The organism is Pseudomonas sp. GD03858, from assembly GCF_029840925.1.
GTDB lineage: Bacteria > Pseudomonadota > Gammaproteobacteria > Pseudomonadales > Pseudomonadaceae > Aquipseudomonas.
The window spans coordinates 1-57,671 of record NZ_JAOCDM010000006.1 but is presented as its reverse complement, the minus strand read 5'-3'; the positions used below and the strand labels follow the sequence as shown (position 1 = coordinate 57,671).

Below are 57,671 nucleotides of genomic sequence, written 5' to 3'. Positions count from 1 at the left end.
CAATGCGGGCCTGCAACTGCTCGGGCGAAGGTGTGCTGGGCATCGGCTGGATCCAATCGGGCTGGTCGCGGAACTATAACCGCGACAGGCATTGGCCGCCATGCCGCTGTTTCAGAACGAACGCACGATGCGCCCCAACGTTTCCATGGCCTGTTCCGCGCCATCGCCCCAAGGGCTGCCATAGTTCAGGCGGATGCAATTGCCAAAGCGCCGGGTTGGCGAAAAGATCGGACCCGGCGCGATGCTGATGCCCTGGGCCAGGGCCATGTGGAACAACTTCAGGGCGTCCATCTGCTCGGGCAGCTCCAGCCACAGGAAGTAGCCTCCGGACGGCTGGCTGACCCGGGTCTGCGCCGGAAAGTGGCGGGCGATAGCGGCCAGCATGTTGGCCTGCTGGCCTTCCAGGGCGTAGCGCAGCTTGCGCAGGTGGCGATCATAGCCGCCGTGCTGCAGGTAGTCGGCGATTGCCGCCTGGGCTGGCATCGAGGCGCACAGCGAGGTCATCAACTTGAGCCGCTCGATCTTCTGCGCGAAGCGTCCAGCCGCCACCCAGCCAATCCGGTAGCCTGGGGCCAGGCTCTTGGCGAACGAGCCGCAGTGCATCACCAGGCCTTCGGTGTCGAACGCCTTGGCCGGCTTCGGCGCCTGCTGCGAGTAGTACAGCTCGGCGTAGACGTCATCCTCGATCAGTGGCACCTGGTGGCGACGCAGCAGTTCGACCAGTTCCTGCTTCTTGGCCTCTGGCATGCTGGCGCCCACCGGGTTCTGGAAGTTGGTCATGCACCACACGGCCTTGACCGGGTGTTTCTCCAGGGTCTGGGCCAGTACGCCGAGGTCCATGCCCTCGCGCGGGTGCACAGGGATCTCCACTGCCTTGAGCTTGAGGCGCTCGAGCACCTGCAGGCAGGCGTAAAAGGCGGGTGCCTCGATGGCCACCAGGTCGCCGGGCTGGGTGACGGCCTGCAGGCACAGGTTAAGTGCCTCCAGGGCGCCGTTGGTGATCAGCAGTTCCTCCATCGGCAGCATCAGCCCGGCGACCATGTAGCGCAGGGCGATCTGCCGGCGCAACTGCGGGTTGCCCGGCGACAGGTCGGTGACCACCATGCGCGGGTCCATGGCCCGGCTGGCGCTGGCCAGCGAGCGCGACAGGCGTTGCAGGGGGAACAGGGTGGGGCTGGGGAAGGCCGAGCCGAACGGCACGGTGTGCGGATCCTTGATCGAGTCGAGGATCGAGAACACCAGGCCGCTGACATCGACATCGGTGGACTCGCTGGCCGGCGCCTGGGTTTGCGGCTCGCTGAACGGGCGCGGCGCATGGGCGTTGACGAAGTAGCCCGAGCGCGGCCGGGCGCGGATCAGGCCGCGACGCTCCAGCAGGTAGTAGGCCTGGAACACGGTGGACGGGCTGACACCGTGGGTCTGGCTGGCATAGCGTACCGAAGGCACCCGCTGGCCGGGGCCGAGCACCCCGGAGCGGATCAGTTCGGCAATGTCGTCGGCAAATCGTTCGTAGCGTTTCATTTTGGTCTGGGCAGGCAAGGTGGTGGTCAGTGTAGGGGATCAGCGATTCATCGGCGCGACGAAACGGCTGTGCGCGGTGCTGCGGATGCCGGGCTGGTCGCTGTCCTGGATCTCGAACGTCAGCTCCTGGGAGCTGCTGCTCGGGCGGTCGGCGAGCATCGCCACCGACACCGGCAGCTCGCTCATCTCGCCGGCAGCGATGGTGAATTCGCTGCGCCCGTGCAGCTCGAAGCCGTCGGCGTCCACCAGGCGCAGGCGATAGTGCTGTGGTTCCTGGGTCTTGTTGATGATCTTGAGCAGGTAGATGTTCTCGATCTGGCCCAGGGCGTTCTCGCGGAACAGGCCACGGTCCTTGATCACGTCCATCGACACCATCGGGCGCATCTGCAGGGCGACCACCAGGGCGCCGATCATCACCGTCAGCGCGGCGGCGTAGCCCAGCAGGCGCGGACGCAACCAGTGGGTCCTGCCGCCTTGCAGGTTGTGTTCGGACTTGTAACCGATCAGGCCGCGGGCGTAGTTCATCTTGTCCATCACCCCGTCGCAGGCGTCGATGCAGGCGGCGCAGCCGATGCAGGCCATCTGCAGGCCGTCGCGAATATCGATGCCGGTGGGGCAGACCTGCACGCACAGGGTGCAGTCGATGCAGTCGCCCAGGCCCTGACTGCGCGGATCGCTGCCTTTCTTGCGCGGGCCGCGCGCTTCGCCGCGACTGGGGTCGTAGGCCACCGCCAGGGTGTCCTTGTCGAACATCACGCTCTGGAACCGCGCGTAGGGGCACATGTGCATGCACACCGCCTCGCGCAGCCAGCCGGCGTTGAGGTAGGTGGCGGCGGTAAAGAAGAGGATCCAGAACAAGGCCACGCCACCCAGTTCGAAGGTGAACAGCTCGGCGGCCAGCGGACGGATCGGGGTGAAGTAGCCGACGAAGGTCAGCCCGGTGAGCAGGCCGATTGCCAGCCACAGGCCATGCTTGAGGCCGCGCCGAGCGATTTTCTCCACGCTCCAGGGGGCGCCGGCCAGCTTGATGCGCTGGTTGCGATCGCCTTCGGCGACCTTCTCGCACCACATGAACAGCCAGGTCCAGGTGCTTTGCGGGCAGCTGTAGCCGCACCAGACGCGCCCGGCGAACACGGTGATGGCGAACAGGCCGAAGGCGCAGATGATCAGCAGCGCCGACAGCAGGATGAAGTCCTGGGGCCAGAAGGTCGCGCCGAAGATGTGGAACTTGCTGTCGGCCAGATCCCAGAGTACCGCCTGGCGACCGTTCCACTGCAGCCAGGCGGTGCCGAAGAACAGCACGAACAGCAGGCCGGCGAAGAGGATCCGCAGGTTGCGGTAGAAACCGGTGAAGCTGCGGGTGTGGATGCCGCCATCCGCATGGCTTTTGCTCTTTTGCGTGGCGGCGGGGGCAATCTCGATGACTCGGAAGGGGATTCTATCGCTCATGGTTCATCGCTCATCAGGCCTCTATCAGGCCAGGGCACTATGGCCCTGGATCTGTTTTCAGCACAGGCCCAGTTAAGTAGATAAAAACCATATCAGATGCTTGGGTTTATTGCTCAGGCCCTATATTTCGCTGCCTTGAGCAGTTGGTTGCAGATTCCTGCGGCTATCCACCGCACCTTTGTCACGGTGTGCGCAGTTCCGTTTGGCGGGGCGCAAGGCACGAGGTGCGCGTGCCGCGGTCATCTGTAGGAGATCGCCCAGCCCTTCGGGCTGCGCTGTCGCGCAGGGAGCGGGCTTGTCGGAACGCCGCACCGCCCGGATCACGGGTTATGCCGGTGCCATACACCGTATCGCGGGGCAAGCCCGCTCCCACGCTGTTCCAGTTGAATCAGCAAGTTACGTTTTGTTCCAAGAGAACCGTTGGAGGACACCAGGAGGCAACCGATGGAAGCATTCTGGCAATCGATGCTCGAGGCCTTGCACAGCGAGTTCGCCGATGTCACCGACGAGCGTGAGGTCGCCCGTATCTTGATTCGCCTGCTGATGGCGGCCCTGCTGGGGGCTGTGCTGGGCTTCGAGCGCGAGAGCAAGGGCAAGGCGGCTGGGGTGCGCACGCACATGCTGGTGTCGATGGGCGCCGCGTTGTTCGTGCTGGCGCCGAGCATGGCCGGTGCCGACGAACAGGCGCTGAGCCGGGTGATCCAGGGCATCGTCGCCGGCATCGGCTTTCTTGGCGCAGGCACGATTCTCAAGGGTAACGGCCAGGACACCAGCCACGTCAAGGGCCTGACCACCGCCGCTGGCCTGTGGATGACTGCCGCCATTGGCACCGCCGCAGGCATGGGGCGCGAGGCGACGGCACTGGTGAGCACCGTACTGGCGCTGCTGGTGCTGGCGAGCATGCCGCTGCTGGCGGACAAGGGCGAGGTACGGGAGAAGAAGGGATGCGAGGACGAGGAGGGCAGGAAGCACTGAGGGGAGCCGAAGCTCCCCTCATAAGCGTTGTTGCCTGCTCTTTTCTTATTATTGGAGACGGGCCTGTTGTTGTTTTTGTCGACCGATGTCTCTGCCTTGCGAGGCCCCCAACCGGGGCCAAGAGCAAACGTATTTTTTTGAGCGCTGACCTGCGTTCATCCAACGTGATCCAACCGTGACCGTCGCTACCTTGCAGGTAGTTTTATTGTTCTGTGTCAGGCTGCGGGTTGCCCCTGAAAAGCACGTCGACTCCAAAAAAATCTGCTTGCTACGCCTCTGCCGTGTTGTTCTTGTTGTGTCAGAGCCGTTCTCTATTGTTTTTATTGGGTGTCGCATTTTTTTGTTCTTGTTATGCCAGAGATAAAGCAGGTGGCGTGCCAACTTTTCAAATACCTTTAAAATCAACTACTTGATTGTTTTGGAGGGAAGGCTGGCACGTGAAATTCTGTCGAATTGTTTCCCTGTTACCCGATTTTTTGCTGGAAAGCGTGTAGGCGGTAACACTCCGCCCACACCTGTGTGACAACCGTATGACTCAGCGCGCACTGCGTGCCCGCGCCACCCGTGAACCCGTGACGCGCCCCAGCACCTCGCTGATGCGCAGACCGGCGCCGATCAGCCGGTCCAGGTCGATGCCGGTCTCGATCCCGAGGCCTTGCATCAGGTACACCACATCCTCGGTGGCGACATTGCCGGTGGCACCCTTGGCATAGGGGCAGCCACCGAGGCCCGCCACCGAGCTGTCGAACACCGCGATGCCCTCCAGCAGGCTGGCATAGACGTTGGCCAGGGCCTGGCCATAGGTGTCGTGGAAATGTCCGGCCAGCTGTTCGCGTGGTACCTGGGTCGAGACCACCTCGAACAGGCGGCGGGTATCCCCGGCTGTGCCGGTGCCGATGGTGTCCCCCAGCGATACCTCGTAGCAGCCCATTTCGTGCAGGGCGCGGGCCACCGGGGCGACCTGCTCGGCGCTGATTCGTCCCTCATAGGGGCAGCCGAGCACGCAGGACACATAGCCGCGCACCCGCACACCCTGACTCCGGGCAGCCTCCATGATCGGTTCGAAGCGCTTGAGGCTGTCGCTGATCGAACAGTTGATGTTGCGCTGGGAGAAGGCCTCCGAGGCCGCCGCGAACACCGCCACCTCTTTCACTCCGGCGGCCAGGGCATCCTCGAAACCACGCAGGTTGGGCGCCAGTGCCGCGTAGGTGACACCCTCGCGCTGGTGGATACCGGCAAACACCTCGCCGGAGCCGGCCATTTGCGGCACCCACTTGGGCGAGACGAAACTACCGACTTCTATGTAGTCGAGCCCCGCGTCGGTGAGGTCGTCCACCAGCCGTATCTTGTCAGCGACGCTGATGGGCTGGGCTTCGTTCTGCAGGCCGTCGCGTGGGCCGACTTCGACCAGGCGGACATTCTTGGGCAATGACATGGCGGGTTTCCTGTGGCGAATCAGCGGTGGGGGTGCGACGGGTTCAGGGTGGCGGCCAGCGCCTGTTCGCAGCGCTCCTGGGCGGTGTCCAGCTCCAGGTGCATTTGCTGGATGTCGAGCATCTGCTGTTCTAGCTGGGCGCGGCGTTCGGCGATCTTGTCCAGCATGCTGGTGAGCTGTTTCTGATTGCCGCCGGCAGGGTCGTAGAGTTCGATCAGCTCGCGGCACTCGGCCAGCGAAAAACCGATGCGCTTGCCTCGCAGGATCAGCTTGAGGGTGACCTTGTCGCGCGCCGAATAGATACGCTCAAGGCCTCGGCGTTCGGGGCTGAGCAGGCCCTGCTCCTCATAGAAGCGGATGGCCCGGGTGGTGATGTCCAGCTCGCGGGACAGGTCGGAGATGCTGTAGGTCTGGCTGCTCATGCTCGGGCTCGGGGGACGTGATGCTGCTAACCTAATGCCGGGTTGACGTATACGTCAAGCAAGGCGTGCGCACGACTGCGCATGGGGGCTTGTTCAACCGGCCTGCAGCGATTTGCGGTACTCGTTCGGTGTCTGTCCGGTGAGCCTCTTGAAGAACCGTGCAAAGTAGGTCGGATCACTGAACCCCAGGTTGTCGGACAATTGCCCGATGCTCATGCGCGTGTACGCCAGGTTGCGCCGCGCCTCCAGCAGCAGCCGTTGATGGATGACCTGCAGCGCCGTCTGCCCGGTGAGCGCGCGGCACAGTTGGTTGAGCTGCAGGCTGGTGATGGCCAGGCGGCTGGCGAAAACGTCCACGCCCAGGTGCTCTCGATAGTGCGCTTCGACCAGGCGCAGGAAGCGTCCGAGTGATTGCTGGTCGCGCTCGTCCCGGCTGCGTGGCGGCAGGGCTTGCTGCTGGCGGCTGAGCCACACCATCAGCGCGGTGAACAGCGCCTGCAGCATGGCACCGCGGGCCGGGGCATTGCCCTGGTATTCCTGCTGGAGGGTATTGATCAGCCCGTGCAGGCGCGATCGGTCCTTGCCCAGCGGATAGCAGCGTGGCGCCGCCAGCATGTGCAACGGCCCACCCAGGCGCAGTTCCTGCTCGGCCAGCAGGGCGGTGCCGAACGTCAGCACATGCCCCTGGATATCGGCGCTGAAACGAAAGCCATGCACGGTCAGCGGTGGCACCACCAGAATCGCCGCCTCGCGGATGATGCTGTGTCGGCCCTCGATCTCCACCCGTGCTTCGCCACGCTGCACGCAGAGCAGCTGGAACAGTTCGGCGTGCTGATGCGGTTTGATTTCCCAATGATGCAGGCGGCTACGCGCAGGTATCGATTCGCAGTGCAGCAGGTCGGTGTCCGGCCAGGCGTGGCTCTCGCCGTAAAGCTGGAAAAGCGGGATGCCGGGTAGGGTGCTGTGCATGGAGTATGACCTGTCCGCTAATCGAACATTTTTTCAAAAAGTGCAGCTTTTCTATCGGATATCGCACTTTTTGGCGCAATGGTGCGATTAAAAATGCAGGTGCAAACCCTAACAGCAGATACCTGCCAGTGCCACTCGGGGCAGGCATCCTCATCGCGAGACAACAACAATGAAAACTCAGGTTGCAATCATCGGCGCCGGCCCTTCCGGGCTGCTGCTGGGCCAGCTGCTGCACCAGGCAGGCATCGACACGCTGATCGTCGAGCGCCAGAGTGCCGAATACGTACTCGGGCGGATTCGCGCGGGGGTGCTCGAACAGGGCACGGTGGATTTGCTGCGCGAAGCTGGCGTGGCCGAGCGCATGGACCGCGAAGGGCTGGTGCACGAGGGGGTCGAGTTGCTGGTCGACGGCCGCTTGCAGCGCCTGGACCTCAAGGCGCTGACCGGCGGCAAGACGGTGATGGTCTACGGCCAGACCGAAGTCACCCGCGACCTGATGCAGGCGCGCGAGCGCAGCGGGGCGCCGATCATCTATTCGGCGAGCAACGTGCAGCCCCACGACATCGATGGCGAGCGGCCCTACCTGACCTTCGACAAGGATGGCCGCCAGCAGCGCGTCGACTGCGACTACATCGCCGGTTGCGACGGCTTCCACGGGGTGGCCCGCCAGAGCATCCCGGCCGGGGTGCTGAACGTCTACGAGCGAACCTATCCGTTCGGCTGGCTGGGCCTGCTGGCCGACACCCCGCCGGTCAATCACGAGCTGATCTATGCCCAGCACGAACGCGGCTTCGTTCTGTGCAGCCAGCGCTCGCCGACGCGCAGCCGCTACTACCTGCAAGTGCCCCTGGACGAGCGGGTGGAGGACTGGCCCGATGCGCGCTTCTGGAGCGAGCTCAAGGCCCGCTTGCCCGAGGAAGTGGCCGCGCGGCTGGTGACTGGCCCCGCGCTGGAGAAGAGCATTGCGCCGCTGCGCAGCCAGGTGGTCGAACCGATGCAGCACGGCCGGCTGTTCCTGGTCGGAGACGCCGCGCATATCGTCCCGCCCACCGGGGCCAAGGGGTTGAACCTGGCGGCCTCGGACGTCAACTACCTGTACCGGATATTGGTCAAGGTGTACCGCGAAGGGCGCACCGATCTGCTGGCCCGCTACTCGCCGCTGGCCCTGCGCCGGGTCTGGAAGGGCGAGCGCTTCAGCTGGTTCATGACCCGCTTGCTGCATGACTTCGGCGAGCACCAGGACGGTTGGGACCGCAAGATGCAGGAGGCCGACCGCGAGTACTACCTCGGGTCGCCCGTGGGGCTGGCCAGTATCGCCGAAAACTATGTCGGGCTGCCGTTCGAGGCTGTTTAGCGTTCCAGCGCAAAGCAATAGTCCCTGTGGGAGCAGGCTTGCGCCATCCTGAGACACCTACGGATTCTGTGACAGCAGGCGTTCCATCTCCCGGTACCCGCGCTGGCGCGCATGCTCCAGTGCGGTCACACCGTCCTTGTCGGCAATCGACCGATCCGCCCCCGCAGCCAGCAGCCGGCGCACGATTTCCACATGCCGGGGGCCGCCGTCGCCGAGGATCACCGCCTCGAGCAGCGCGGTCCAGTGCAGACGATTGAGGTGGTCGACATCCACGCCGGCGTCGATGAGCAGCTGCACGGTCTGCACATGCCCACGCTCGGCGGCGGGGATCAGTGCGGTGCCACCGTAGCGATTGGTGCTCTCGAGGTCGGCGCCATGGGCCAGGGTCAGGCGCAGGATATCGTTCAGGCCCCGGGCCCCGGCATACAGGTAGGGACTGTCGTGGATGTTGTCGCGGGCGTTGACGTCGGCGCCGGCATCGATCAGCACCCTGGCCGCCTCCAGTTGATTGCCATGGGTCGCCACCAGCAATGCGCTTTGGCCCTGGTCGTTGCGCGTATCCACCTGGGCGCCCTGGTCGAGCAGTTGACGGATGGCGGCTGCGTCGCCGCGGCGGGCTGCATCGAGCAAATGAACGTTCATGGCGGGAGTCTCGGCGTTGGCGGCAAGGCAGGTGAACAGGGTCAGCAGCAAGGCGGCGAAGGACAGGCGCATGGGCATGGATTCCTGGAAGGGCGTGGTTCGATGCTAGGCAAGCTGTGCTTGTAGCAGAAGTGAATTATCTGGATGAAACCCAGTGCGTTTGCGAATGTTGCCGGGTGTTCTGGCCCGTGGTAGAAATCAGGGCTGTCATTCACAAGTTGAATACCAAGATGTCTACCAGCGTGAAATCGAATAGGGCCCTGTTCGACCTCGACCTGTTGCGGGCCATCGTCGTGGTGGCCGATTGCGGCAGCTTCACCACCGCCGCCGCGCGCCTGCACTCCACCCAGTCGACCATCAGCCAGAAGGTCCGGCGCCTCGAAGAGATGGTCGGCCATCGCCTGCTGGCAAGGGGCAATCGCGATGTGCTGCCTACCGATGCCGGACAGACGTTGCTGGGCTATGCCCGGCACATGCTGGCGCTCAACGACCAGATGCTCGAGGCCCTGGCGGGCGCCATGGTCGGTGTCACCGTGCGCCTGGGCGTGCCGGAGGACTTCGTCGGAGGCCGTACCACCAATGCCTTGTCCGCATTCAGCCGGCGTCATCCACAGGTCAAGCTGGAGGTCACCAGTGGCTTGTGTCGCGACCTCAGCCAGGCCTACGACAATGGTGAGCTCGACCTGGTGCTGCTCAAGCAGCGCCGCAACAGCCGTGAGGGCGTGGCCTGCTGGCCGGAGCGGCTGCAGTGGATCGACAGTGCGCGGATGCCGGCCTTCGACCTCGACCCCGTGCCGCTGGTGACTTTTCCGCCCCGCGGGCTGTACCGCGACGACATGATCGGTGCGCTCGAAGGCATGGGCCGGCGCTGGCGCATCAGCTTCACCAGTTCGAGCCTGAGCGGCATCCAGGCGGCGGTTGCCGATGGCATGGGTATCAGCCTGCTGCCCCCCCGGGCGGCGACCGATGAACATCGGGTGCTAGGCGCCGGACAGGGGCTGCCGGAGGTGGACAGCTACGAGATCGTCATCGTGCATCGCCCCACGGCGGATGCGATGGTCAAGACCCTGGCCGAGGTGTTGACCGAACTGCTGGCGCAGCAGGCGATTTGAAGCGCGACCTTACTCTGCGCAGCAGTGCGGCTTGCCGCCGCTGCCTTCATATCGATCGTGGTGACGCACCCAGTCCATCGTGCCTGCCTCATTGCGCCCCAGTGGTGCGAGGTCGAGGAAGTTGTAGGTGTTGACCAGGATGTCCAGGCCCCGGGCATAAGTGGAATAGGTGTGGTAGACCGTGCCGTCGGCATCGCGGTAGAAGGCGCTCAAGCCGGGCAGTTCGCTCTCGTTTCCGGCATAGGGTTCGTAGTTGTACTGGGCGCTGCCATCGGTGGCGACGCTGACAGCGAAGTCCTGGTTGAAGGGGCTGCCGTGCGACGAAAACCAGGGGAAGCGCCAGCCCATGCGCTGGCGAAACGCCTGGAATTCGGCGTAGGGGGCCCGCGAGACCGCGACCAGGGTCACGTCATGGTGGGCCAGGTGCAGGTTGGCGCCGTCGAAGTGATCGGCAAGGAACGAGCAGCCCGGGCAGCCCTCGTTCCAGCCCTCGGCGAACATGAAGTGATAGACCAGCAGCTGGCTGCGCCCAGCGAACAGCTCGGCCAGGGTCAGCTCGCCGTCGGGGCCGTGGAAGCGATAGTCCTGTTCGATGTGCACCCAGGGCAGGGCGCGGCGAGCGGCGGCCAGTTCGTCGCGCTGGTGGGTGAAGGCTTTTTCGTGCAGCCACAATTGCTGGCGGGCGGCGAGCCACTGGCTGCGAGAAACCACGGCGTGCTTGTGTGCGGCATTGCTCATGGCGGCGACTCCAGGGGGGATTCACCAACTGGTCGAATGACGCCCTGGCGCTTCGACAGCACGTTTCGCCTGACCGACGGACGGTCCCGCCGTCTCAGCGCGTACCCTGCTTCGCGGGTAAAGCGCATCGTCGATATGACCCACCAGGGACTTTGAACCGTTCGACACCGACGGATTCTTTTTTCTTCGCCGGCCAAGCTCCCGAGTGCTTCGTCCGCGATCCTCCGGAGCGATCGCTCCCGCACTGCCTGTCCTGGCGCTTGGCAGCCCTGCGGCAAACGCGAAAACCACCCCGCGACACCCGAGCTTTTCCCCGCCGAACTCCCGATGTTTTTTCCTCTGGCTGTCACCACAAGCTGCGAATGTTGCCTCCGTGGACAGGTCGCCAACCCCTCTGGAACAGGGGTTCGGCCTGTAATCACGGCAATGCGCGACCCACTCAACGTATGAACACGACGATAGGAGATTGCTTCATGTTTAAGCGTACTGTGATCGCCGCCTCCCTGGTGGCTGCTACCCTGGCTTCGGCCCAATCCATGGCTGCTGTTGTCGGTGGCGGCGCCACCTTGCCTGAGCCGCTGTACAACGGCAACGCCACCTGGGAAGGCATCCTGCCCAGCGGCTTCAGCTATACCGGCGTGGGCAGCGGCGGTGGCAAGACCGCTTTCCTGACCAATGCGCCTGCGTCGATCAACCAGCCTACCGGCACCAACGTCGACTTCGCCGGTTCCGACTCGGTGCTCAGCGCCAGCGAACTGTCGGCCTACCAGGCCAAAATCGCCGCGTGGGGCAACCTGATCCAGATCCCGGCCGTCGGCACCACCGTCACCATCCCTTACCATCGCAACGGCGTCGGCAACCTGCAGGTCAACGCTTCGCAGCTGTGCGGCGTGTTCTCCGGCAGCATCTCCACCTGGGGCCAACTGCTCGGCAGCGCCGACTCCACCCCGATCAAGGTGATCTACCGTAACGGCAGCAGCGGCACCACCGAGCTGCTGGCGCGCTTCCTGAACGACACCTGCCCGACCGTCTTCTCGGTCAGCAGCACCTTCACCAGCGCCAATGTCGGTACCGAGCCGAGCACCTGGCAGGGCGTGGCGGGCAGCGCCGACGTGATCACCGCCGTCAACGCCACCGATGGCGCCATCGGCTACGTCAGCCCTGACTTCGTCGACACCTCCAACAACGCCCAGGTTGCTCGCGTCAGCAAGCTGGCCACCGGCACTGCCGTGCTGCCGACCGTCGACAACGCCCAGGCCGCCCTGGCCAGCGCCGTCGCTCCGAGCACTGGCCGTGAAAAACCGGCCAACTGGGCCGTGACCTTCGGCCGTGGCGCCACCGACAAGCCGGTTCCGGTCACGGGCTACCCGATCGTTGGCTACACCAACCTGCTGGTTGGCCAGTGCTACAAGGACGCCGCCGACGCCGCCGCCATTCGTGGCTTCCTCAACGACCTGTACAGCGGCAACCACGACCTGGCCATCGGTATCCACTCCTTCGTACCGGTGCCAGCCGCCTTCGCCGCCGAAATCAAGAAAGCCTTCCTGACCAACGCAGGCAACGAAGGCCTGGATATCGCCAACACCAACGTGTGCAACGGTATCGGTCGCTCGTAACACGCAAGTCCCCGGTGGCCCGTATCCCTGGGATGCGGGCATGGACCCTGGTGGTGCCCGCGGGTATCACCGGGGTTTTTTCATTGGGCGCGGACAAGGTGCCTGTTCGCGAACCGCCGCCATACCCCAGCCCCATGAACTTTGCATGACAAAGCTTCGGTCCCGCAGCGACCGAGACGCCTTATGGCAAAGCGGCATCACGGCCGCCACTGACTGATTTCGAGAACCCGCACAAGGAACCCTGCAATGTCGCGCGGCATGCCCCAGCCAGCCCTTTCAGCCACCGCCGTGCAGCGTCGCGGCAAACCTGCCGGCAGCGAGCCGATGCTGCTCAAGCCCCTGGCCCAGGCTATCGCCTTGCTGATGCTGGCGAGCGGCGCCCAGGCCGCCCAGCCGTTCAGCTCGGCGTGGTTCAACGCCAAGGGGGCCTCCAGCGCGCCAGGCGCTGGCGTCGCTGCGGGCGGGGCAGGGCAGGTGCTGCCAGGGTCGCCACCGCCACTGGCCCAGCAGCAGCGGCTGAGTCAGCAGTTCCAGCGTTCGGTGGGCAACCTCAACAATACGGTGGCCGCCATCGCCGCCCAGCAGGCGGCCCAGGCCAACGGCCGCACCCTGGCCCAGGTGCAACCGCAGGTGGTGCCCAATGGCCTGGGCGAAGGCGGGCTGAAGGTCGACGAGAACCCGCTCACCCAAGGCTGGCTCAATGCCAAGGCGCCGCGGCAGAGCCAGTCTGGCGACAAGACCCAGGTGAGCATCGAGCAGACCGCCGACAAGGCCATTCTCAACTGGGAGACCTTCAACGTCGGTCGCGACACCACCGTGCGCTTCGAGCAGCAGGCGGACTGGGCCGTGCTCAACCGGGTCAATGACCCGAACGCCCGGCCGAGCCAGATCCATGGCCAGATCGAGGCGCCCGGCACGGTGATGCTGATCAACCGCAACGGTGTGGTGTTCAACGGTGCCAGCCAGGTCAACGTGCGCAACCTGGTGGCCGCCGCCGCGCAGATCAGCGACGAGCAGTTCACCCAGCGCGGCCTTTACGTCGACAACAACGGCAGCCAGGCCACCTTCACCAATGCCGCTGGCAAGGTGGTGGTCGAGCGTGGTGCGCGGATCAGCACCCGCGAGCCCGCCGGCTCCACCAGCGGCGGCGGCTATGTGCTGCTGCTGGGCAGCGAGGTGGGCAACGACGGGCAGATCATCGCCAGCAAGGGCCAGACGACCCTGGCGGCGGCTGACGATTTCTATATCCGCCGTGGCCAGGGCACCGAGGCGAATCGCTATTCGACCACGCGCGGCAACGAAGTGGCGGGCAGTCTCAAGGCCGGCAGCAGCGCCGGCACGGTGGTCAACAGCGGCCTGCTCCAGGCCCCTGGCGGCGACATCACGCTGACGGGGCATCAGGTCGATCAGCGAGGTGTGGCGCTGGCCAGCACCTCGGTGGACCGGCGTGGCAGCATCCACCTGCTCAACGCCGCCAGTGATGCCACCGGCAGCGTCAGCCTCGGGCCGGGCAGTGTCACCGCCGTACTGCTCGACGACAGCGCGGCGCTCGACAGCCAGCGCGAAGCCTCACGGGCGCTGGTCAATGGCATCAACGGCAATCTGGCCAGTGGGCGCTTCGACAACCTCAGCACCGTGATCGACCGTCCGGAGCAGTCGCGGGTGGAGGTGGTCAGTGGCGGCACCGTGCATTTCCAGGATGGCTCGCTGACCCTGGCTACCGGTGGTCAGGTGGCGGTCAGCGCCGGTCGGCGCAGCCTGGTCGACGACGGCGCGCGCCTCGACGTGTCCGGCGCGCTCGGGGTCAAGGTGGCGATGGAAAGCAACGTCATCAAGGTCAATGTCCAGGGCAACGAGCAGCGCGACGCCGCCGGCAACCGCGACAAGGGCGGGCTGATCAACAGCGATGTGTGGGTCGACGTGCGCGAACTGGTGCATGTGGCGGCCGGCGTCAATGGTCATGCCAGCGATCGTTGGTACACCGCCGGCGGCCTGCTGGAAGTGGGGGGCTACCTGGGTACGCGCAACCACAGCGTGGGCGAGTGGATGGCCCAGGGCGGCACCGTGACCTTCACTGGCCAGGACCTGGTCACCCGCGCCGGCGCCGAGATCAACCTGTCCGGTGGCACCCTGGCGGTGCAGGATGGCCAGGTCCGGCAAACCTGGCTGCGTGGCGAGGACGGGCGCCTCTACGAGCTGTCCCGCGCGCCGGGCGATCTGCTCTATAGCGGGATCTACCAGGGTTTCGAGGATAGCTCGACGCGCTGGAACCAGACCCGCCTGTTCTACAACCCGCTGATCGCGCCGCAACAGCGCTTCGAACAGGGCTACACCGTCGGTCGCGACGCCGGCAGCCTGGTGGTGGCCACCCAGGGCGCGTTGCTCGATGGCCGGCTGGTCGGCGAAACGTGGCAGGACGAGCGCCAGGCGCAGGCCCCGGTAGTTGGCCTGGATGGTTACAAGCAGGTTCACAGTGCCCGTGCCCGTGGCGCGCAACTGGTCATCGGCCAGCAGCTGCCGGGCTATCTCAGCGCCAGCAAGGACCTCGCGTTCAGCCTGAGCCCGGCGTTGCGCCAGGTGGCTGTGACCGCCGGCAGCCGTGGCACCAGTGCCGAGGCGCAGTTGCTCGCGCCGCTGGCGGACGAACGACTCGGGCGATTGGTACTGGACAGCGACCTGCTCAACGCTTTCGCGTTGGGGGGGCTGACCGTCGCCGCCAGTGAATCGATCCAGGTCGATGACGCGCTGCGCCTGGCCAATGGCGGCCAGCTGAACCTTTACGCACCACAGGTGCGGGTCGCTGCCGACCTGACGGCCAAGGGCGGGCAGATGGCGCTGGGCGATGTGCTGCGCCAGCGCGACGGCGCCGACCTGCGAGATATCGCGCTGACCACGCCGAGCGCCCTGCGCGCTCAGGTCCTGATCGGCGATGGCGTGCGCCTGGATGTCGGCGGCGCGCGCAGCGACCGCAACCTTGCCGAGGCCATGGCCTGGCGTAACGCTGGCAGTTTGTCGCTGCGCAGCTCGGGCGACGTGCTGCTGGGACAGAACAGCGTGCTGGAGGTCTCCGGTGGCGTGGTGCGCGGTGCGCGCAACCAGCTGAGCGGCGGCAACGGCGGTAACCTGACCTTGCATGCCGGCGTGTTCGACACTGGCGGCAACGGGCGCCTGCAATTGGATGGCGAGCTGCGTGGCTATGGCAGCGGCGCCGCTGGCACCCTCGATCTGCAGGGCGACCGCGTGCGTATCGGCGGCCAGGCCGATGGCCACGCCGTCCACCTCGGCGAGGACTTGTTCACCCGTGGCTTCGCTCAATACACCGTGCGCGGTATTCGTCAGTTGACCGTGGCCGAAGGCGTTCAGCTGCAAGCCACGCGGCCGGTGGAGCTGCTCGACGCCAGCCTGCCGGTCAACGACCAGGCCACTGTGTGGTTGCCGCCGCAGGTGCAAGAGAATGCGCTCAAGGGCGAGCTGGGCTTGCGTGGCGGGGCCAGCTTGAGCCTGGCCGCCGGGGATACCCGCCTTGCCCAGGCCGATCGCGAGGCGGCGTTGCTGGACGTGCGGCCTGGCGCCAGCATCCGTGTCGATGCGCTGCAGTCGATCGCCCTGAGCAGCACCGCGCAGTTGAACATGGACGGCTCGCTGCTGGCCGCCGGTGGCAAGGTAAGCCTGTTGCAGGCGCAACCCGAGACCGTCGCCAGCGGGATCGAGGAAAGCCTGCACAATCGCTCGATCCGTCTGGGCGGCGACGCCTTGATCGATGTCTCCGGCCAGGCGCTCACGGCGTTGGACAGCCAGGGGCGGCGCTACGGTCGGGTGAGCGCCGGCGGCAGCATCGTCATCGGCGGGCAGATCGATCACGCCAAGGGCGTCAGCGATGGTGCCTATCTGTTCGTCGACGTGGCCCGTGGCGCTCGTCTTCGCGCCGATGGGGCCAGCGCGGTGCTGGATATTCGCGGCCAGGGACCATTGTCGATGGCCAGTGCTGGCGGCAGCATCAGCCTGGCCTCCAGCTATGGCCTGCGCCTGGACGGCTCGCTCAGTGCCATGGCCGGCGGTGCCAGCGCGGCGGGCGGCAGCCTCGGCGTGGCGCTCGATACGGGACTGTACCGCAGGGATGGCTTGCAGGATGAGCTGAAGGTGCCACGCGAACTGGTGCTCGGCCAAGGGCGCGGCGCTGATGACGGATTGCGCTATGGCCATGCTCGCCTGGATGTGGGCGCGGTCGAGCGTGGCGGCTTCGCCAGCCTGGCGCTGCTCAGCGACGGGGTGCTGGCTTTCGACGGCGCGCTGGACCTGACGCTGGCCCAGGGCCTGCAGCTGTATGCCGGTTCCCTGGTACTGGCCGAGGGCAGCGCCGACGACAGCCGTATCCGACTGCGGGCCCCCTATGTCCGGCTGGCCGGCAGCAATCACCTGGGGGGCGACCAGACCTTGCGTCCGACCATCAAGGGTGGGCTGTCGCAGCAGGCATCCAACGCCCTGCTGCAGGTCGAGGCCAACCTGCTCGAGGTGCGCGACGAACTCAGCCTGGGTGCGCGTGGCAACCTTTCTCTCAGTGCTGGACAACAGCTGCAGTTCGATCGCCGTGGCTTTGCCCTGACCCGCCTGCGCAGCGAAGGCGACATACGCTTCCTTGGCAGGGAAATTGGCTCGCTGCCGACCGAGTTGAGCAGCAACGCCGACCTGGAGCTGCTGGCCGCCCAGCTATACCCGGTGAGCGGCGCCTACGCCCGCGTACGGACCACCCAGGATGCCACGCTGCGTGTCGGCCGGGTCGGCACCGCCACCCCGGATGTGCCCTTGTCGGTGTTCGGCCGGCTTCACCTCAGCGCCGGCCAGGTGGAGCAGGGCGGGGTGGTCCGGGCGCCGCTCGGCCAGGTGCTGCTGGGCGATGCCGGCGCGACCGGGCAGGACGTGCGCCTGCTGTCCGGCAGCATTACCTCGGTCAGTGCCGCGGGCCTGCGCATGCCTTATGGCGGTACGGTCGATGGCCTTAGCTACCTGTATGACGGCAAGCCGATAGGCCTGCTCGGCGGCAGCGGCGACATCGACCAGGGGGTGGTACTGGCTGGCAAGCGTATCGATGTGCAGGCCGGGGCGCTGATCGACCTGGCCGGCGGCGGCGAACTGACCGGCGCCGGTTTCGTTTCCGGGCGCGGTGGCTCCACCGACGCCCGCTACCATCCGCTGCTGCAGCTCGATGCCGACGGTCGCCTGGTGCTGCCGTCAGTGGCGAGCAACCCGGTCTATGCCATCGTGCCTGGGCTGGCCGTCGACTATGCGCCGCAGGCCGGCGAGGCAGGCGTGGCCGCCCCTGCCATTGGTCAGCGCATCACCCTCGACCAAGGTGTTCCGGGTCTGGCGGCGGGCACCTACACCTTGCTGCCGGCCAATTATGCGTTATTGCCGGGCGCCTACCGCGTCGAGCTCAACGGCTTGGCCATGGCGGGCCCGCGCGGCGTCAGCCAAGCCATGCGCAACGGTTCCTGGACCACCTCGGGCAGCCTCTCGGTGGTCAACACCGGCATCCAGCAGCCATTGCCGGGGCAGGTCATCCTCACCGCCGCCGACACCCTGCGGCGCTACAGCCAGTACAACGAGATGTCCTACGCCAGATTCGTCAAGGCCGACGCCCTGGCCAAGGGCGTTCCGCGGGCGGCGCTCGAGGCCGATGGCAAGTGGCTGACCCTGCGCCTGAAGCCCAATGCCGACCCCGAGACCGCGTTCCGTTTTGCCGGTCAGGCCCGTTTCGACGCCGCCCGCGACGGACGTGGCGGCAGCGTGAGCGTGCTGGGCCTGGATGCCATCGAGATCCTCGCCGATGGTCAGGCCAGCGACTGGAACCAGCCCAATCGGGTTGCGCTGCGTGCCAGCGACCTCAGCGCGCTCAAGGCGTCGCGCCTGAGCATCGGCGCACGCCCGGAGGTGTTGTATGGCCAGGGCGGCAACATGCTGCGCTTCAAGGAATCGACCGCGAACATCCTGGTGCGCAGTGGCGCCGAGCTGCGCGCCGGCGAGGTGTTCCTCGCCACCGATACGGCGCGTGGCGCGATCGTCGTCGAGCAAGGGGCCGCGATCATTACCCTGGGCCAAGGCGCGGTGCCGTTCGATGCCAATGATGGCTACCTGATCGACCCCAATGCCCATAGCCTGCTGGCGCTGTCCAATGGCCGCCTGGACGTGCTGCCATCGGTGGCCGGCGACTTCTTCGCGCCAGGCAGTATCCTCATCGGCGGCTGTTCGTCGGGCCACTGCGCAGGGGAGACCCGGCTGTATTCGGAGGGTTCGCTGTTCGCCGCGACCGACCGCACCTTCAGCCTCGATGATCAGGTCAGTTTCGGCACCCGCCACCTCGGCCTGGCGGTGGGGCGGATCAACGTCGGTTCCGCCGCCGCGCTGGCCGACGCGGCCAGCGCCGGGGTGCTGGGCCAGGGCTTGACGCTCAACCAGCAGGTCCTCGACCGCCTGTTCCAGGGCCGCGCCGCCGACGGCATCCCCGGCCTGGAGACCCTGTCGCTGAGCGCGGCGGATTCGCTGAACTTCTTTGGCGACAGCCGGCTCGACACTTATGACCCGCTGACCGGGCGCAACCGAGTGCAGCAACTGATCCTCGGCACGCCGGCCATCTATGGCCATGGCACGGCCAGCACGCGCGCGACCATCCGTACCGGCAGCCTGGTGTGGAACGGTGCCCGCACATTGCCCGGCGCCCCCGTCGCCGGTGGCGCGGGCAGCGGTGACGGCGTGCTCGAACTGCGCGTGGAAGACCTGACCTTTGGCTACGGCCCGGCCAGCCAGCCTGATGGCACCGCCAGCATGAGCCGCCAGACCTTGGGTTTCAGCCAGGTCGACATCCATGCCAGCCGCCAGGTCAGCGCCAACCATGCCGGCGCGTTGCAGGTCTATCACCAGCGTGGCGCCTGGCAGCCCGAGGGCGGCTTCCAATACAGCGGAGGCAACCTGCTGGTGGACACCCCGCTGTGGACGGGTGCCGCCGGTTCGATCAATCGCATCACCGCCGGCGGCCAGTTGCGCGTGACCGGCGGCGGCGGTGCGCTGGCCAGCGGCCGCGATGGCGTGGGGGCCGAGCTGGCACTCAGTGGCCGGCAGGTGACCCTCGACGGCACCTTCAGCCTGCCCAGCGGCAAGCTGAGCGTCACGGCGCAACAGGATCTGATCCTGGGCGAGCGCGCACGCATCGACCTGGCCGGGCGCCGCCTGGCCTTCAACGACGCGACGCAGTACAGCTGGGGCGGTGACCTGCTGCTGACCAGCGCCACGGGAGACATCCGCCAGGCGGGCGGCAGCCTGATCGACTTCAGCGCCGCCAACAACCGCGCCGGTCGCCTGAGCGCCACGGCCCTCGGCGGCCAGGTCAGTCTGCTGGGACAAATCCTCGGCGCCGCCAGTGGCGACTATGACGCGGGCGGTACGCGGGTGCCGTATGCCCAGGGCTCGCTGGAGATCCGCGCGCGCCAGGTGGACGACTTCGCCGGGCTCAACCAGCGGCTGAATCGCGACCAGGTACTGGGGGCTCGCAGCTTCCAGATCACCCAGGGTGACTTGATCATCGGCAGCGAGCTCAAGGCGCGCGCGATCAACGTCTCGCTGGACAACGGCCAGTTGACCGTGACGGGCACCGTCGATGCCAGTGGTGCCCAGGTCGGCAGCATCCGCCTGGCGGCCAACCATGGCCTGACCCTGGCCACAGGTGCCGTGCTGGATGCCCATGGCAGCCTGCTGCGGGTCGACAGCCAGGGCGCGATCATCGATGCGCCGAACCGGGCAGTGATTGAACTCGACAGCGGTGACGGGCTGCTGACGCTGAGCTCCGGCGCCCGTCTGGACCTGCGCCACGGCACCGCGGCCAGCGCCGGCCAGCACGACGGGCGCGCCCGTGGCACGCTGCTGCTCACGGCGCCAAGGGTAGGCGGCGACATTGCCGGCGATATCGCCATCGATGCCCGTGGCCGCCTGGACATCCTGGGCGCCCAGTCCATCGCGGTGGTCGGCAACCAGCGCTACGTCGACGCGCCTGACGGAGGCACCGCAGCCAGTGGCCGTCCGTACCAATACATCGACCAGGCCTACCTCGACGCCAAGCATGCGCGCAATGCGCTGTTCGTCGATGCCGTGCTGGCCAACCGCGACCTGCTCGACAATCGCCTGGCCGCGCTGACCGATGCCGCTTACGCCCAGGCCCTGCATGTGCGCCCAGGCCTGGAAATCGCCACCCGCGACGACCAGACCGATCTGGTGGTGCGCGGCGACCTCGACCTGTCCGGCCACCGCTACGCCAGCCTCAACCCGTCCACGGCGCAGACCATGTCCCGCGGCTCTGGCGAGGTTGGCCACCTGACCTTGCGCGCCGGCGGCAACCTCGAAGTCCATGGCAGCATCAGCGACGGCTTCCTGCCGCCGGAACTGGCCACTGGCAGCGATCGCCTGGACGGCCGTGGCTGGATCCTGGTCCCGGGCACGCAGCCGTTCAAGAGCGATCTGGTGATCCCGCGCAGTGGCGTCGAGCTGGCGGCCGGCACGCGCTACCCGGCTGGCAGCACGTTGAATTTCGACCTGCCGTTCGCCGACACCTCGCTGCCGGCCAATACGCGTCTACCGAGCACGCTGATCTTGGCCACGGCCCTGACCCTGCCGGCCGGCACCGTGCTCGACGCCGCCGTGCGCGATGCCGCCGGCAATGTGCTGTATGCCGCCGGCAGCCTGCTCGAGCAGGCGGTGACCCTGGCCGCCGATACCCAGCTGGATGCCGGCAGTCGCCTGCCGGTCGGCGTGGCCGTGCGCGGCGGGGTATGGCGTAAAGGGGTCGCCCTGCCCACGGGAGGCCTGACCCAGCGTGGCGCGCTGGCCCTGGCAGTGGGCGCGCTGCTGCCGGCGGGCACCGATGTCAAGCTACCCACGGGGGTGTTCTGGGTGGATCTGCGCCAGGAAGTCGCGGGCCAGCAGGGGCGCAACTGGGCGCTTGGGCAGATGTTGCCGGAGGGCTCGCAATCCTGGTCGATGCGCCTGGTGGCCGGTGCCGACCTGGACGCCGCGGACAGCCGCATCACCCGAGCGGAGCCCGAGGCCGGTACGTTGCGCCTGGCCGACCAGCACTACATCGCCACACGCGTGGTGGAAACCACCCCGCCGACCATCAGCTATGTCTGGACCAAGCTGGCCGTGGGGCGAGTGCCCGGCCAGCCGGTGCCGGCCAACCTCCTGCCGTTGTGCACCGCACGGCCGACCTGGTGCCAGAAGATCGAGACCCCAGGGGGCGTGACCAAGGCCCAGATCACCGCGCAGACCCAGCTGTTCAGCGTGCTGCGCACGGGTACCGGCGATCTCGAACTGCTCAGTGCCGGCGACTGGCGCATGGATTCGTTGTACGGCGTCTACACCGCTGGCACCCAGGCCCCGGCCCTGTTGACGCAGGGCGTGGACCCGCACCAGCTGCCCCGTGGCCTCCAGGCCGACGGTAGCGTGCTTGGCGCCTTGGGCGCGGGCTATGAGTCGACCGCCGCGCAGTACCGTGCCTGGTATCCGCACCAGGGCGGCAATCTGTTGATTGCCGCAGGTGGCGAGCTGACCGGCAACCTCGTCGGCCCCAAGAGCACCGATCTGGTGACGCGTCGCCAGACGCCGTCCGCCGCTGTCGGCAACTGGCTGTGGCGCCAAGGGCAGACCGACGCCGGCACGCCCGCCGCCTGGTGGCTCAACTTCGGCAGCTTTGCCCAGGACCCGGCCAGCCCCCCGACCTTGCCCTACCTGGTCGGCTTCACCGGCTTCGGCACGTTGGGTGGCGGCAACCTGGACGTTCGCGTGGCTGGCGCGGCCGGCCTGGTGCAGTCCAGTGGCGTCGACATCGTCGAAGTCGAGCGCAGCAGGGGCCTGAATCTGGTGGTGGCCAGCACCGGTCGAGTGACCGCCGACGGCCGCCTGGTGCAAACCGGTGGCGGTGACCTCGACCTACGCGTAGGGGGCGGATTGAATCCGGGGCTGGCCGCGCTGACTGCCGCGGACACCTTGATGGACCTGCAGGGCACGTTGGTCAACCTGCGCGGCGCATTGCAGGTGGAGGCGGCCAGCATCGGGCTGTTGCAGTCCATCTATGGCAGCTACGGGGTCGAGCAGGACAACAGCGAGTCCCGGGCCTACGATCCCTACACCGCCACCCGGGCCAAGGCCTGGGGGGGCATGACGCTGATGCCCGGCGACAGCGGCGTGCGCCTGCGCAGCCGTGGCGACCTGGTGGTGCAGGGGGTTGGCGATCCGGGACGGGTGCCGACGTTCAACAGCACACCGTTCACCGCTGACGATGGCACGTGGATGCCGGGGCGCGGTAGCAGCTGGTTCTCGCTGTGGACACCACGGACCTCGGTCGAGCTGATCAGCCTGGGGGGAGACCTGGCGCCGGTCGTGCAGAGTCGTTCCAATGCCGTGACCCGCAACCTGACGATCGATGGCGGTCGCGTGTTCTACCCGACGTCGCTCAGTGCCAGCGCGATCAGTGGCAGCCTGTACTATGGCGACTCGGTACGCAGCTCGGCGGGCCTGGCATCGCCGGAAAGCCTGATGACCGCGCCTTCGGCCAACACCCGTCTGCAGTTGCTCGCGGGGGATTCGATCTATGCCGGGGGCTACGCGGTCAGCCAGGCGGGTACCGACGCCTCGGCATTGGCAACGCCGTTGCGCCCTGCTTTCCTGGGCACCAGTGCCGGCAACCTCGTTCTGTCGACCAACCTGCACGGCGAGCTACCGCGCAATGTCTGGGAAAATCCGCTCTTCAGCTTCGGTCTCAACACCTATGTCCAAGGCAGCGCGCGGCCGTCGGAGCCAGTGCGTTTCTACGCCCTGGACGGCGATATCGTCGGCCTCAACACGGGCGAAATCATCGAGTACCCCTTGCTGGGACTCAAGCTCTACCAGGGCGCCGGGCCGCTACGGATCATGGCCGGTCGCGACATCGTCAACGCCGGTACGGTGCTGGGTAGCCAGCGCGAGGCCGCCAACAATCTGGTGGCCGGTGGCGGGGGAGGCAACCTGTCGCGTGGCAACCTGGTCATCCATGGCGACAGCCATGATGTCTCGCTGATCAGCGCGGGCCGTGACATCCGCCTGAGCAGCTTCAATGTCGCCGGCCCCGGCCAGCTCGAGGTGATCGCTGGACGCAACCTGTTCCAGTCGGGCCCGGGGGTCGATTCGGCCTACCAGGAGGCGGCTATCACCAGCATCGGCCGGGTCGGTGGCAGCGGTGGCGGTAATGACGGCGCTTCCATTGCCATCATCGTCGGCGCTGGCAAACAGGGGCCGGATTACGCAGGCCTGCTGACGCGCTATCTGGACCCGGAGTCCCTGGCCGATCCTGCCCAGCCACTGAGTGCTCAATCGGGCAAGGTCGCCAGGGTGTACGATCAGGAGCTGCTCGCCTGGCTGCGCGAGCGCTTTGCCTTCGATGGCGATGGCGAGGCGGCACGGGCCTACTTCGCCACGCTGCCCGCCGAGCAACAGCGGATCTTCGCCAGGCAGCTCTATTTCGCCGAGTTGCGCGCAGGCGGTCGCGAGTACAACGATGCCGATGGCCCGCGCACCGGTAGCTATCTGCGCGGTCGCCAGGCGATCGCCGCGCTGTTCCCGGACCGGGACGTGGCCGGCAACCCGGTCAGCTACAGCGGCAATGCGACATTCTATGGCGGGGCCGGCATTCACACTGATTTTGGCGGCGGTATCCAGGTCCTGACGCCGGGTGGCCAGCAGGTATTCGGCATCGAGGGCGAGGCGCCGCCGTCCTCCGCCGGGGTGATCACCCAGGGCAGTGGCGACATCCAGCTGTATTCCCAGGGCAGCATCCTGCTCGGCCAGAGCCGGATCATGACCACGTTCGGTGGCTCGATCCTCGGTTGGTCGGCCCAAGGCGATATCAACGCCGGGCGTGGCTCCAAGACCACGGTGGTCTACACCCCGCCCAAGCGTACCTACGACCTGTGGGGCAACGTCGGCCTGGCGCCGAGCGTGCCGAGCACCGGTGCCGGCATCGCCACGCTCAATCCGATCGCCGAGGTGCCACCGGGCGATATCGACCTGATCGCGCCGCTCGGTACCATCGATGCCGGCGAGGCGGGGATCCGCGTCTCGGGGAACGTCAATATCGCCGCGTTGCAGGTGGTCAATGCCGCCAACATCCAGGTCCAGGGCGACGCCAAGGGCATGCCGGTGGTGGCGTCGGTGAACACCGGGGCGATCGCTTCGGCCAGCGCGGCGGCCTCTTCGGCGACCCAGGCGGCGGAGGAGGCCGGGCGTGCGCAGCAGGCTGCGGCACGCCAGCGCCAACCGTCGGTGATTACCGTGCAGGTATTGGGGTTTGGTGGCGAGCGACTGGTGCCCGGACGCGATGGCGCGAGCCTGAACCCTCGGTACAACCACCAGAGCCCTGTGCAGGTGCTGGGCGCGGGCGCGCTGGACGAGCGTGCCAAGGCGCAGTTGACCGAGGAAGAGCGAGGCAATCTGTTGCTGTAGCCATCGCGGGGCGCAGCGGGTCACGCCAGCAGCAGGTAGCCTGCGCTGGCGACCAGCATCGCGGCCAGGCCACGGTTGAGCAGGCGCATCCATTTCGGTTCCGTGAGGTACTGGCGTATGACACTGCCCGCCCAGGCCCAGCAGGCCACCGAGGCGAAGCAGATCGGCATGTAGATCCAGGTGAACAGCCACAGCAGTTGCTGTTCACCCCCGGTGTACGCGCCGACGCCGGCCACGGCGGCCAGCCAGGCCTTGGGGCTCAACCACTGCATGGCGGCGCCATGCCAGGCGCTCGGCGCCTTGTGCCTCCCCGTGGTGTCGAGCCGACCATCGTCGCTGGCCAGCTTCCAGGCCATGTACAGCAAGAACAGTACGCCGCCGCCGTGCAACAGCTGCCCCGCGAGGGGCCAGCGCAGCAGCAGTTCGTGTACCCCCAGCCCGACCAGCACCAGCAGCAGGCAGAAGCCCAGGGTGGCACCGGCCGCGTGTCCGAGGCTGGCACCGAGGCCATGGCGGGCGCCACTGCCAAGGGCGACGATATTGACCGGACCGGGTGAGATGGAGGCCGCCAGGGCGAAGGCGGCCATGGACAGGGAAAGGCTCATGCGGATGATTCCTTGCGACAGTCAGGGTCGGCACATCCTGAGTGGCGACCCTGGGCGCGGTATTGAACAAAAATGCCCCGGACATGGTTGTTACAGCTTTTGTAATATTTTCGCGCTGTCGAAAAAACCTGCTTCGATTGTAGGATCACCTTCCCAAATTGCTATCAAGGTCTATATGAGCACCTTCGCGGAGCCCCCCAGTCCCTGGCCGACCCGGCCTTCCCCCCGCCGTCCCCGTGACGCTTCCCCTGTGAGTACCTGCTAATGGAATGGCTAGCCGACCCCACGGCCTGGCTGGGCCTGCTGACGCTTATCGTCCTCGAGCTGGTGCTGGGTATCGACAACCTGGTGTTCATCGCCATCCTTGCCGACAAACTGCCGCCCCATCAGCGCGATCGCGCGCGCTTGATCGGCCTGTCGCTGGCACTGATCATGCGCCTGGGCCTGCTGGCCAGCATCTCGTGGATGGTCACCCTGACCGCGCCGCTGTTCGAGATCTTCGGCAAGAGTTTCTCCGGTCGTGACCTGATCATGCTGTTCGGTGGTGTGTTCCTGCTGTTCAAGGCCACCATGGAGCTGCACGAACGTCTGGAAGGGCATATCGTGCAGAGCGCCGGTGCGGTGCGTCATGCCGCGTTCTGGCCTATCGTGGCGCAGATCGTGGTACTGGACGCGGTGTTCTCCCTGGACGCGGTGATTACCGCCGTGGGCATGGTCGAGCAACTGTCGGTGATGATGATCGCGGTGATCTTCTCGATCGGCATCATGATCGTCGCCAGCAAGCCGCTGACCCGCTTCGTCAACGCCCACCCGACGGTGATCATGCTGTGCCTGGGCTTCCTGATGATGATCGGTTTCAGCCTGACCGCCGAGGGCCTGGGCTTCCACATTCCGAAAGGCTACCTGTACGCGGCCATCGGCTTCTCGCTGCTGATCGAGCTGTTCAACCAGTTGGCGCGTGCTCGCCGCAAGCGCAGCGTGCAGCAGCATCGGCCCCTGCGCGAGCGCACCGCGCATGCCGTATTGCGCCTGATGGGCGGGCGCCGGGTGGAAGCCGACGAGGTGGGCGAGGAAATCGCCGACCTGGTGGAAGGTGGCGAGGCGCAGGTGGTGTTCGACCGTCGCGAGCGGGTGATGATCAGTGGTGTGCTCAACCTGGCGGAGCGACCGATCCGCACGGTGATGACCGTGCGTGCCAAGGTCGACGCCATCGACTTGGCGCAACCGGCCGAGGCGATCAGCCAGGCCCTGGTCAACTCGTCGTACTCGCGCCTGCCGCTGATCCGTGACGGGCGTATCGAGGAGCCGCTGGGCTACGTGCACAAGAAGGAGCTGCTCAAGGAACTGCTGGCCGGCAACCAACCGGCACTGGAGCACCTGGCCCGGGCGCCATTGAACCTGCTGGAGAGCTTCAGCATTCTCAACGCCCTGGAGCAGATGCGCAGCCAGTCCACGCATATCGCCTTCGTGGTCAACGAGTTCGGTGACTTCACCGGCGTGCTGACCATGACCGATATCCTCGAGTCGATTGCCGGCGAATTGCCCGATGCCAGTGAGGTCGAAGGGCCTGGCGTGATCGAGGAGGAGGGCAGCTTCGTGGTCAGCGGTGCCTTGAACCTGGCCCAGGTGCAGGCGCGTACCGGTTTCGCCGCGCGTGCCACCGAGGACTACCAGACCCTCGCGGGCCTGGTGATGAGCTTGCTGGATCGCCTGCCGATGGTCGGTGACCGCCTGGCCTGGAACGGCTGGACCTTGACCGTGGTGGCGGTGGAGGAGCGTCGGGTGCGGCAGGTGCGCCTTACACAGAGCGTCGCCGCTGACGTAGCAGGTGCTTGAAGCCTTCAAGCACCAGCACCAGCACCGCGGCCCAGATCGGCAGGTAGGTCAGCCACTGATCCGGGCCGATGGTTTCGCCCAGCAGCAGGGCCACCGCCACCAGCAGCACGGGTTCGACGTAGCTGAGCAGGCCGAACAGGCTGAACGGCAACAGTCGGCTGGCCAGCACGTAGGCGATCAGGGCGCTGGCACTGATCGCCCCGAGCAGCGGGATCAACCCGTACAAGCCCGGGTGCTCGGCCAGATCCGCCGTCGACAGTGGGCCCTGGATCACGAAATACAGGGCCCACGGCAGCAACAGGCACATGTCGCACCACAGGCCGCCCAGGTGGTCGGTGCGGCAACGTCGACGCAGCACGAAATAGATCGGGTAACCGATCATCACCAGCAGCGTCTCCCAGGCGAAGCTGCCGTGCTGGTACAGCTCGTGGCCCACGCCCAGGGCCGCGCAACCCACCGCCACCTTCTGCAGGCGCGACAGGCGTTCGCCGTAGACCAGCCGTCCGGTCAGGACCATGGCCAGCGGCAGCAGGAAATAGCCCATCGACACCTCCAGGCTGCGCCCGTGCAGCGGCGCCCAGAGAAACAGCCACAGCTGCACGCCCATCAGCCAGGAAGTGCCTAGCATGCCCAGCAGCAGCAGGGGTGTGCGGCGCACCCGTGCGAGCAGTTCACCGACCCGTTTCCAGTCACCCGACAGCCACATGAACAGCGTCAGGCAGGGCAGGGTCAGCAGGGTTCGCCAGCCGAAGATTTCCTCGCCGTCCAAGGGGGTGAGCAGGGAGGAATAGAAATACATCACGGCGAACAGACAGGACGCCATGACCGACGAGAGAATGCCTTTTGACACGAGTGCCTCGGAAACGGGAAAGGTGAGCGGGTGGATCAGCCGCGCATGATCTCAGGGGCGCTGTCTTGCGGCAACCGCAGACTGCCGGGGCGCGCGGCCAAGGCCAGGAGCAGATCGCTGGCCGGCATCGGTCGGGCGAACAGGTAGCCTTGCTGGAAGTCCACGCCATGGCGCTCCAGGTAGTCGCGCTGGACCTCGGTTTCCACGCCTTCGGCGACGATGCCCAGGTCCAGCTTGGCCGAGAGTTCGATGATGGTGTCGAGGATGTGCTGGGACAAGGCGTCGCCGCCAATCATGGCGACGAAGCTCTGGTCGATCTTCAGGTAGTCGACGTTGAACTGGCGCAGGTAGTTGAGGCTGGACTGGCCCGTGCCGAAGTCATCGAGGGCGATCATCACGCCCATCTCGTGCAGTTTCTCGAACAGCTCCAGGGTGACCGGCGTGGGTTCGATCAGCTTGCGCTCGGTCAGCTCCAGGGTGAGCACCACGCGTCCGGGCGGGAAATGCTGGAGGAAAGTCTGGCAATCGTCGAGCAGGCCGAGGTCGCGGCAATGGTCGGCGGTGATGTTGATGCCGATGTGGAAGCCATCCTCGAGCAGCGTGGCGTGCGGCGACAGCGCCTGCGCGGTGTTCAGCATCAGGGCGCGGGTCATGGCGACGATCTGCCCGCTGTGCTCGGCGTAGGGAATGAACAGGTCGGGGCGAACCAGGCCCTCGCGGGGGTGTTGCCAGCGCATCAGCACCTCGACGCCAGCCCAGCGGTAGTCGCCTTTACGCACCACCGGCTGGAAATAGGGCAGGAACTCGCCGGCCTCCAGGGCGCGATTGAGCTCTGCGCGCGATGAGGTGGCGCGGCGGATCTGCCAATGGCAGGCGATGGCGGCGATCGCGCCGAGGATCAGCAGCAGCCCCAGCAGCGCCGGGTAGCGGGTGCGCATCAGCTGTGCCGGCTTCGACGGGCCGTAGCCACCATGCACGCTGAACGGGTAGCGCGTGGAGGATACGGTGACCGCCGCGCTGGCCGCGACCGGGGGCGTGCCGTTGCGCACCAGCCCGTCCTGGCCCATCCAGTGCTCGCCCACCTGCACCTGCAGCTGATCGTCGTCGGCGATAAAGCGCAGGGCGGTGAGCAGATGCCGGCCATCCACCGTGCTGATGGCGCCACGGTCGCCCTGGCTGATGCGGTATGCCAGCAAGGCATTGCCCGGCGTCACCGAATTGCCATCCATCAGCCATAGCTGCCCATCGGTGTAGTCGCGAGCATCCACGGGTTCTGCGAAATCACCGAACAGCGATGTGCAATAGAGATTGTCGTTGGTGAAGAGGTTGGTCGAGCGCACGAACGCATTGCGGGTCACCTCGGTGCGCAAGGCCAGCTGGACATCCTGGCAGGGTTGTCCGGCCTTGGGCAGCAGGTGGCGGGTGACGACCGAGAGGCTGTCGAGGATTTCTTCGATATGCCCCACGACATCGCGGGCGGTCGCCTCGCTGCTGGCTTGCAGTTCATGCTCGGTCTGCCAGCGCATCACGCCCATGCCGCACAGCAGCGGCAGCAGGCCCACCACCCAGGGCAACAGAGTGCGCCAACTCCAGCGGGCACGGTGCTTGGCGGTCAGGGGCATGCGCGGGTGAACCTTGTCGGTGGCGGGATCCTGCTGAGGATAGCCGCTTGTCGGCGACGCTCGCCAACTTAAAGCGCGACAAACTAATTTACGCACTGTAGAATCGATTTACGAATACAACAATAAGGTTCTCCGCCTCCCGGGGAATCCAGCCCGCCGAGAATGGGTCCATATGACATACCATGGGTTCAAGCTGATCATTGGTGACTTCCTTGCCCGCAGCGTGCGCGGTATCCCTTGCTCACCACCACCGCTGTTCGACATCCAAAGCAGGTAATCAACCGTTTTTTTGCTGCAGATGAGGACACGAACATGGCAGATATCTTCGACAACCCGATGGGCCTGGAAGGCTTCGAATTCATCGAGCTCGCCTCGCCGGCGCCCGGCGTGCTGGAACCTGTGTTCCAGATGCTCGGCTTCACCAAGGTCGCGACCCACCGCTCCAAGGATGTGCACCTGTATCGCCAGGGCGGCATCAACCTGATCCTGAACAACGAACCCAAGAGCATCGCCTCGTACTTTGCCGCCGAGCATGGCCCGTCAGTCTGCGGCATGGCCTTCCGCGTGCGCAATGCCCACGAAGCCTATGCCCGGGCGCTGGAGCTCGGCGCCCAGCCGGTGGAGATCGAGACTGGCCCGATGGAGCTGCGCCTGCCAGCGATCAAAGGCATTGGCGGCGCGCCGTTGTACCTGATCGATCGCTACGAGGAAGGCAGCTCGATCTATGACATCGACTTCAAGTTCATCGAAGGCGTCGAGCGCAATCCGGTCGGCGCGGGTCTGAAGATCATCGATCACCTCACCCATAACGTGTATCGCGGACGCATGGCCTACTGGGCCGGTTTCTACGAGAAACTGTTCAACTTCCGCGAAATCCGTTACTTCGACATCAAGGGCGAGTACACCGGCCTGACCTCCAAGGCGATGACCGCGCCGGACGGCATGATCCGCATCCCGCTGAACGAAGAGTCCTCCAAAGGGGCGGGACAGATCGAAGAGTTCCTGATGCAATTCAACGGCGAAGGCATCCAGCATGTGGCCTTCCTCACCGACGACCTGCTCAAGACCTGGGATGCGCTCAAAGGCTTCGGCATGCGCTTCATGACCGCGCCACCGCAGACCTACTACGAAATGCTCGAGGAGCGTCTGCCAGGGCACGGCGAGCCGGTCGACCAGTTGCAAGCCCGCGGCATTCTGCTGGACGGCGCTTCAGAGGCTGGCGACAAGCGCCTGTTGCTGCAGATCTTCTCGGAAACCTTGCTGGGCCCGGTGTTCTTCGAGTTTATTCAGCGCAAGGGGGACGATGGCTTCGGCGAGGGCAACTTCAAGGCTCTGTTCGAGTCCATCGAGCGCGATCAGGTGCGTCGTGGCGTGCTGAACGCCGAATAACCCGCTGCAGGCTCGAAACCCATCGCGGGGTCAGCCCGCTCCCACATGAATGTGGGAGCGGGCTGACCCCGCGATGCTTTTGTGGTGGCTAGCGGTTGCGTAAATAGCGAATGACCGCCTCGGCCACCCCGGCGGTGGATGCTGGATTCTGGCCAGTGATCAGGCTGCCGTCCTCCACGACGAAGGATGCCCAGGGATCTTCGGCCAGGCTGTACTCGCCACCCCGAGCGCCGAGCTCGTTTTCGGTCAAAAATGGCACCACTTTGTCCAGTTCGGCCAGTTTTTCTTCGGTGTTTGAGAAGCCGGTCACCTTGCGTCCCTTGAGCAGCAGGCTGTTGTCACTGAGCTTGATGTTGAGCAGCCCCGCCACGCCATGGCATACCGCCGCGACCGCGCCGCCGCGTTCGTGGATGCGCCGCGCCAGTTCCTGCAGTGGCTGGTTGTCGGGGAAGTCCCACATCACACCGTGGCCGCCGGTGTAGTAGATGGCGCTGTACTGCTCGGCCTTGACCTGGCCGGGGCTCGAGGTGGCGCCAAGACGGTTCATGAACGTCTTGTCGTTGTACCACTGCCAGTCCAGCTCCGGCGCCATCTGCAGGCTGTGCGGGTCGATCGGCACGTAGCCGCCCGCAGGGCTGACGTAGTCGACCGCGAAACCGGCCTGCTGCACCTTGTCGACGAAGTGCACGGCCTCACCCAGCCACAACCCTGTGGCTCGTTTCAAATCAGGATACTTGGCGGTATTGGTCAGCACGACCAGGATCTTCTTGTTCATCTGCGCATGCCCGTCGAATCCATGGGAAAACGTTTGGCCAGCGATCTTTGAAGCCTTATCAGCATAGCCGGGCGTGGCTGTGGCGCCATGCGCTTGAAAGGGATGTGCTAGTCTGCTGCTCACGAAACGCATCAGCAGGGGACACCATGGAACAGGCAACCTCCGATTTCATGCAGGCGGCTATCGACGAGGCGCGTAAAGGGCTGGAGGAGGGTGGTATCCCGATCGGCTCGGTACTGGTGCACGACGGCAAGATCATCGGTCGCGGGCACAACCGTCGGGTGCAGCGCGGCAGCGCGATCCTCCATGGTGAAATGGACGCACTGGAAAACGCCGGGCGCCAGCCCGCCAGCGTTTACAAGGAGGCGACCCTCTATACCACCTTGTCCCCCTGCGCCATGTGCAGCGGCGCGATCCTGCTCTATGGCATCAGGCATGTGGTGGTGGGTGAGCACCAGACATTCATGGGTGAAGAGCAGTTGTTGCGCAGTCGAGGGGTGAGGTTGGATGTGCGCCACGACGAAACCTGCAAGGCCTTGATGAAGCAGTTCATCAAGGATCATCCGCAGTTGTGGAATGAAGACATTGGCCGCTGAGCGGGGCTCTGCGGCCGAAGGCATCCAGGTCGTTCACCTGGCCCCCCCGACGACCATTGCCGTCAGGCGCCACGAAGCGATCGCGGTCTTCGACTGGAGTCGTACATCGCTGGGGGCGTTGACGCAGTGGCCACCGGCCCTGCGTATCGCCGTGGACATGCTGCTGCTGTCGCCGTTTCCGTGTGCCCTGGTCTGGGGGCCGGACATGACGGTCATCTACAATGACGCCTATCAGGCGTTGGCCGATGATACCGGCGAACACCAGGGCGGGAGTTTCTACGATCTCTGGGGCGAAAGCGTCTGGGACAGCATCGGGACCACGGTGTTCAACGTGCTCAGAGGGCAGGGCTGCGTGCAGGAGGATGCGCCGCTGCAAGTCGAGCAGGCGGGCACCGCGAAAACCGTGTGGGTCACGGCTTGCTATTCACCCATTCGCGATGATCAAGACATCGTTGCCGGTTTTTTGCACACGCTGATCGAGACCACCGCCAGTGTCGAGACCAGCCGCGAATGGCGCGAGCTGGCCCAAACGTTCGAAGCGCGTCTGCAGAGCTACCTGGCCGACCCTGAGCATACTTGGCAGTTGTCGCCTGATGTGATGTTGATGCTTGATGCCGAACTGCGCCTGCGCATGGCCAATCCTGCATGGCAGCGCTTGCTGGGCTGGCGCGTCGAGCAGCAGTCGGAGGTGGCGCTGCCGGACTTGTTTCACCCCGCCGAGCGCACCGAGGCACGGCTGGCGCTGATGGAACTGTTGCAAGGGCGAGCCGCGGCACCCGTCGAGGCGCGCATCCGTCATCGCGACGGCCATTACCGCTGGTTTCGCTGCCATGGCGTGGCGGATCAGTCGATGCCGATGCTGGTTGCCCGGGACATCACCGAGGATCGCCGGGCCGTCCAGCTCAGGGCCGAGGCGGCCATGCGCGAGAGCCTGCGCATGGAAACGGTGGTCAAGGTCGCGGGCGGCTTGGCACATGAGATGAACAACGTGCTGTCGGGCGTCGGCAGTAGCCTGGAGCTCCTGGAACGACGTCTCGGCCAAGGACGCATGGAGCGGGTGGACAGTTACGTGCAGATGGCGCGCGAATGCGCCCATCGGGCCATCGCCCTGACCCAGAACCTGCTGGCCTTCGCCCGCAGCCAGCCGTTGTCGCCACGTCCGTTGGACATCAATCGACTGATGCGGCAGGTCGCGCCGTTGTTGCAGCAGTCCCTGGGCAGCGAGATGCGTTTGTGCTGGCAGCTCGACGCGGCAACCTGGCCGGTGCTGCTTGATCCCGACCAGTTGCGCAATGCGCTGCTGCATCTGTGCAGCAATGCCCGCGATGCTTCCCTTGGCCAGGGGGAGGTATCGATCCGCACTGCCAACGAGCGGCTGGTCGAGGCGACCGATACGCTGGCCGCCTTGCCGGCGGGCGACTATGTCGTGATTCAGATTGAAGACAGGGGACATGGCATGTCGCAGCAGGATGTCGCACGGGCCTTCGAGCCGTTCTTCACCACCAAGCTGGCGGGGCAGGGAGCGGGGCTCGGGCTGCCGATGGTGCATGGCTTCGTTCGGCAGTCGGGCGGGCAGATCTGGATCGACTCGAAGCAGGATATAGGCACCCGGGTGGTGCTGATGTTCCCGCGTTATGCCGGCAGTCTGCCGGAACCTGAGTTTTCAGGCTCGCACCTGCGCCAGGCAAAGGGTGAAAGATTGTTGCTGGTCGACGACGAGGTCAACCTGCGGGGTGTGATGAAGGAGGCGCTGCTTGAACATGGCTTCGAGGTGTGCGACGTACCCGATGCCAACAGTGCACTGGGCCAGTTCCGTCATGGCGGGCCCTTCGACCTGGTGATCACCGATATCGGCTTGCCGGGTGGTTTCAGTGGCAGTCAGGTCGCCAGGGCGTTGCGTCTGATCAAGCCCGAGCAGAAAATCCTGTTCATCACCGGCTTTACCGATGACCCGGTGGAACAGATGCTGCTGGACGAGCCTGACACCGCGCTGCTGTTGAAGCCCTTCTCGCTGGAGGCCTTGGTCGCGCAGGTGCTGCGGATGTTGCCGCCCTGATGATCGCGGCCCGGCTCAAAGCTCGTGCTGGAGAAAAGGGTCGTCGGGGTTCTGTCGCTCCAGTTCGGCCAGCAGCACTTGCACGTTCTGCAATTGGCCGCTTTCCTTCCAGTACTGGATGAGCAGCACTCGCGCCCGACGATTGGCCGGCTCGCGGCTGAGCACGGCTTCCAGCTGTTTCTGCGCGGCATCGACCTGTTCCAGCTGGTGCAGGGTGGTCGCGAGGGTATAGCGGTAGTCACTGTTGTCTGGCTCCAGCTCTACGGCTCGCGAGAGGGCGAGCAAGGCATATTCCTGCTGTTCGTGGCGAATCAGCCACACGCCCAGCTCATGTTGCAGGAACGCTGAGTCGGGGCGCAGGGCCAGCGCTTTGGCGAGGACTTCTCGGGAGGCATCGTGCTGACCCTGGCGTTCGAGCAGGCGCACCTGGATGGCCAGGGCCTCCAGGTTGTCGGGCGCCAGCGCCAGGCTGCGCTGCAGCGCCCTGGTCGCAGGCTCGAATGCCTGCTCATGCATGTACAGCCTGGCCAGGTGTACCTGTGCCGTAGGATCGTCTGGTTGCTGCTCCAGGGTTTGCTCGTACTGTTCCAGGGCATCCTGCAGTGGCCCGAAGTACAGGCCGATGGCTTCGGGGTCGAGTCCCAGCAGCGCATCCACGGCAGCGAAACGCACGCTCTGTTCGTCGTCTTCCAGCAGCGGCCCCAACACCAGGCTGCGCTGGGCAGTCGACAGCAGGCGACGAACGCTGGCGATGGCCGCACGGCGGACCATGGGGTCGGCGTGTTCAAGGTCCTGGCTGGCCAGTTTCAACGCTTGGGGAGACGGGTAGTTAGGCAGTTCGGCGTACAGCGCCGCGCGGCGGATCGGGGTCAGGTCATCGCGCTGCAACTGTTGATACAACACGCGCGCGGCGCCTGGCAGGCCATCATGCGCCTGACGTAGCGCCTTGGCATAGCTATTCGGCGGCAGGCTGGGCGCTGCCGGTTGCGGGGTGCGCCACAGGTAGCCGAGCGCGATTGGCAGCAGGACCAGGAGCAGCAGGGCAAGCAGGATCAAGGGGCGTCTGGGCATCGCACGGTCCGTGGCGGCGGGAACGCCAGAGCTTGGGGCAGCAGGGGGGCAAATGCAACGCCTGCGGGTTCGCGAGCCTTGCGCCCGTTGCGGGCCAGGATTGCCGCTCTCAGGTGGCGCCTGCCCGTTCGATGGGCAGGCGCCACCCGTGTCGGCGTGTGCAAAGGCGCGCTCCGGCTCAGCTCAGTTCGAGCCAGATCGGTGCGTGATCCGACGGTTTTTCCATGCCGCGCAACTCATAATCGACCCCCGCCGCCTTCAACCGCGGCAGCAATCCCTGCGAAGCCATGATCAGGTCGATACGCAGGCCACGCTTGGGTTCGTCCTCGAAGCCGCGGCTGCGGTAGTCGAACCAGCTGAATCGGTCTGCCACGTCCGGGTGCAGGTGACGGAAGCTGTCGACCAGTCCCCAGCCTTTGAGTCGTTCCATCCACTCACGTTCCTCGGGCAGAAAGCTGCACTTGCCGGTCTTGAGCCAGCGCTTGGCGTTGTCCGCGCCGATGCCGATATCGCAGTCCTGGGGCGAGATGTTCATGTCGCCCATCACCAGGACTGGCTGGGCATTCTGGAACTGATCTTCGAGCAGTGCCTGCAGATCGCCGTAGAAGCGCTGCTTGGCCGGGAATTTGGTGGGGTGGTCGCGGCTTTCGCCCTGGGGGAAGTAACCGTTCATCACGGTGATCGGCGTGCCGTCGTGGTCGGCGAAGGTGCCCCAGATGAAGCGGCGCTGGGCGTCCTCCTCATCACTGGCAAAACCTTTGACCAGCGACAGGGGTTTCTGGCGCGACAGCAGGGCGACGCCGTAGTGGCCTTTCTGGCCGTGATAGTGCACGTGGTAGCCGAGCGCCTCGACGTCGGCCAGCGGAAACTGGTCGTCGCTGACCTTGGTTTCCTGCAGGCCGATCACGTCCGGCTGGTGCTTGTCGATCAAGGCCGCCAGTTGATGGGGGCGGGCGCGCAGGCCGTTGATGTTGAACGAGACGATCTTCATGGAAAGACGATCCTGGTAAAACTGCGGATGCTAGCCGACATCGTCACTCACGGCCAGCGTGGCGCCATGCAGCGGGCGCTGCTAACGTGCTGGAGGAGGTGAACGAAGCGCAGTGGGGCGCCTCCAAGGCACTGTCAGCATTTTCCAGGAGGTCCGCCGCGATGCCCGATGCCACTGCCGCCCAGGCCAGAATCTGCGTGCTTGATGAAGGCTACGCCCGTGAAGCGCGATCGCTGCTTTATCACGCCTACCGTCACGAACCCACCTTCGCCTGGTTGTTCGAGGCCCAGCGCCCGGGCTACGAGCGGCGCCTACGGGTGATGGTGCGCGAATGGGTGCGTCAGCATTTCTACCTGCAACTGCCGGCTATCGGCCTGCTGCTGGAGGATCGCCTGGTCGGGCTCGCCTTGATCGTGCCACCGCAGCGGCGCCTGGGCGTGACCGACAGCTGGGCCTGGCGCCTGCGCATGATGCTGGGGGCCGGCCTGCGCTGTACTCGCCGCTATCTGGACTACCAGGCTGCGTTGGCCGGTTGCCTGCCGCCCGAACCGGTGCATGTCCTGCCGTTGCTGGGGGTGCACCCGCAGTTCCAAGGGCGCCATCATGGCGAGCAACTGCTGCAAGCGGTGCATGACTGGTGCGCCGATGATCCGGCCACCGAGGGCGTGGTGCTCGATACGGGCAATGCGCACTACCTGGCATTCTATGAGCGGCAGGGGTATCAGGAGATCGGCGAAATTGCAGTAGGACCGATCCGGGAGCGAGTGTTCTTTCATCCCGCCCCTGTATCGTCCAGGGCGTCAATCCTGTGACAGGCATTTACCAGCGGCTCCGTTGACCCTTGCGCTCTGGTAGCATGCGCGGCATGACGTATTCAGGAAGACTTGGCTGGGGCCTGTTTCTATTGGCCGCCAGCTCCATGGCATGGGCGCAGAGCGAATTGCTGGTGCGGGTCAAACCCGCCAACAAGGCGCTCAAGTCCAATATAGAAGGCTATATCGGCAGTCTGGGGGACCGTGACGAAGAGGCGCTGCTGCGCTTCAGTCGCGGCGCCGAGGAGCAGGCACGCAAGGCGGCCCAGGCTCTGGGCTACTATCAGGCGCGGATCGACACCGAAGTCAAACCGCCGAGCGAGAAAGACAAGCCCCCGCAACTGATCATCCGGGTCGAGCCTGGCGAGCCGGTGCACTTGCGCAACGTCACCGTGCGTATCGACGGGCCGGCCAGCGAGCTCAAGACGTTCCGCATTCCCGACAGCAAGACACTGCGCCCCGGCGAGCAGCTCAATCATGGCAGCTACGAGGACGCCAAGCGGCTGATCCAGAACCAGGCTTCGCGCTATGGCTTTTTCAGCGGGCGCTTCGAGCGCCAGCGCCTGGGGGTCGACCCCCAGGCCGGTGTGGCCGATATCGAACTCATCTATCAGAGTGGGCCGCGCTACCGGCTGGGCGCGGTCACCTTCGGCGGCGATACTCCGCTGGATGACGATCTGCTGCAGCGCATGGTCTCGTTCAAGCCTGGCACCCCCTACGATTCGGAACTGATCGCCGAACTCAACAACGACCTGCAGTCCAGCGGCTATTTCGAAGGCGTGCGCGTGGACGCGGCGCCTACCGCCGCGGTAGGCCAGGACATTCCGGTGGACGTCCACCTCGATACCCGCAAGCCGCGCACCATGGGCCTGGGGCTGGGCTTCTCGACCGACGTCGGGCCGCGCGGCAAAGCCAACTGGACTCGCCACTGGGTCAACCCGCAAGGCCACAGCTACGGTTGGGAAACCGAGCTGTCGGCGCCACGCCAGAACGTTGGCCTGTGGTACGACATTCCGCTGGACCCGCCGCTGACCGACAAGCTGCGCTTCGCCGGCGGCTACCAGAACGAAGACATCTCCGGCACGGATACCGTGAGCAAGCTGCTCACCGTCGGGCCCGAGTGGCACAGCAAGCTGCCCAGCGGTTGGCAGCGGGTGATTTCGCTCAAGTACCAGCGTGAAGAGTATCGCCTGGGCGACGACTCGGGCCTGAGCAACCTGCTGATGCCGGGTGTCAGCTTCTCCTACCTGCGCAGTGACAACCGCATCGACCCGCACAACGGCTATCGCCTGCAGTTCGACCTGCAGGCGGCCAAGGAGGGCCTGGGCTCGGACACCAACCTGGTGCATGGCAACGTGCTGCTCAAGGGGCTGACCACGCTGGGGCAGAACCATCGCCTGCTCGGGCGCGTGCAGTTCGGCGGCAGCGCCACCAACGGTTACCAGCAGAACGTCCCGCCGTCGTTGCGCTTCTTCGCCGGTGGCGACCAGAGCGTGCGAGGCTACGACTACCAGTCGCTGTCGCCGAAGAACAGCCAGGGCGACCGTATCGGCGGTCGCTACCTGGTGGCCGGCAGCGCCGAGTATCAGTACTCGATCGCCGAGAAGTGGCGCCTGGCCACCTTCATCGACCAGGGCAACTCGTTCAACTCGCTGGAGTTGCCCAGCCTCAAGACCGGCGTCGGTATCGGCGTGCGCTGGGTTTCTCCGGTCGGGCCGCTGCGCCTGGACCTGGCCCGCGCGCTCGATGACGACGGTGGTTTTCGTCTGCACTTTTCCATGGGGCCCGAGCTGTGATGCGTAGGTTCAGAATCGTCCTGCTCGCGGTGCTTGGCCTGCTGGCGTTGTTCGTCCTGGCGCTGGGACTGGTGCTGGGCACCCAGGCCGGCAGCCGATGGTTGCTGGAGCGCGTGCCGGGGCTGGAGATCAGCGATTTCAACGGTCGGCTGGGCGGCCGCTGGCAAGCCGATCAGCTGCGTTGGGTCGACGGTGGCAACCGGGTCGAGCTGCAGTCGCCACAGCTGGCCTGGTCGCCAGCCTGCCTGTTGCGTGCCACCTTGTGCATCGAGCGGCTGCAGGCCGAACGCATCGACATGGCGTTTGCGCCCGGCGAGCCCCAGCCCGACAGCGGTCCGCTGCGGCTGCCGGGCTTGCGCCTGCCTCTGGCCATCGAGCTGGGTGAGCTCAAGGTCGGGCAGCTGCGCCTGGATGGCAGCGACCTGCTGGGAGATCTTCAACTCGCGGCACACTGGACGTCGACAGGCCTGCGCGTGGACTCCCTGAAACTGCAGCGTGATGACCTGCGCCTTGACCTGGCCGGCGATCTGCAGCCTGAGGGCGACTGGCCCGTGACGCTGCAAGGCACGTTGCAACTGCCAGAGGTCGAAGGCAAGGCCTGGCAACTGGCTCTGAACGCCAAGGGCGAACTGCAGAAGACCCTTGTGCTCGATGCCACAAGCAGTGGTTATCTGGAGGCGCGGCTCAATGGCGAGCTGCAGGCATTGGCCGAGCACCTGCCAGCCCGGTTGAGCATTCGCGCCGACGCATTCAAGCCGGCCGCCAGCCTGCCTGACACATTGCAATTCAATCAGCTGCGTCTCGATGCCCAGGGTGACTTGCTCGAGGGCTACCAGCTCACCGGTGGCGCCACGCTGCCCGCCGAGCAGGGGCCGATCGGCCTGGCGCTGGTCGGCAAGGTCGACGCCAAGGGGGCTCAGCTTGCGGCGCTGGACCTCAATGCCAGTGACAGTCAGCGGGTGAAGCTGCAAGCCAGTGCGAACTGGCAGCAGGGCTTGAGCGCCGACGCCAGTGTCGATTGGCTGGATTTCCCCTGGCTGCGCCTCTACCCCCTGGAGCAGGCGCCCCAGGTGACGCTCAAGCGTTTCAATGCTCAGGTGCAGTACCGCGACGGCAGCTACAAAGGCGATTTCAAGGGCGATCTGGACGGCCCGGCGGGGGCCTTCACCCTGGCCAGCCCGTTCGAGGGCGACCTGAGCCAGGCACGCTTGCCACAGCTTGCCTTGACTGCGGGGCAAGGCAAGGCGGCTGGCAGTGTCGCGCTGCGCTTTGCCGACACCCTGGCCTGGGATGTCGACCTGCAACTGTCGGCGCTCGACCCGGCCTATTGGCTGGCGGAGCTGCCGGGCACACTCGCTGGATCGCTGCGCAGCCAGGGCGAGCTGAAGAACGAGATGCTCAAGCTCAAGGCCAAGCTCGATCTGAAAGGGCGCCTGCGCGGGCAGCCGGCGATGCTCCAGGTCGACGCTGATGGTGCAGGTGAAAACTGGACCTTGGGCAGCCTCGCGGTGCAACTGGGGGCCAACCGTATCAATGGCAGTGCCAGCCTGCAGCAGCGCCTGGCCGGGCGGATCGACCTCGACCTGCCGCGCCTGGGTCAGCTGTGGCCGCGGCTGCAGGGCCTGGTCAAGGGCCGGCTTGACCTCGCAGGCACCCTGGCGGCGCCACAAGGCACCCTGACCCTGCAGGGCCAGCAACTTGCCCAGGCCGAGAACCGGATACAGCGCCTGGATCTGGAGGCGCGGCTGGACAGTGCCCAGCGTGGGCAACTGCTGCTCAAGGCGGGCGGCATTCGCCTGGGCGACACGGCGCTGGGCAACCTCGAACTGCAGGGCAAGGGCGATATCCGCCAGCAGGCGGCGACACTGGCCCTCGATGGCCCTCAGCTCAAACTGGACCTGGCCCTGGACGGCGCCTTGAGCAAAGGTGACTGGCGCGGGCGCCTGGCCAGCGGGCGTATCCAGGCCGGCGGCCAGGACTGGCAGTTGCAAGCGCCCGCGCGGCTGCAACGCCTGGCCAATGGTCAACTGGACTTTGCCGCGCACTGCTGGCGTTCCGGCCAGGCGAGCCTGTGTGGCGACGACCAGCGCCTGGCGCCAGAGCCTCGCCTGCGCTACCACCTCAAGCAATTTCCGCTGGACAGCCTGGCGCAGTGGCTGCCCAAGGACTTCGCCTGGCAGGGGCGGCTCAATGCCGACATCAACCTCGACATTCCAGCTTCCGGGCCCAAGGGCAATATCCTTGTCGACGCCAGCGGCGGGACCTTGCGCGTGCGTGACAAGGGGCGCTGGATCGACTTTCCCTATCAGGTGCTGCGCCTGGACAGCACCCTGGCGCCAAGACGGGTCGATACGCGGCTGAACTTCCGTGGCGAGCGCTTGGGCGAGCTCGATCTGAGCACCCGTCTCGATCCCCTGGGCCAAAACAAGCCATTGTCCGGCGATTTCCGCCTGGCGGGTCTGGACCTTTCGATCATCAGGCCATTCCTGCCGATGGTCGAGCGCCTGGCGGGGCAGCTCAACGGCAGTGGTCGCCTGTCCGGCAGCCTGCTGGCTCCGCAGGTCAATGGCAGTGTGGCCTTGAGCGGGGGGCAAGTCAGCGGTGCCGAGCTGCCGGTCAGCCTGGAAGACCTGTCGCTGCAGGCCCTGATCGCCGGCGAGCATGTCCAGCTCAACGGGGATTGGCGCAGCGGTGACGCCGGACGAGGGCAGCTCTCGGGGCAATTGACCTGGGGGCAGGCCCTGGGGCTGGACGTGCGCCTGCAAGGCCAGCGGTTGCCGGTCAGCGTGGAACCCTATGCGGCTCTGGAGGTGGCGCCTGACCTGACCCTTCGCCTGGTCGACGACAAGCTGGCGGTCACCGGCAAGGTGCGCGTCCCCAAAGGCAAGATCACGGTTCGCGAGCTGCCGCCCTCGACGGTGAAGGTCTCGGACGACACGGTGATCGTCGGCCACCAGACCGAGGAGGGCAAGGCGCCCATGGCAGTGGCCATGGACATCGATGTCGATGTCGGCAGCGACAAGCTGTCGTTCAGCGGCTTCGGCCTGACCGCCAACCTGCTGGGGCATGTCCATATCGGCGACAACCTAGATACCCGAGGCGAACTGAACCTGGCCGACGGGCGTTACCGGGCCTATGGCCAGCGCCTGACCATTCGTCGCGCGCGGCTGCTGTTCGCCGGGCCGATCGATCAGCCGTACCTGGATATCGAGGCGATTCGCCAGGTTGATGATGTGATCGCGGGCATTCGTCTGAGCGGTAGCGCCGAGCAGCCGACCACCAAGGTGTTCTCCGAGCCGGCGATGAGCCAGGAACAAGCGCTCTCGTATCTGGTGCTGGGCAGGCCGCTGGGTGGTTCGGGAGAAGACAGCAACATATTGGCAGAGGCTGCCCTGGGACTCGGGTTGATGGGCAGTTCAGGCCTGACTGGAAGTCTGGCGTCGAACCTGGGCATCGATGACTTCCAACTCGATACCCAAGGCTCGGGGAACACCACCAGCGTGGTGGCCAGCGGCAACCTGACCGAGCGCTTGAGCTTGCGCTATGGCGTTGGGGTATTCGAACCGGCCAACACCATCGCCTTGCGCTACAAACTGAGCAAGAAAGTCTATCTCGAGGCCGCCAGCGGCCTGGCCAGTTCGCTGGACATCTTCTACAAACGCGACTTCTAAGCGTTTGCCTTGATCCGCACCGGCCTGTGCAGGCCGGTTGCGGATGCTCCCGATCCAACTACCTTTTGCCTGACCTGTCTCGCCGGTGTGTGGCGCGTCCTTTCAGCGCGCGTGGCAGTCCTGGCGGCGGATATTGCCGATCTGACGCAGGCTCAGCCCGTACTTGTCCGCAAGCAGGCTGCGGGACAGGCCGTTGGCGCTCTCTTTCTGAATTTGCTGATTGCGCAACTGGCGCTGAAAGTGGTCGGGCTTGGGGATCTCGAGGGCCAGGCCGGCGTAGCGCTGGATCAACGCGTCGAGCGCCTCTGGTGGCAGCACATCGGCGAGTTTGGTGCGATCACGGTGCTTGGGAATGTATTTTGGGCGGCCGCCGAAGGCGCAGGTCAGTCGATAGGCGTTTTCAAGGCCGATGCATTCGATCAGCGATTGCAGCGAGTGGGGCAGTTGGGTGGTTTCGATGTTGCTCAGGTCTGGCATGTCCATACGGAACTTCCTTTGACAATGTCGGGTGCCTGACGCCTGGCCCGTGAAGCCGGGCGTCGCGTGCCACCAGCGAGGTGGCTTGGCTGGATTCTCGAACAGCATCAAAGCAGGTCGCTAGGCGCGAATCGGACCGGGGTTTGTAGCCTTTGCACCTTGTCGGTCGCGGGCAGCTACCCAATTCTGCGTAGGAAATTCCTTCACCCTTGAGCTGCAAGCCCCAAACCATCTAGAGAAGGTTTTCCATGATGGCATTTTGGGGTGGTAACCCTGTGCAGGAACGGCGAAGTACCGCCCGGAACTCTCCGGTTAGCAGCAAGGGTGTGGAGCAGGTAGCGAAGGTGGCGTTAAGCGCCGTACTCTGTTGAGAATTTCAGCGTAGGAAAAGGGAGCGAGGTATCATGTCGCTGGCTCCGTCGGAGCCTCATGTCCCCGATGTCGCAAGGAATCTCCGATGACACATGTGCAGCGCCTGAAATACTCGATCCTGATCATCCTGGTAGTGCTGGGGGTCATGCTCGGCTTAAGTTATCTGCAGAAGCAGGGGACGATCAGCGAGCAGACGTTCCAGTACATCGCGATTGCCATCGCGGTGGTCGTGGTGGTGATCAACGGGATCCTGCGGCGCAAGGTCAAGCCTTGACTGCGGCGGGCCGGCGTATCCATGCCGGCCATACGCTCAGCGTGCGGCAGGTTGTTCGAGCACGGCGCGGGCTTGAGGGTTGAGGCTGTAGCACTTGTCCTGGCCGAGGCTGATGACGCCTTCGCTGCACAAGCGCTTGAGTACTTCGCGCACGCTCAGGAACGACAGCGGGATGTCCAGCTGTTCGAGTTGCGCGTGCACGCCGCGCACGCCGATGCTGCGGCCATTGCGGTCGGCGGTATGCAACGCGTCGATGACCTTCAGGCGGATCAGGCTGGTGCGTAGCCCGTAAGTGCGCAACAGCTCGCGGATCTGTTCGTTGCCCAGGCGTTCCACCGGTCCGCCTTGGTTCTGGCCGGCACTTGGCCCGGCCGGCAGGGCATGTTGCGGGTTGTACATGTGAATGCTCCTTTTCGTGGACTGTCCCGAAATCATGGGTGCCTCACTACATAAGACGAATGAGATCGGTAAAACTGCAGTCCGCGCTGAAAAAAATCTGACACGTTCTGTTGAAAACGTTACAGCCGGCTCCGAGGCGTAAAATTTTCATCCGGCCACTCGTCCTTTCGGGATGACCCGATTTGCACGAGGAGTGCCTGTGACCCATCTTTCGCGTCCCCTGTTTCGCGTTGGCCTTGCCGCTGCCCTGGTTGTCTCGAGCCTGGCCGCCCAGGCGCGGGAGGTGGCGGGCGATGCCGCCGCGCAGATTCGTCGCACCAGCTTCGGTGTGCCGCATATCCTGGCCAAGGATGAGCGCGGCCTGGGCTACGGTATCGGCTACGCCTATGCCCAGGACAACCTCTGCCTGCTGGCCGGGGAGGTGCTGACGGTCAATGGCGAGCGCTCCCGTTACTTCGGCGGCGAGGGCAAGACCGTAGAGCAGCGTGACAACCTGTCCAGCGATCTGTTCTTTGCCTGGCTCAACCGCCCGGCACCCGTCGACGATTTCCTGCAGGCCCAGCCGGTGGCGGTGCGTGACCTGCTGGAGGGTTATGCCAGTGGCTATAACCGTGCGTTGGGCGAGCGCAGGGCTCAGGGGTTGCCGGCAGAGTGCGGGACGGGCGACTGGGTGCGCCCGATCACCAGTCGCGACCTGGTCAAGCTGACCCGCCGCTTGCTGGCCGAGGGTGGCGCCGGCCAGTTCGCCGAGGCGGTGGTGGCAGCGACGCCGCCCGAGCTGGCGGCGAGACGGCCAGTGGTCGACTACAGCGTGGCGTTGGCGCGTCAGGCGCGCTTTTCCGCCGAGCGTGGCAGCAACGCGGTCGCCGTGGGCGCGGAGCGTTCGGCCAATGGCCGTGGTCTGTTGCTGGCCAACCCTCACTTTCCCTGGGTCGGCGGGCTGCGGTTCTACCAGATGCAACTGACCATTCCGGGCCAGCTGGATGTGATGGGGGCTGCGTTGCCGGGGCTGCCAGTGATCAACATCGGCTTCAACCAGCACCTGGCCTGGACCCACACCGTCGATACCTCGAAGCATTTCACGCTGTACCGGTTGCAACTCGACCCCAAGGACTCGACCCGCTATCTGCTCGATGGTCAGTCACTGCCACTTGATCGGCAGACTCTCAGCGTGGCGGTCAAGGGTGATAACGGCACGCTGAGCCAAGTGGAGCGAACGATCTATGTTTCCAAGTTCGGGCCCGTGGTGCAGCTGCCCGGGCAACTGGACTGGGACAGGCACGCAGCCTACAGCCTGCGTGACGCCAACCTCGAGAACACGCGGGTGCTGCAGCAGTGGTACCGGATCAATCGCGCCGACAGCCTCGATGCGCTGAAGGGCTCTGTAGAACAGCTTCAGGGTATCCCGTGGGTCAATACCCTGGCCGTGGACAGCGCCGGCCAGGCGCTGTACCTGAACCAGTCGGTGGTGCCCTATGTCGACCAGGCCTTGCTCGACCAGTGCAGCAATCCGCAGGGGGCAGGCCCGCTGATCGTGCTCGATGGCTCACGCAGTGCCTGCCAATGGAAGGTCGATGCACAGGCGGCGCAGCCTGGGATTTTCCCGGCGCACCTGCTGCCGCATCTCGAGCGTCGCGATTACGTCCAGCACGCCAACGATTCGGCGTGGATGGCCAACCCGGCGCAGCCATTGACCGGTTTCTCGCCGCTGGTCAGTCGTGCCGACCAGCCACTGGGCATGCGCAGCCGCTTCGCCCTGCAGCGCTTGCAGGGTAACGGCAAGCTTGGCGTCACCGAGTTGCAGCAGATGGTGTTCGGCGATGAAGTGTACCTGGCGACGCTGGTACTGCCCGACCTGCTGCAGTGGTGCAAGACCGCGGCGGCGGATGTGAAGGGCGTGTGCGACAGCCTGGCGGCGTGGAATGGCAAGGCTGATCTGGACAGTGGTATCGGCCTGGTTCACTTCGAAAACATCGCTGAAGTCCTGCTGCAGCACCCCGAAAGCTGGCGTGTGCCATTCGATGCCGCCGATCCGCTGCATACGCCCCGTGGCCTGGCGGTGGAGCAGGCGGTTGTCGGCAAGCTGTTGCGCGACGCCGCGTTGGCGTCGGCGGAGGCGGTCCAGCAATCCGGGGTGAGCGCTGAGCAGCGCTGGGGGCAGATTCAGCAGGCCGCCGACGGCACGCCCGTACCGGGCGGCCCGCAGGCGCTGGGAGTCTACAATGCGATGCTGAGCATACCCGTCGGACCGGGCAAGCGTCTGGTGGTCAGCGGCTCGAGCTATCTGCAGGTGGTCAGCTTCACCGAGCACGGGCCCGAGGCCCAGGGGCTGCTGGCATTTTCGCTGTCGAGCGAGGCCGCATCGGTCCATGCCGGGGATCAGACGCGCGCGTTCGCGGCCAAGCGACTGGCGCCGATTCCGTTTACCGAGGCGCAGATCAAGGCTGATCCGCAGTATCGGCAGTATGTGATCAGCGAGCGGGACAAGGCACAGGTGGCAAGCGCTCGGAAATAGGGCAGGGCAACCCCGCTCCCACGGCAACCGTAGGGGCGGGATCGTTCAGGCGAAATCGAACGGGGCCAGCTGGAAGCCCTGTTCATCCACCTGCAGCGCCCAGCCACGTCGATCCCAGTCGCCCAGCACGATACGTCGTGCCGGCTGGCCGTCGACCACCAGCTTGTGGATCGCCGGGCGATGGGTATGGCCATGCACCAGGGTACGCACGCCGTGCGCGGCCATCACCTTCGGCACTTCGTCCGGGGTGACGTCGACGATCTCGGTGTTCTTCATGCGCGTTTGCGATTTGCTCTCGCTGCGCAGCTTGCGCGCCAGCTTCTGCCGTGTCGACAGCGGCAAGTGCCGCAGGATCCACAGGCTCAGCGGGTTGCGCAGGTAGCGGCGCAGTTTCATATAGCCGATATCGCGGGTGCACAGGGTGTCACCGTGCATCAGCAATACCGGCTCGCCGCCCAGCTCGACCACGCAGGGGTCGTCGAGCAGGGTGCAGCCAGCGGCCTGGCAGAATGCCTGGCCGATGAGGAAGTCGCGGTTGCCGTGCATCAGGTAGATCGCCGTGCCGCTGTCGGCCAGCCGGCGCAAGGCCTGGCAGATCGACTGCTGAAATGCGGTCATGGCGTCGTCGCCGATCCAGGCCTCGAAGAAGTCGCCGAGGATGTACAGGGCCTTGGCGTGCCGAGCGCGCCCGTCGAGCAGATCAAGAAACGCCCGGGTAATGTCCGGGCGTTCTTCTTGCAAGTGCAGATCGGAGATCAGCAGGATCACTCAATGATCTCGGCTTTCTCGATGATCACGTCGTCTTTCGGTACGTCCTGATGGCCGGCCTTGGAACCGGTGGCGACTTTCTCGATGGCGTCGACGATTTCCTTGCCTTCGGTCACTTCACCGAATACCGCGTAGCCCCAGCCCTGCACGTTCTTGCCGCTGTGGTTGAGGAAATCGTTGTCGGTAGCGTTGATGAAGAACTGCGCGGAGGCCGAGTGCGGCTCCATGGTGCGAGCCATGGCGATGGTGTACTTGGTGTTCTTCAGGCCGTTGTCGGCTTCGTTCTGGATGCTGGCGCGGGTTTTCTTCTGGCTCATGCCCGGCTCGAAGCCGCCGCCCTGGATCATGAAACCCTTGATCACGCGGTGGAACACGGTGCCGTCGTAGTGGCCATCTTTGACGTACTGAACGAAGTTCTCGGTGGTCAGCGGGGCTTTTTCGGCGTCCAGCTGCAGGACGATGTCGCCGTGGTTGGTGCTCAGTTTGACTTTGGACATGCTGAAATTCGCTCTTTCAAGGCATTCGGGAATAGGGTGCGCAGGGCGCTCGGCTTACCTGACGCAGGATCGGACAACCGCGACACAAGCCACTTGCTCGCCATTGTGCCGGATCGCGCCGCCTCGCGCCGACAAAACGTGCCACTTTGACGGCACTTTTGTGGGCACTTCGGCTGTCAGCAGCTTGACTGCTTCGGCTATGATAGGCGCTTTGATTCAATCGGCCTACCCGGGCCGGCTACCTGCATTCAAGGACACTATGAGCAAGCCCACTGCCGACAACGCGCCCAACGCCGCTGCCAAAGGCGCCCCCGCCGTCCCTGCGAACTTCCTGCGGCCGATCGTCCAGGCCGACCTGGACTCGGGCAAGCACCAGAGCATCGTCACCCGCTTCCCGCCGGAGCCAAACGGCTACCTGCACATCGGCCACGCCAAGTCGATCTGCGTCAACTTCGGCCTGGCCAAGGAGTTCGGCGGTGTCTGCCATCTGCGCTTCGACGACACCAATCCGGCCAAGGAAGACCAGGAGTACATCGACTCCATCCAGCGTGACGTCAAGTGGCTGGGCTTCGAGTGGGCAGGGGAGGTGCGCTATGCCTCGGACTACTTCGAGCAGTTGCACGATTGGGCCGTGGACCTGATCAAGTCGGGCAATGCCTATGTCTGCGACCTGACTCCCGAGCAGGCCAAGGAATACCGCGGCAGCCTGACCGAGGCTGGCAAGAACAGCCCGTTCCGCGAGCGCAGCGTCGAAGAGAACCTCGACCTGTTCGCGCGCATGAAGGCCGGCGAGTTCAAGGACGGCGAGCGTGTGCTGCGGGCCAAGATCGACATGGCTTCGCCGAACATGAACCTGCGCGATCCGATCATGTACCGCATTCGCCATGCCCATCATCACCAGACCGGCGACAAGTGGTGCATCTACCCCAACTATGACTTCACCCACGGCCAGTCGGACGCCATCGAGGGCATCACCCACTCGATCTGCACCCTGGAGTTCGAGAGCCACCGCCCGCTGTACGAATGGTTCCTCGACAAGCTGCCGGTGCCGGCGCACCCGCGCCAGTACGAGTTCAGCCGTCTGAACCTGAACTACACCATCACTTCCAAGCGCAAGCTCAAGCAACTGGTGGACGAAGGCCACGTCGAGGCCTGGGACGATCCGCGCATGTCGACCCTGTCCGGCTACCGCCGTCGTGGTTACACGCCCGCGTCGATCCGCAACTTCTGCGAGATGATCGGCACCAACCGTTCCGACGGCGTGGTCGACATGTCGATGCTCGAGTTCAGCATCCGTGACGACCTCGACCGCACCGCGCCACGCGCCATGTGCGTGCTGCGCCCGCTGAAGGTAGTCATCACCAACTATCCCGAGGGCCAGGTCGAGCAGCTCGAACTGCCGCGCCACCCGAAGGAAGACATGGGCGTGCGCTTGCTGCCGTTCGCTCGCGAGCTGTACATCGATCGCGACGACTTCATGGAGGAGCCGCCCAAGGGCTACAAACGCCTGGAGCCGGCCGGTGAAGTGCGCCTGCGCGGCAGCTACGTGATCCGTGCCGACGAGGCGATCAAGGACGAAGGCGGCAACATCGTCGAACTGCGCTGCTCGTACGACCCGGACACCCTGGGCAAGAACCCTGAAGGTCGCAAGGTCAAGGGCGTGATCCACTGGGTGCCGGCCGAGGGCAGCATCGAGTGCGACGTGCGCCTGTATGATCGTCTGTTCCGCTCCGCCAACCCGGAAAAGACCGAAGACGGCGGCAGCTTCCTCGACAACATCAACCCCGATTCGCTGCAGGTGCTCAGCGGTTGTCGCGCGGAACCTTCCCTGGGCCAGGCCCAGCCAGAAGACCGCTTCCAGTTCGAGCGTGAAGGCTACTTCTGCGCCGACCTGAAAGACTCCCAGCCGGGTCGCCCGGTATTCAACCGGACCGTGACCCTGCGCGATTCGTGGGGCAGCTGAGGAACCGTCGTGCTTACCATTTACAACACGCTGAGCAAGACCAAGGAAGTTTTCAAACCGCTGGACGGCAACAAGGTGCGCATGTACGTGTGCGGCATGACCGTGTACGACTACTGCCACCTGGGCCACGGCCGCAGCATGGTGGCCTTCGACCTGGTCACCCGCTGGCTGCGCAAGAGCGGCTATGAGCTGACCTACGTGCGCAACATCACCGACATCGACGACAAGATCATCAACCGGGCCAATGAGAACGGCGAGTCGTTCGACGCGCTGACCGCGCGCATGATCGACGCGATGCACGAGGACGAGCGCCGCCTGAGCATCCTGCCGCCGGACCTGGAGCCGCGAGCCACCGACCACATTCCCGGCATGCACGCGATGATCCAGACCCTGATCGACAAGGGCTATGCTTACGCGCCGGGCAACGGCGACGTGTACTACCGGGTCGGCAAGTTCGTCGGCTACGGCAAGCTGTCGCGCAAGAAGATCGAAGACCTGCGTATCGGCGCCCGCATCGAGGTCGACGAGGCCAAGCAGGACCCGCTGGACTTCGTCCTGTGGAAGGGCGTCAAGCCCGGCGAGCCGAGCTGGGAATCGCCGTGGGGGCCGGGTCGTCCGGGCTGGCACATCGAATGCTCGGTGATGTCCACCTGCTGCCTGGGCGAAAGCTTCGACATCCACGGCGGTGGCAGTGATCTGGAGTTCCCGCACCACGAGAACGAGATCGCCCAGAGCGAGGCGGCCACCGGCAAGCCGTACGCCAATGCCTGGATGCACTGCGGCATGATTCGCATCAATGGCGAGAAGATGTCCAAGTCGTTGAACAACTTCTTCACCATCCGCGACGTGCTCGACAAGTACCACCCGGAAGTGGTGCGCTACCTGTTGGTGGCCAGCCACTACCGCAGCGCCATCAACTACTCCGAAGACAGCCTGCGCGATGCCAAGGGCGCCCTGGAGCGGTTCTACCACGCGTTGCGCGGCCTGCCGCGGGTCGCGGCCAAGGGTGGCGAGGCGTTCGTCGAGCGTTTCACCGTGGCGATGAACGACGACTTCGGCACCCCCGAAGCCTGCGCCGTGCTGTTCGACCTGGTGCGCGAGATCAACCGCCTGCGCGACAGCGACCCCGAGGCCGCCGCCGGCCTGGCGGGTCGCCTGCGCGAGCTGGGGGATGTGCTGGGTGTGCTGCAGCTCGAAGCCGATGACTTCCTGCGCGCCGGTGCCGAGGGCAAGGTCGATGCCGCCGAAGTGGAGGCGCTGATCCAGGCGCGTCTGCAGGCGCGCACCGACAAGAACTGGGCCGAGTCCGACCGCATCCGCGACCAGCTGACCGCCATGGGCGTGGTACTGGAAGACAGCAAGGGCACCACTACCTGGCGCCTGGCTGACTGATCGGCGCCACTGGGGCTGCTGCGCAGCCCTTTCGCGACACAAGGCCGCTCCTACAGGGTTGCGTGGTCCCCTGTAGGAGCGGCCTTGTGTCGCGAAAGGGTCGCAAAGCGGCCCCGCTCTTTATTGAACCCCAGTCAATGGGCAATGCAGCACCAACCTCGCCCCACCCAACTCGCTGGCCCCCACCTCAAGCCCAAAGCCATGCAGGTCGACGATCGCCGCGACGATCGACAGCCCCAGCCCGAACCCCGGGTGGCGATGGCCTTCCTCGCTGCGGTAGAAGCGTTTCAACACCGTCTCGCGCTCATCCGCCGGAATCCCCGGCCCGCTGTCCTCGACTGCGATATGCACGCCTTGATCGTCTTCGCTGGCGACCATGCGCACCTGGCCGCCTTGCGGGGTGAACTTGATCGCATTGCCTACCAGGTTGGCCAGGGCTTCGAACAGCAATTCCCGATCGCCATGCAGGGCCGCCAGTTGCGCGGGCTGCTCCAGCTGCAGACGGATGCCGCCATCCTCGGCCAGTGGCAGGTAGAAGTCGTGCAGCTCCACCAGCAAGCCTTGTGGGTCGAGCTGGACGAAGCCGGCCCGGCGTTGGCGGTCTTCCAGCTCGCTGATGCGCAGCAGGCCACGGAAGCGCGCCATCAGCGTGTCGGTTTCGCCGATCGCCTGATCCAGTGCCTCGCCTTCAGCTGAGTCGGCGCCGCTTTGCTGGCGAATGCGGTAGAGCTGGGCGCGCAGGCGGGTCAATGGGGTGCGCAGGTCATGAGCGATGTTGTCGCAGACACCCTTGACCTCATGCATCAGCCGTTCGATGCGGTCGAGCATCGCGTTGACGATGGCCGCCAGCATGTCCAGCTCATCGCGACGCACCGACACTGGCAGGCGGTGGGTGAGGTTCCCGGCGACGATCAGCTCAGCCTGGGCCTGGATCGCCCGGATGCGCTTGAGTGGCCGGCGACGCAGCAGGTACCAGCCAGCGAAGCCCGGAATCAGGGTCAGGGAGATGCCCCAGAGCAGCGCGTCGAGAATGATCCGGGTAACCACGAACAGTGAGCCGTTGTCGCGCACCAGCACCAGCCAGCGACCGTCCTGGACCTTGATCGCCACGGCATCGCAGCTGTCGCGGGGCAGGTGTGGATCGTCGGCGTCCAGGCAGCGCTTGAGTTCATGCACTTTGCCGTCCAGGCCCAGCTCTGGCGGGATCGCGCGGATTCGCCCGCCGAGGGGGTTGAGCTGGGGGTCGAACAGGCCGTAGGCGTCGAAGCTGCGCTCCTCGAAGGCCTGGCTTGCGATCAGTGCGTCGTCCAGCTGCTTGCCGCTCATATGGGCGAACAGGTGCTGGCGTTGCAGCATGGAATGACGGGTGAGCTTGTTCAGGTAGCTGGTGACCTCGAAGTACAGCACCCCCATGAGGATGCTGCTCCAGGCCACGAACAGGAAACTGTACAGCGCCAGCAGGCGGCTGGTGGAGGAGCTCCAGCCCTTAGACGGGTTCGGCAATGGCATAGCCGGAGCCCCGCACGGTACGGATCAGCGGGTTCTGCCCGGGCGAGTCGATCTTCTTGCGCAGACGGCCGATGTGCACGTCGATCAGGTTGGTGCCCGGGTCGAAGTGGTAGCCCCAGACTTCCTCGAAGATCATCATCCGGGTGATCACCTGGCCAGAGTGACGCATCAGGTACTCAAGCAGCTTGTACTCGGTGGGCAGCAGGTTCAGCGCCTGTTCGCCGCGGCGCGCCTCGTGGCTGATCAGGTCCAGCTCGAGGTCGGCGACCTGCAGGCGGGTCTGGGTCATCGGCACGCTGTTGCGGCGCAGCAGCACCTCGACCCGGGCGGCCATCTCGTCGGAGGCGAACGGCTTGGTCAGGTAGTCGTCGCCGCCGGCGCGCAGGCCGCGCACGCGCTCGTCGACGTCCGACAGGGCGCTGATCATCAGGATTGGCGTGGTGATCTTCAGGTTGCGCAGGGTGGTGACGATGGTCAGGCCATCGACCTCGGGTAGCATGCGGTCGAGGGTGATCAGGTCATAGCCGCCGGCGATGGCTTTGGCCAGGCCTTCACGGCCATTGTCGGCCCAGTCGACTTCCAGACCGTGGCTGGACAGTTCGGCGACGATTTCCTGGGCGGTGACGGCGTCGTCTTCGATGGTCAGTACGCGAGGCATGCTGGTTCCTGGGCGGCGAGTGGAGACTTGATTGTGCCAAAGAATAGACAAGCGGCGATTTAAGAAAAATTCATCTGGCGGCAGGGGAACCCGGCATGGTCTGCACGCGCGGGCTTGATAGGGGCTAGCGAGGGGCTTGGCGGGATAAGGTGTCGTGGGAGCGGGCTTGCCCCGCGATGGCATTCTCTCAGGCAACCCAGCCATAGCGGCTGGGCGCCATCGCGGGGCAAGCCCGCTCCCACAATGCCATCGCTGGCATGCTCTGTTGAGGCCTCAGGCGACCTTGACGATCCAACCCGCCGGGGCTTCGACGTCACCGCTCTGGATGCCGGTCAATTCGGCGTAGAGCTTCTGGGTGACCGGGCCGACTTCGGTTTCGCTGTGGAACACGTGCAGCTTGCCGTTGTACTGGATACCGCCGATCGGCGTGATCACAGCGGCGGTGCCGCAGGCGCCGGCTTCGACGAAACGGTCGAGCTTGTCGATTTCCACGTCGCCTTCGATCACTTTCAGGCCCAGGCGCGATGCGGCCAGTTCCATCAGCGACAGGCGGGTGATGCCCGGCAATACCGAGATCGACTTTGGCGTGACGAATTCGTTGTTGGCGGTGATGCCGAAGAAGTTGGCCGAGCCGACTTCCTCGATCTTCTTGTGGGTCAGCGGATCGAGGTAGATGCAGTCGGCGAAGCCGGCTTTCTTGGCCTCGTAGCCAGGTTGCAGGCTGGCAGCGTAGTTGCCGCCGACCTTGGCTGCGCCAGTGCCTTGCGGGGCGGCGCGGTCGTAGTCGGAGATCAGGAATTTGTGCGGGGTCATGCCGCCTTTGAAGTAGGAGCCGACCGGGATGGCGAAGACCGAGAAGATGAACTCGGGGGCGGTGCGCACGCCGATGTTGTCACCGGTGCCGATCACGAACGGACGCAGGTACAGCGCACCCTTGCCGTGCGGTGGAACGAACTTCTCGTTGGCCTTGACCACCTGCTTGCAGGCTTCGATGAACTGTTCGGTCGATACGCGTGGCATCAGCAGGCGGTCGCAGCTGCGCTGCATGCGGGCGGCGTTCTGGTCGGGGCGGAACAGGTTGATCGAACCGTCCTTGCAGCGATAGGCCTTCAGGCCTTCGAAGCACTGCTGGCCATAGTGCAGGGCGGTGGAGCCTTCACTGATGTGCAGCACGTTGTCTTCGGTCAGGGTGCCCTTGTCCCACTCGCCGTTACGCCATACGGACAGGTAGCGTTTGTCGGTCTTGATGTAGTCGAAACCCAGCTTGTCCCAGTTAATGCTTTCGTTACTCATGACACCCTCATTGCTCTGGCCCGAACACGGCGGGCTGCTTTTGTATGCGCACCCCGCCACCTTAATACATCCAGGGCGGATCGGAAACGGCCAGTCACACAATCCGCCGGGCGAGCGGTCGGGCTCAGTGGCCCCTCAAGTTCGATAACGGTTGCGCTGGGCGAACAAGCCAGTACCCAGGCAGTTCATGAAAACGATCCACATCGAGGATTGAACGCCCAGAAAGTCACCGTGAGGCAACTGCCAGAAACTCAACAGTCCGGCGCAGAGCAGGGCAATGCCAGTCCACATGCGCAGGCTCGGGTGACGCAGGAGGCGATCGACGACGAAGGCAAGGAGGGTGAGGGCGCAGATCGCAGCCAGCTCATTCATGGCTGTCCCTTGATAGTGAACGCCTGTGATGAGCGTTGGGGGCCAATACCGCCTTTTACCGTGGCCTCCAGGGCCACCACTCGGTCACCCGCGTGATAGGTGGGTATTCGGCTTGTTACCAGGGGCGCGATGCCCATACCTAGAACAGCACCTGTGATTGTTGCGGCAAAGCCCACAGGGAGGGCTACCGCTGTAGCGATCAGTGTTCCGACGTTTTCTCGTTGCTCGTTCAGTGCATCGCCTTGTGCTCTGGAGAGAGGTCGGGACACCATGATTCGCAGCGCACATGGTCGGTCGCCTGCTTGCATTCGATCGTAGATCCGGATCGCGGCATCGCTGATCTGGTAGCTGGCCTGACGAGCCGATGGAAAGTACAGCTTGCACAGGTGCGGTCGGTCTGCGGGGTGCACTGTCAGTGCATAGAGGTCGAATACTAGTCCATGTGTGGTAATGATCTGGCTGACGTTATCGAACTGCACATCCACCTTCCTTGGAATTTACCTTGGCTAGGAACATTGCCGTGCAGGGGGATGTTGCTAAAGATCCCGACCTCTGAATGATGAGTAGGAGGATTCTGAAGGTTGTCGGATGTTAGTCAGACATGCCTTTGCTGTACTCAGCCTAAACGCAGATAGTCCTTCAGGATCAGGCTTTCCAGAAAAACGTGGTCATGCGAGACCACCAGCAGCGCCCCCGTGAACTGGTGCAACAACTGCTCCAGCGCTTCGAGCGACGGCAGATCGAGGTGGTTGTTCGGCTCGTCGAGCAGCAGCAGGTCCAATGGCTGTTCCCGGTACAGCACGGCAGCCAACGCGACCTTGAGCCGCTCGCCACCACTGAGCAGGGCACCGGGTAGTGCGATGCGTGCCGCATCGATGCCCAACTGCGCCAGCCGACGATGCAGTTCGTCGCGCTGCAGGCGAGGATTGGCGGCGCGCAGGTGTTCCAGGGCGCTCTGTCGCGGTTGCAGGCGGCTGCCGTGCTGGTCGAGCAGGGCCACTTCGCCGGTCAGCCGCAGGCTGCCCGCGCGCGGCGCCAGTTCACCGGCTAGCACCCGCAGCAGGGTGGACTTGCCGCTGCCGTTGTCGCCCACCACTCCCAGCCGCTGGCCCAGGCACAGGCGCAGGTCCAGCGCATCCGTCGTGCCCCGTGGCAGGCACAAGCCCTCCAGGGCGAGCACCTCGCGCCCTGCATATCGTTGCGGCATGGGGGCGTGCAGCATGATCGGTACCTCGCGCCCGACCTGGCGCGCTGCCTGTCGCACCTGTTCGTCCAGCGCCACCTTGGCGTCTTGCTGCTCGCGGCGCTGGCGTCCGGCGGTGGCCTGGCTGCGCTGTTGCTGGCGGTCGAGCAGAATCTGCGCCTGGTTCGCCTGCCTGGCCTGGCGCCGGGCGCTGGCCTGGTGACGCTCGAGGTTCTCGCGCTGACGTTGCAATGCCTGGGCCTGGCGTTGACGCTGCTGCTTGAGGCGCAGCAATTCCTGCGCGGCCAGTTCGGCCTGCGCGGTGCTCTGCTGCCGGTAGAAGGCGAAATCGCCGCCATAGGCGCGCAAGCCAAGGGGCGACAGTTCGACGATGCGTGCCATGTGCCCGAGCAGTGCCCGGTCGTGACTGATCACCAGCAAGCCCTTGTCCCAGCCCTGGAGCATGTCCAGCAGCATGGCCCTGGCACTGCTGTCCAGATGGTTGCTTGGCTCGTCGAGGATCAGGTAGTCGGCCTCGCTCAGCCAGGCGCCGAGCAGGGCGACGCGCATGGCCTGGCCGCCGCTCAGGCGATCGGCCGGGCAGTGCGGGTCGAAATGACCCAGGCCATGGCGTTGCAACTGGGCCTGCAATCGCGAACGGATGTCCCAGCGTTCACCAACCGCATCGAAGTCTGCCGGGTCGATGCTGCCACGCTCGATCCGTTCGAGGGCGCGCAGGGTGCCACCGATCTGGGCCAGGTCAGCGAGAGTGGCGCTGTTGGCGAGCACCTGCTGGTCGAGATGATGCACTCGACCATGGCGCAGGCAGCAGCCCTGGCTGGGCTCGCGCAGGCCGGCCAGCAGTTGCCCGAGCAAGCTCTTGCCCACGCCGTTGCGTCCGACCAGGCCGGTGTGGCGCAGGTCGAAGGATTCGTTGAGGTCGGTGAAAAGCGGCCTGCCATCGGGGAGGACCAGGGTAACGCTGTCCAGCGTCAGGATCGACGAGTTCGTCATGCACAACTCCACTCATGCCGCTACATCCCCGGCGTGAGCCGGAGTCTGAAGACTGGCCGTCAGGCTGACGGCGGCATCAATGGCGCATTGGACGAATACCTCATGGTGTGGAGTGGGTGCAAGACTAGTCCAGCAACGCGTTGGAAGGCAACGTTTTCGCCTATGC

39 protein-coding genes are annotated in these 57,671 nt (G+C 65.3%); 16 read left to right on the top strand and 23 right to left on the bottom strand.

Annotation, left to right across the window (positions count from 1 at the left end; genetic code table 11):
• Positions 1-111 precede the first annotated feature (111 nt).
• A complete protein-coding gene (gene mapR, locus N5D48_RS03230; RefSeq protein ID WP_279880954.1) occupies positions 112-1,521 on the bottom strand; it encodes a GntR family transcriptional regulator MpaR in 1,410 nt (469 codons plus the stop codon).
• Positions 1,522-1,560: 39 nt separating this feature from the next.
• Positions 1,561-2,970 carry a cytochrome c oxidase accessory protein CcoG gene (ccoG, locus tag N5D48_RS03225; protein WP_279880953.1) on the bottom strand — a complete coding sequence of 470 codons (1,410 nt, stop codon included), beginning with the start codon at positions 2,968-2,970 and terminating at the stop codon, positions 1,561-1,563.
• Between the two features lie 444 nt (positions 2,971-3,414).
• Between ccoG and N5D48_RS03220 the strand changes: the two genes are divergently transcribed.
• Positions 3,415-3,945, top strand: coding sequence for an MgtC/SapB family protein (locus N5D48_RS03220; protein WP_279880951.1), 531 nt, complete (start codon positions 3,415-3,417; stop codon positions 3,943-3,945).
• Positions 3,946-4,480: 535 nt separating this feature from the next.
• On the opposite strand, the gene N5D48_RS03215 is transcribed toward N5D48_RS03220, so the two are convergent.
• From N5D48_RS03215 to N5D48_RS03205, 3 genes are all read right to left on the bottom strand, one after another.
• On the bottom strand, positions 4,481-5,380 hold the full coding sequence (locus N5D48_RS03215) for a hydroxymethylglutaryl-CoA lyase (RefSeq protein ID WP_279880948.1): 900 nt from the start codon (positions 5,378-5,380) through the stop codon (positions 4,481-4,483).
• Between the two features lie 20 nt (positions 5,381-5,400).
• Positions 5,401-5,802, bottom strand: coding sequence for a MerR family DNA-binding transcriptional regulator (locus N5D48_RS03210; protein ID WP_279880945.1), 402 nt, complete (start codon positions 5,800-5,802; stop codon positions 5,401-5,403).
• A gap of 93 nt (positions 5,803-5,895) precedes the next feature.
• On the bottom strand, positions 5,896-6,771 hold the full coding sequence (locus N5D48_RS03205) for a helix-turn-helix domain-containing protein (RefSeq protein ID WP_279880943.1): 876 nt from the start codon (positions 6,769-6,771) through the stop codon (positions 5,896-5,898).
• Between the two features lie 169 nt (positions 6,772-6,940).
• Here N5D48_RS03205 and pobA point away from each other — a divergent pair, with 169 nt between their 5' ends.
• Positions 6,941-8,125, top strand: a complete 1,185-nt coding sequence (gene pobA / locus N5D48_RS03200) for a 4-hydroxybenzoate 3-monooxygenase (protein ID WP_279880941.1) — start codon at positions 6,941-6,943, stop codon at positions 8,123-8,125.
• A 57-nt stretch (positions 8,126-8,182) separates the two neighbouring features.
• Here the strand turns inward: pobA and N5D48_RS03195 are convergent, their stop codons facing one another.
• Complete coding sequence (locus N5D48_RS03195; RefSeq protein WP_279880940.1) at positions 8,183-8,839, bottom strand: ankyrin repeat domain-containing protein; 657 nt, start codon at positions 8,837-8,839, stop codon at positions 8,183-8,185.
• A gap of 158 nt (positions 8,840-8,997) precedes the next feature.
• Here N5D48_RS03195 and N5D48_RS03190 point away from each other — a divergent pair, with 158 nt between their 5' ends.
• A complete protein-coding gene (locus tag N5D48_RS03190; protein WP_279880939.1) occupies positions 8,998-9,879 on the top strand; it encodes a LysR substrate-binding domain-containing protein in 882 nt (293 codons plus the stop codon).
• Between the two features lie 9 nt (positions 9,880-9,888).
• On the opposite strand, the gene N5D48_RS03185 is transcribed toward N5D48_RS03190, so the two are convergent.
• Entirely contained in the window at positions 9,889-10,617 is a 729-nt protein-coding gene (locus tag N5D48_RS03185; protein ID WP_279880937.1) for a thioredoxin family protein, read from the bottom strand.
• A 473-nt stretch (positions 10,618-11,090) separates the two neighbouring features.
• Here N5D48_RS03185 and N5D48_RS03180 point away from each other — a divergent pair, with 473 nt between their 5' ends.
• Positions 11,091-12,233, top strand: a complete 1,143-nt coding sequence (locus N5D48_RS03180) for a substrate-binding domain-containing protein (protein ID WP_279880936.1) — start codon at positions 11,091-11,093, stop codon at positions 12,231-12,233.
• 246 nt (positions 12,234-12,479) lie between these two features.
• A complete protein-coding gene (locus N5D48_RS03175) occupies positions 12,480-24,749 on the top strand; it encodes a filamentous hemagglutinin family protein (RefSeq protein WP_279880934.1) in 12,270 nt (4,089 codons plus the stop codon).
• 20 nt (positions 24,750-24,769) lie between these two features.
• Here the strand turns inward: N5D48_RS03175 and N5D48_RS03170 are convergent, their stop codons facing one another.
• Positions 24,770-25,354: a LysE family translocator gene (locus N5D48_RS03170; protein WP_279880933.1), complete on the bottom strand. Its 585-nt coding sequence runs from the start codon at positions 25,352-25,354 to the stop codon at positions 24,770-24,772.
• A 264-nt stretch (positions 25,355-25,618) separates the two neighbouring features.
• Here N5D48_RS03170 and N5D48_RS03165 point away from each other — a divergent pair, with 264 nt between their 5' ends.
• Positions 25,619-27,190 (top strand): TerC family protein, encoded by a 1,572-nt coding sequence (locus tag N5D48_RS03165; RefSeq protein WP_279880932.1) that lies wholly within the window; start codon positions 25,619-25,621, stop codon positions 27,188-27,190.
• On the opposite strand, the gene rarD is transcribed toward N5D48_RS03165, so the two are convergent.
• Both rarD and N5D48_RS03155 read right to left on the bottom strand, forming a co-directional pair.
• Entirely contained in the window at positions 27,153-28,040 is an 888-nt protein-coding gene (gene rarD, locus N5D48_RS03160; protein WP_279880930.1) for an EamA family transporter RarD, read from the bottom strand. The two genes, N5D48_RS03165 and rarD, sit on opposite strands and share 38 nt — an antisense overlap.
• A 35-nt stretch (positions 28,041-28,075) precedes the next feature.
• Entirely contained in the window at positions 28,076-29,662 is a 1,587-nt protein-coding gene (locus N5D48_RS03155) for an EAL domain-containing protein (protein ID WP_279880929.1), read from the bottom strand.
• 312 nt (positions 29,663-29,974) lie between these two features.
• On the opposite strand from N5D48_RS03155, the gene hppD reads away from it, so the two are divergent.
• On the top strand, positions 29,975-31,051 hold the full coding sequence (hppD, locus tag N5D48_RS03150; RefSeq protein ID WP_279880928.1) for a 4-hydroxyphenylpyruvate dioxygenase: 1,077 nt from the start codon (positions 29,975-29,977) through the stop codon (positions 31,049-31,051).
• Between the two features lie 88 nt (positions 31,052-31,139).
• Here the strand turns inward: hppD and N5D48_RS03145 are convergent, their stop codons facing one another.
• The gene (locus N5D48_RS03145) at positions 31,140-31,826 is read right to left on the bottom strand and encodes a type 1 glutamine amidotransferase domain-containing protein (RefSeq protein WP_279880927.1); all 687 of its coding nucleotides are present in this window, start codon (positions 31,824-31,826) and stop codon (positions 31,140-31,142) included.
• A gap of 146 nt (positions 31,827-31,972) precedes the next feature.
• Here N5D48_RS03145 and N5D48_RS03140 point away from each other — a divergent pair, with 146 nt between their 5' ends.
• Together N5D48_RS03140 and N5D48_RS03135 are read left to right on the top strand one after the other, a co-directional pair.
• Entirely contained in the window at positions 31,973-32,422 is a 450-nt protein-coding gene (locus N5D48_RS03140) for a nucleoside deaminase (RefSeq protein ID WP_279880926.1), read from the top strand.
• A 157-nt stretch (positions 32,423-32,579) separates the two neighbouring features.
• Positions 32,580-34,478 carry a hybrid sensor histidine kinase/response regulator gene (locus N5D48_RS03135; RefSeq protein ID WP_279880925.1) on the top strand — a complete coding sequence of 633 codons (1,899 nt, stop codon included), beginning with the start codon at positions 32,580-32,582 and terminating at the stop codon, positions 34,476-34,478.
• Between the two features lie 15 nt (positions 34,479-34,493).
• On the opposite strand, the gene N5D48_RS03130 is transcribed toward N5D48_RS03135, so the two are convergent.
• Positions 34,494-35,549, bottom strand: a complete 1,056-nt coding sequence (locus tag N5D48_RS03130) for a tetratricopeptide repeat protein (protein WP_279880924.1) — start codon at positions 35,547-35,549, stop codon at positions 34,494-34,496.
• Between the two features lie 178 nt (positions 35,550-35,727).
• Positions 35,728-36,540 carry an exodeoxyribonuclease III gene (gene xthA, locus N5D48_RS03125; protein ID WP_279880922.1) on the bottom strand — a complete coding sequence of 271 codons (813 nt, stop codon included), beginning with the start codon at positions 36,538-36,540 and terminating at the stop codon, positions 35,728-35,730.
• Positions 36,541-36,701: 161 nt separating this feature from the next.
• Here xthA and N5D48_RS03120 point away from each other — a divergent pair, with 161 nt between their 5' ends.
• The 3 genes from N5D48_RS03120 to N5D48_RS03110 are packed head-to-tail and all read left to right on the top strand — an operon-like array spanning position 36,702 to position 42,819.
• On the top strand, positions 36,702-37,352 hold the full coding sequence (locus N5D48_RS03120) for a GNAT family N-acetyltransferase (RefSeq protein ID WP_279880920.1): 651 nt from the start codon (positions 36,702-36,704) through the stop codon (positions 37,350-37,352).
• Positions 37,353-37,405: 53 nt separating this feature from the next.
• Positions 37,406-39,148: an autotransporter assembly complex protein TamA gene (locus N5D48_RS03115; RefSeq protein ID WP_279880918.1), complete on the top strand. Its 1,743-nt coding sequence runs from the start codon at positions 37,406-37,408 to the stop codon at positions 39,146-39,148.
• On the top strand, positions 39,148-42,819 hold the full coding sequence (locus N5D48_RS03110) for a translocation/assembly module TamB (RefSeq protein WP_279880917.1): 3,672 nt from the start codon (positions 39,148-39,150) through the stop codon (positions 42,817-42,819). The genes N5D48_RS03115 and N5D48_RS03110 overlap by 1 nt, the downstream gene beginning before the upstream one ends.
• Before the next feature lie 102 nt (positions 42,820-42,921).
• Here the strand turns inward: N5D48_RS03110 and N5D48_RS03105 are convergent, their stop codons facing one another.
• Positions 42,922-43,302 carry a Mor transcription activator family protein gene (locus N5D48_RS03105; RefSeq protein WP_279880916.1) on the bottom strand — a complete coding sequence of 127 codons (381 nt, stop codon included), beginning with the start codon at positions 43,300-43,302 and terminating at the stop codon, positions 42,922-42,924.
• 451 nt (positions 43,303-43,753) lie between these two features.
• Here N5D48_RS03105 and N5D48_RS03100 point away from each other — a divergent pair, with 451 nt between their 5' ends.
• A complete protein-coding gene (locus N5D48_RS03100; RefSeq protein ID WP_279880915.1) occupies positions 43,754-43,942 on the top strand; it encodes a hypothetical protein in 189 nt (62 codons plus the stop codon).
• Between the two features lie 36 nt (positions 43,943-43,978).
• Here the strand turns inward: N5D48_RS03100 and N5D48_RS03095 are convergent, their stop codons facing one another.
• Positions 43,979-44,341: a fe2+ zn2+ uptake regulation protein gene (locus tag N5D48_RS03095; RefSeq protein WP_279880914.1), complete on the bottom strand. Its 363-nt coding sequence runs from the start codon at positions 44,339-44,341 to the stop codon at positions 43,979-43,981.
• A gap of 199 nt (positions 44,342-44,540) precedes the next feature.
• Between N5D48_RS03095 and N5D48_RS03090 the strand changes: the two genes are divergently transcribed.
• Positions 44,541-46,856: an acylase gene (locus N5D48_RS03090; RefSeq protein ID WP_279880912.1), complete on the top strand. Its 2,316-nt coding sequence runs from the start codon at positions 44,541-44,543 to the stop codon at positions 46,854-46,856.
• A 45-nt stretch (positions 46,857-46,901) separates the two neighbouring features.
• Here N5D48_RS03090 and N5D48_RS03085 read toward each other — a convergent pair whose 3' ends face one another.
• Both N5D48_RS03085 and N5D48_RS03080 read right to left on the bottom strand, forming a co-directional pair.
• The gene (locus N5D48_RS03085) at positions 46,902-47,624 is read right to left on the bottom strand and encodes a UDP-2,3-diacylglucosamine diphosphatase (RefSeq protein ID WP_279880909.1); all 723 of its coding nucleotides are present in this window, start codon (positions 47,622-47,624) and stop codon (positions 46,902-46,904) included.
• Complete coding sequence (locus N5D48_RS03080; protein ID WP_279880906.1) at positions 47,621-48,121, bottom strand: peptidylprolyl isomerase; 501 nt, start codon at positions 48,119-48,121, stop codon at positions 47,621-47,623. The genes N5D48_RS03085 and N5D48_RS03080 overlap by 4 nt, the downstream gene beginning before the upstream one ends.
• Before the next feature lie 259 nt (positions 48,122-48,380).
• On the opposite strand from N5D48_RS03080, the gene N5D48_RS03075 reads away from it, so the two are divergent.
• Together N5D48_RS03075 and cysS are read left to right on the top strand one after the other, a co-directional pair.
• Positions 48,381-50,084, top strand: coding sequence for a glutamine--tRNA ligase/YqeY domain fusion protein (locus N5D48_RS03075; RefSeq protein WP_279880903.1), 1,704 nt, complete (start codon positions 48,381-48,383; stop codon positions 50,082-50,084).
• 9 nt (positions 50,085-50,093) lie between these two features.
• On the top strand, positions 50,094-51,476 hold the full coding sequence (cysS, locus tag N5D48_RS03070) for a cysteine--tRNA ligase (RefSeq protein WP_279880901.1): 1,383 nt from the start codon (positions 50,094-50,096) through the stop codon (positions 51,474-51,476).
• A 120-nt stretch (positions 51,477-51,596) separates the two neighbouring features.
• On the opposite strand, the gene N5D48_RS03065 is transcribed toward cysS, so the two are convergent.
• The 6 genes from N5D48_RS03065 to N5D48_RS03040 all read right to left on the bottom strand — a co-directional run bounded on the left by N5D48_RS03065 (position 51,597) and on the right by N5D48_RS03040 (position 57,505).
• Positions 51,597-52,985 carry a HAMP domain-containing sensor histidine kinase gene (locus tag N5D48_RS03065; RefSeq protein WP_279880899.1) on the bottom strand — a complete coding sequence of 463 codons (1,389 nt, stop codon included), beginning with the start codon at positions 52,983-52,985 and terminating at the stop codon, positions 51,597-51,599.
• Complete coding sequence (locus N5D48_RS03060) at positions 52,963-53,643, bottom strand: response regulator transcription factor (protein WP_050706019.1); 681 nt, start codon at positions 53,641-53,643, stop codon at positions 52,963-52,965. The genes N5D48_RS03065 and N5D48_RS03060 overlap by 23 nt, the downstream gene beginning before the upstream one ends.
• Positions 53,644-53,916: 273 nt before the next feature.
• A complete protein-coding gene (locus N5D48_RS03055) occupies positions 53,917-54,936 on the bottom strand; it encodes a branched-chain amino acid aminotransferase (RefSeq protein WP_279880895.1) in 1,020 nt (339 codons plus the stop codon).
• A gap of 135 nt (positions 54,937-55,071) precedes the next feature.
• On the bottom strand, positions 55,072-55,308 hold the full coding sequence (locus N5D48_RS03050; RefSeq protein ID WP_279880892.1) for a hypothetical protein: 237 nt from the start codon (positions 55,306-55,308) through the stop codon (positions 55,072-55,074).
• Positions 55,305-55,787, bottom strand: a complete 483-nt coding sequence (locus tag N5D48_RS03045; RefSeq protein WP_279880890.1) for a hypothetical protein — start codon at positions 55,785-55,787, stop codon at positions 55,305-55,307. Before N5D48_RS03045 ends, N5D48_RS03050 begins: the two co-directional genes overlap by 4 nt.
• A gap of 137 nt (positions 55,788-55,924) precedes the next feature.
• A complete protein-coding gene (locus N5D48_RS03040; RefSeq protein WP_279880888.1) occupies positions 55,925-57,505 on the bottom strand; it encodes an ATP-binding cassette domain-containing protein in 1,581 nt (526 codons plus the stop codon).
• Positions 57,506-57,671 lie beyond the last annotated feature (166 nt).

What these genes read in the sequence shown, in the direction of transcription:
- N5D48_RS03195 (WP_279880940.1), bottom strand. Translation starts at nt 8,839, where the DNA reads ATGCGCCTGTCCTTCGCCGCCTTGCTGCTGACCCTGTTCACCTGCCTT.
- N5D48_RS03105 (WP_279880916.1), bottom strand. Translation starts at nt 43,302, where the DNA reads ATGGACATGCCAGACCTGAGCAACATCGAAACCACCCAACTGCCCCAC.
- N5D48_RS03135 (WP_279880925.1), top strand. Translation starts at nt 32,580, where the DNA reads ATGCTGCTGCTGTCGCCGTTTCCGTGTGCCCTGGTCTGGGGGCCGGAC.
- hppD (WP_279880928.1), top strand. Translation starts at nt 29,975, where the DNA reads ATGGCAGATATCTTCGACAACCCGATGGGCCTGGAAGGCTTCGAATTC.
- N5D48_RS03205 (WP_279880943.1), bottom strand. Translation starts at nt 6,771, where the DNA reads ATGCACAGCACCCTACCCGGCATCCCGCTTTTCCAGCTTTACGGCGAG.
- N5D48_RS03190 (WP_279880939.1), top strand. Translation starts at nt 8,998, where the DNA reads ATGTCTACCAGCGTGAAATCGAATAGGGCCCTGTTCGACCTCGACCTG.
- N5D48_RS03080 (WP_279880906.1), bottom strand. Translation starts at nt 48,121, where the DNA reads ATGTCCAAAGTCAAACTGAGCACCAACCACGGCGACATCGTCCTGCAG.
- N5D48_RS03065 (WP_279880899.1), bottom strand. Translation starts at nt 52,985, where the DNA reads ATGCCATTGCCGAACCCGTCTAAGGGCTGGAGCTCCTCCACCAGCCGC.
- N5D48_RS03170 (WP_279880933.1), bottom strand. Translation starts at nt 25,354, where the DNA reads ATGAGCCTTTCCCTGTCCATGGCCGCCTTCGCCCTGGCGGCCTCCATC.
- N5D48_RS03060 (WP_050706019.1), bottom strand. Translation starts at nt 53,643, where the DNA reads ATGCCTCGCGTACTGACCATCGAAGACGACGCCGTCACCGCCCAGGAA.
- N5D48_RS03115 (WP_279880918.1), top strand. Translation starts at nt 37,406, where the DNA reads ATGACGTATTCAGGAAGACTTGGCTGGGGCCTGTTTCTATTGGCCGCC.
- mapR (WP_279880954.1), bottom strand. Translation starts at nt 1,521, where the DNA reads ATGAAACGCTACGAACGATTTGCCGACGACATTGCCGAACTGATCCGC.
- N5D48_RS03110 (WP_279880917.1), top strand. Translation starts at nt 39,148, where the DNA reads ATGCGTAGGTTCAGAATCGTCCTGCTCGCGGTGCTTGGCCTGCTGGCG.
- N5D48_RS03130 (WP_279880924.1), bottom strand. Translation starts at nt 35,549, where the DNA reads ATGCCCAGACGCCCCTTGATCCTGCTTGCCCTGCTGCTCCTGGTCCTG.
- pobA (WP_279880941.1), top strand. Translation starts at nt 6,941, where the DNA reads ATGAAAACTCAGGTTGCAATCATCGGCGCCGGCCCTTCCGGGCTGCTG.
- N5D48_RS03050 (WP_279880892.1), bottom strand. Translation starts at nt 55,308, where the DNA reads ATGAATGAGCTGGCTGCGATCTGCGCCCTCACCCTCCTTGCCTTCGTC.
- N5D48_RS03165 (WP_279880932.1), top strand. Translation starts at nt 25,619, where the DNA reads ATGGAATGGCTAGCCGACCCCACGGCCTGGCTGGGCCTGCTGACGCTT.
- N5D48_RS03215 (WP_279880948.1), bottom strand. Translation starts at nt 5,380, where the DNA reads ATGTCATTGCCCAAGAATGTCCGCCTGGTCGAAGTCGGCCCACGCGAC.
- N5D48_RS03145 (WP_279880927.1), bottom strand. Translation starts at nt 31,826, where the DNA reads ATGAACAAGAAGATCCTGGTCGTGCTGACCAATACCGCCAAGTATCCT.
- N5D48_RS03175 (WP_279880934.1), top strand. Translation starts at nt 12,480, where the DNA reads ATGTCGCGCGGCATGCCCCAGCCAGCCCTTTCAGCCACCGCCGTGCAG.
- N5D48_RS03155 (WP_279880929.1), bottom strand. Translation starts at nt 29,662, where the DNA reads ATGCCCCTGACCGCCAAGCACCGTGCCCGCTGGAGTTGGCGCACTCTG.
- N5D48_RS03120 (WP_279880920.1), top strand. Translation starts at nt 36,702, where the DNA reads ATGCCCGATGCCACTGCCGCCCAGGCCAGAATCTGCGTGCTTGATGAA.
- N5D48_RS03055 (WP_279880895.1), bottom strand. Translation starts at nt 54,936, where the DNA reads ATGAGTAACGAAAGCATTAACTGGGACAAGCTGGGTTTCGACTACATC.
- N5D48_RS03210 (WP_279880945.1), bottom strand. Translation starts at nt 5,802, where the DNA reads ATGAGCAGCCAGACCTACAGCATCTCCGACCTGTCCCGCGAGCTGGAC.
- N5D48_RS03185 (WP_279880937.1), bottom strand. Translation starts at nt 10,617, where the DNA reads ATGAGCAATGCCGCACACAAGCACGCCGTGGTTTCTCGCAGCCAGTGG.
- ccoG (WP_279880953.1), bottom strand. Translation starts at nt 2,970, where the DNA reads ATGAGCGATAGAATCCCCTTCCGAGTCATCGAGATTGCCCCCGCCGCC.
- xthA (WP_279880922.1), bottom strand. Translation starts at nt 36,540, where the DNA reads ATGAAGATCGTCTCGTTCAACATCAACGGCCTGCGCGCCCGCCCCCAT.
- N5D48_RS03100 (WP_279880915.1), top strand. Translation starts at nt 43,754, where the DNA reads ATGACACATGTGCAGCGCCTGAAATACTCGATCCTGATCATCCTGGTA.
- N5D48_RS03220 (WP_279880951.1), top strand. Translation starts at nt 3,415, where the DNA reads ATGGAAGCATTCTGGCAATCGATGCTCGAGGCCTTGCACAGCGAGTTC.
- N5D48_RS03075 (WP_279880903.1), top strand. Translation starts at nt 48,381, where the DNA reads ATGAGCAAGCCCACTGCCGACAACGCGCCCAACGCCGCTGCCAAAGGC.
- N5D48_RS03040 (WP_279880888.1), bottom strand. Translation starts at nt 57,505, where the DNA reads ATGACGAACTCGTCGATCCTGACGCTGGACAGCGTTACCCTGGTCCTC.
- N5D48_RS03140 (WP_279880926.1), top strand. Translation starts at nt 31,973, where the DNA reads ATGGAACAGGCAACCTCCGATTTCATGCAGGCGGCTATCGACGAGGCG.
- N5D48_RS03095 (WP_279880914.1), bottom strand. Translation starts at nt 44,341, where the DNA reads ATGTACAACCCGCAACATGCCCTGCCGGCCGGGCCAAGTGCCGGCCAG.
- N5D48_RS03180 (WP_279880936.1), top strand. Translation starts at nt 11,091, where the DNA reads ATGTTTAAGCGTACTGTGATCGCCGCCTCCCTGGTGGCTGCTACCCTG.